The organism is Phenylobacterium sp. (genome assembly GCF_013822795.1).
In the GTDB taxonomy this organism is placed as follows: domain Bacteria; phylum Pseudomonadota; class Alphaproteobacteria; order Caulobacterales; family Caulobacteraceae; genus Phenylobacterium.
On the sequence record NZ_PNLB01000018.1, the window covers coordinates 56174 to 109953 of the forward strand.

Genomic DNA, 53780 nt, shown 5'->3' on the forward strand with positions numbered 1-53780 from the left:
TGAGCGGCACGGCGATCCTGCTGCTGGGCGGCCTGCTCTACACGGTGATCGGCAACGAGGCGGTGGCCGGCCACCTGCACATCCCGCTCAACCGCGACGGCGCCAACTGGGCGATCATGGCCTTCCTGATGGTCGGCTGCATCGCCGGCTACCTCTGGTACAACGCCCCGCCCAGCCAGGTGCTGATGGGCGACGCCGGCTCGCGGCCGATCGGGCTGTTGATCGGCATGCTGGTGGTGGCGACCAACAACCCGCTGTTCCTGCTGTTGATCGGCTCGGTGCTGCTGCTGAATGGCGCGACCGGCCTGGTGAAGGTGGCGCTGATGCGGTTCTTCGGCCTGAAGGTGCTGTCGAAGGTGCGCTTCCCGCTGCACGACCACGTCCGCAAGGAACTCGGCTGGTCGAACAGTCAGGTGCTGGTGCGCTTCATGCTGCTGCACCTGGGGGTTTCGGCGCTGCTCCTGCTGCTGGCGCTCAAGGTCCGCTGAAGCAACGACTTCGTCAGACAAACCGCCTAGAGACACCTTGCCCGCGCAATATCCGCTCTTGCGCGGCCTTCCGGCTCTTGCGAAGCGCCGCTGCGCATCGCACGTTCCGGACTAACCGAATTGGAGACCCCATATGCGTAACTGGCGCCTGGACGAAGACGACGACAGCGAAGACGGCGCCCGCAAGCCCGACATGCCGATGACGGCCGGGCCTGTGCAGAACGCGCTCTACAAGTCGCGCACCGTGCTGGTGTTCGGCGAGATCGACATGCGCCTGGCCGAGCGGGTCACCGCCCAGCTGCTGGCCCTGTCGGCCGAAAGCGACAAGCCGATCAAGGTGGTGATCAACTCGCCCGGCGGCCACGTCGAGAGCGGCGACACCATCCACGACATGATCCGCTACTGCGGTCCGCAGGTGAAGGTGATCGGCACCGGCTGGGTGGCCTCGGCCGGCGCGCACATCTTCCTGGGCGCGACCAAGGAAAACCGCCTCTGCCTGCCCAACACCCGCTTCCTGCTGCACCAGCCGATGGGCGGCGTGCGCGGTCAGGCCAGCGACATCCAGATCGAGGCCGAGGAGATCGTGAAGATGCGCGAGCGCGTCAACCGCATGATCGCCAAGGAAACCGGGCATCCCTACGAAAAGATCGTCAAGGACACCCAGCGGAACTTCTGGATGAGCGCCGAAGCCGCCGTCGAGTACGGCCTGGTCTCGAAGATCATCCACAGCGCCAGCGAGGCGTAAGGTGTTGTCGGCCGCGCCCTGGTGGAAGGGCGCGGTCGTCTACCACATCTATGTGCGGAGCTTCTTCGACTCCGACGGCGACGGCCACGGCGACCTGGCCGGGGTCCTCGCCAAACTGGACTACATCGAGAGCCTCGGCGTCGACGCCATCTGGCTCTCGCCCGTCCACCCCTCGCCCAACCGCGACTGGGGCTACGACATTTCTGATTATGAAGGCGTCCAGCCCGACTACGGGACCATGGACGACCTGCAGGCGCTGATCGACGCCGCTCACCGGCGCGGCCTGAAGGTCCTGCTGGACGAGGTGCTGTCGCACACCTCCGACGAGCATCCGTGGTTCGCCGAGAGCCGCGACGGCGGCGCTGAGGGCCCCAAGGCCGATTGGTACGTCTGGGCCGATCCGGCCCGCGACGGCACGGCGCCCAACAACTGGCTGTCGGTGTTCGGCGGCCCGGCCTGGGCCTACCAGCCGGCGAGGCGCCAGCACTATCACCACAAGTTCCTGCGCCAGCAGCCGAAGCTGAACTGGCGTCATCCCGAGGCCAAGGCCGCCGCCCTGCGGGTGCTGGAGTTCTGGCTGGAAAAAGGGATCGACGGCTTCCGGCTCGACGTCGCCGGGACCTTCCTGCACGACGACACCCTGACCGACAATCCGGCGGTGCCGGCCGAGCAGCGCACCCGCCATCACTGGGCGCACGCCAGCGAGATGCAGCGCCACCTGCACGACTCCAACCTGCCGGAGAACGTGCCGCTGCTGGACGAGATCCGCCGGCGGGTCGACGCCTTCGACGAGCGCTTCGTGTTCGGAGAGTTCTCAGAGGAGGAGGAGCGCTGCGGAGCCTACTGCACGCCCGACGAGGGGCTGCATTCGGCCTACACCTTCGTGCTGCTGCACGCTCGGCGGCTGTCGCCGGACATCTTCCGCGACCACTACGACACGCTGGACCGGTTCCCCGGCCACTGGCCGTGCATCTCGTTCTGCAACCACGACATTCCGCGCACCGCCACGCGCTTCGGCGGCGGCGAGGCCGTCGCCCGGCTGATGCTGGCCCTGCTGCTGACGCTGAAGGGCACGGTGCTGCTCTATCAGGGCGAGGAGCTCGGCCTGCCCGAGGCCCAGAGCCTGACCCGTGAGGAGATCCGCGATCCGGTCGGCGACCTCTACTGGCCGATCGCCAAGGGCCGCGACGGCTCACGCACGCCGATGCCGTGGACCGAGGGGCTCCACATGGGGTTCTCTTCCGGCAAGCCCTGGCTGCCGCTGGCCGTCGAGCACGCCGGGCTGTCGGCGGCGAGCCAGGAGGCGGTGAGCGATTCGACCCTCGCCTTCTCCCGCGCCCTGCTGGCCCTGCGCCGCGACACGCCGGCCCTGGTGACCGGCGACTTGGAAATGGTCAGCGCGCCCGAGCCGCTCCTGGTCTTCATCCGCCGCGCGGGGGACCAGCAGATCGCCTGCGTGTTCAACATGGGCGCGGCGCCGGCCGTGTTCGGCGACGAACGCCTGGCCGGCGCAGAGATATTGCTCCCCGGTCCGGGGGAGGCGAGCCTGGACGGCGCAGCTCTCCACATGGGCGCCCACTCGGCCAGGTTCCTGCGGCTCGCATGACGCGCTAGAAGGGGCTCATGCCCGACGGCGACGCCAAAACCACACCCACCGCCGACACCAAGTTCGGTCGCGGCTTCCTGCACGACATCTGGTACTTCGCCGCCCTCTCGGGCGACCTGAAGGCCGGAAAGCTGCAACGCTTTGAGATCCTCGGCGAGCCGATCCTGCTGGGTCGCGACCGCGCCGGGAAGGTCTATGCGCTCAAGGACATCTGTCCGCACCGCGCCGCGCCGCTGTCGGCCGGCAAGCTGACCCGCGAGGCTGACGGCGCTGAGAGCGTCGAGTGCCCCTATCACGGCTGGCGGTTCAAGACCGACGGCGCCTGCGCGGCGATCCCGTCGCTGGTCGACGACCAGGCGATGGACGTCAGCCGCATCCGGGTGCGCAACTATCCGGCCGCCGAGAGCCAGGGCCTGGTGTTCGTCTGGATCAGCTCCGATCCGCGCTTCACCGGCGAGCCGAGCGAGCCGCCGCCCGTGTTTCCCGGCGTGGTCGGCGGCGGGCCCAAGCTGGTCGACCGCATGGATTTCGATGCGCACATCGACCACGCGGTCGTCGGGCTGATGGACCCGGCCCACGGCCCCTATGTGCACCAGCAATGGTGGTGGCGTTCGGCCAAGAGCCAGCACGAGAAGGCCAAGAAGTTCGAGCCGCGCGAGCAGGGCTTCGCCATGGTCCGTCACGAGCCCAGCAAGAACAGCCGCGCCTATGCGATCCTCGGCGGCGAGCCGCTGACCGAGATCACCTTCCGCATCCCCGGCCTGCGCTGGGAGCACGTGACCGTCGGCCAGCGCCAGGTGCTGTCGCTGACCTGCCTGACGCCGATCCACGAAACCAAGACCCGGATCACCCAGATCGTCTGGTCCGACCACCCCGCCTTCCTGGTGCTCAAGCCGTTCATCGCCGCCGGGGCGCGCGCGTTCCTGCGCCAGGACGGCGACATGGTGAACCTGCAGAACGAGGGACTGCGCTACGATCCCTCGCTGCTGTGGATCGACGACGCCGACCGCCAAGCCAAGTGGTACCAGCAGCTGAAGCGCGAATGGACCGCCAGCCGCAAGGCCGGCCGCCCGTTCGAGAATCCCGTCGAGGCCGCGACCCTGCGCTGGCGCAGCTGACGAGGACTTGCCTTCCGGTCCGCCGGGGGTTCTGTTGAGCGCCGTTATTTTGACGACGCATTCAATTCGAGCCCTTTGCGAACATGGATTTCACGACCAGCGACGGCTTCACCCTCGCCTATGACGACCAGGCTCCCGCCGACTACGAGCGGGCGATCCTGCTGGTTCACGGCTTCACCTCGAACCGCAACGAAGGCTGGAAGCGGACCGGCTGGTATGCGGCGTTGGAGCGTCGCCGCTTCCGGGTGATCGCGCTCGATCAGCGCGGCCATGGTCAGAGCGGCAAGGCCTATGAGCCGACCGCTTATTTACGCGAAAACCTGGCCCGCGACGTGGTCGAGCTGATGGACCACCTCGGCGTCAATCGGGTCGACCTGTTCGGCTACTCGATGGGCGCGCGGGTCGCCGCGGCGGCGGCCGTGGCCGCGCCGCACCGGTTCTCGAACCTGATCCTCGGCGGGGTCGGCGACAAGATGCTGACGGAGCGGCCCTCGGCGCGCGGCGACGTGATGGCCCAGGCCATGCTGGCCGACGATCCGGAGACCATCACCGAGCCGTTCCTCAAGAGCTTCCGCCAGTTCGCCGACGAGCAGGGCGAGGACCGCCGCGCCCTGGCCGCCTTCGTCCAGGCCGAGAACCCGCCGCTGGACACCGAAGGCTTTGCGACCCTGCCGATGCCGGTGCTGGTCGTGGCGGGTCAGCGCGAGACCAACGGCGCCCCCGAGCTGCTGGCCCAAGCGTTCGGCGACGGGCGCGGAGTGGTGATCCCCGGCTGCGACCACTTCTCCGCCATCCCGCACGCCCTGACCAAGGCCGCCGTCTTCGACTTCATCGACGGCGTGCTGGACGATCCCTGGGCGCGTTAGTCCTTGGGACCAAGGTTGTAGGGGCCGCCCTTGCCCAGCGCCTTGCGGTAGGCCGGACGATCCTGGAAGCGCCGCACCCAGGCGGCGATGTTCGGATAGGTCGCGAACTGGCCGAAAGCGCCGGCCACCTCGCCGACGAAGCTCATCTGGATGTCGGCGGCGGTCAGGTCCTTGCCCATCAGGTAGTCGCGGCCCTCGAGCGCGCGGTCGACATAGCTGAGATGGTTGGCCATCTCGCCTTGGATGCGCGGATGCAGCGGCGCGCCGGCCTCGCCCAGACGGGCGACGTACATGTTGAGCATCAGCGGCAGCATGGCCGAGCCCTCAGCGTAGTGCAGCCACTGCTGATGGGCCTCGTGGTCTGGCGTGCCGACCGGCGGGGCCAGGCGGCCCGCCGCGTGGTGGCGCAGCACGTAGTCGATGATGGCGCCGGATTCCGCGATCGTGGCGCCCTCCTCGGTCACCACCGGCGACTTGCCCAGCGGATGCACGGCGGTCAGCTCCGGCGGCGCCAGCCGGGTGGCCGCGTCGCGCTGGTAGGCCTTGATCTCGTAGGGGAGCCCCAGCTCCTCCAGCAGCCACAGGATGCGCTGCGAGCGCGAGTCGTTGAGGTGATGGACGACGATCATGGCGCTTCCTCCGCTTTTCACTTGGCGTAGCGTCACCGATGACGTGCGGCAAGCTTGCCCTATAGTCGGGCCGCCATGATGCTTGCGAACCTTACCGGCCTGCTGGCCGACGCCGCCGACGCCGCCGAAACCTATGTCGCCGAGGCCCGCCGGGCGGTGGCGGCCCGTGTGGCCCGCGACGGGCGGCTGGATCGCGACGCTTTGGACCGCGAACAGCACGTCGCCCACGGCCTGGCCTGGGCCGCCGCCTACGCCGAGACCCTGCGCCAGACGGCCGCCTGGGCCGCCGCCCTTGAGGGCGAAGGACGGCTCGGCGAGGCTGAGGGCCTGCCCGCCCAGTTGCTGGCGTTCGAGTATCTGAGCCAGCTGGCCGGCGGCTTGCCGATGAACCAGGGCGAAACCTTCCGCCCCGCCGACCTCGGCCTGGACGCGGGGCGGCTGGCGCCGGTGATCGCCAGCCTGGCGCCGGGCGCGACGCAGCCGGTGAAGAACCGCATCGTCGAGCTGCTGGAGGCCGCCCACGGCCGCCCGTCGCTGGAGGCCAGCGGCCTGGACGAGACCCTGGAACATGTCCGCGACCAGTTCCACGCCTTCGCCGAGGAGAAGATCGTCCCGTTCGCCCATGGCTGGCATCTGCGCGACGAACTGATTCCGCTACCGCTGATCGACGAGCTGGCGGCGCTGGGCGTGTTTGGCCTCACCGCGCCGGAGGAGTTCGGCGGCTCGGGCCTGGGCAAGGTCGCCATGTGCGTGGTGTCCGAAGCGCTGTCGCGCGGCTGGATCGGAACCGGCTCGCTCGGCACCCGCTCGGAGATCGCCGCCGAACTGATCCTGGCGCACGGCACCGACAGCCAGAAGCAAGAGCTGCTGCCGGCCATCACCAGCGGCGAGATCATTCCCACGGCGGTCTTCACCGAGCCGGAGGCCGGCTCCGACCTCGGCTCGCTGCGCACGCGCGCGGTGCGGTCGGGCGAGGCCTGGGAAGTCACCGGCGCCAAGACTTGGATCACCCATGCGGCGCGCGCCGACCTGATGACGCTGCTGGTCCGCACCGATCCGGCGTCGAAGGACCACCGCGGCCTGTCGATGTTCCTGGCCGCCAAGCCGCGCGGCACGGTCAGCGATCCCTTCCCCGCCCCAGGCATGAGCGGCGGCGAGATCGGGGTGATCGGCTATCGCGGCATGAAGGAGTACGAAATCGCCTTCGACGGCTTTTCGGTGCCGCACGACCGGCTGCTGGGCGGTCAGGAGGGCCAGGGCTTCGTGCAGCTGATGGCGACCTTCGAGAGCGCCCGCATCCAGACCGCCGCCCGCGCCATCGGGGTGGCGCAGTCGGCGCTCGATCTGGCCGTCGACTATGCGATCGCGCGCAAGCAGTTCGGGCGGCCGATCTCCGACTTCCCGCGGGTGGCCAACAAGCTGGCGATGATGGCGGCCGAGTTGGTCGGCGCGCGGCGGCTGACCTGGTTCGCCGCACGGGCCAAGGACGAGGGCCGCCGCTGCGACCTGGAGGCTGGCATGGCCAAGCTGGTCGCCGCACGGATCGCCTGGGCCTGCGCCGACAACGCCGTCCAGATTCACGGCGGGACCGGCTTCGCCACCGAGCAACCGGTCAGCCGCGTCCTGGCCGACGCCCGGATCCTCAACATTTTCGAGGGCGCCGGCGAGATCCAGGCCCAGGTCATCGCGCGGCGGCTGCTGGACGGCGCGAACTGATAGCGCTGATATTTTGGCGGACGACATGCCAATACTCGCGGGCGGCTCGACTACACGATTTCTTGAAGACCGCTCGCGCGCTCCCTGATCGTCAGTCTCACCCTGCCGAACCCGCGGCTGTTACTGCCGCTCGCCTTGGACAGAAGTCCAATTCGACCTGAAAACGGCGGGTCGTCGCCTTCCGAAATATCGCCGGTAGGGGGTGAGGATTGGGCCCCGCCGTACGTCTTGGGTGTGCACCCTGCCGCACACCGGCCATACGCGGAGCGAGAAACTCGCTCGCCACACGACGTTTTACGAGCGCGCTCAGCGAGTCCCGGTTTTTTGGACTGGCGGGCGCCCGACACAGCCCCTTCGGATTTCACAGCAAAACGCCGGTCTGCGACGCTGCGCCACACGGCAAAGCCCTGCCTGCCACGTTACATGCTGCCTGCGCACGCATATTGCGAAACAAGTTCGTTGAACGAGTTCAACCAAACCCATCACTTGGACCCGCCGAGCTGAAGGGCTAAGAGGAATCAGTGGTCATGACGACCTGCGTCACCGCCGTCCGCTCCCCCCCGGGCGGCGACCTAGCCGTAGAAAACCCGAGCCAGCTCGTCGCCGAGCTGCGCGACGCGGCCCAGACGGGACTGCGCCTCGCGCTGCAAGGCGCAGAGCGGATCACCAAGGTAGTGAAAGAGTATTGCGTAGAGTTCGAACAGCCGATGGCGCTGGCTACGGCGAGGATCGCCCGATGAAACACGTTTCCAGCAACATCGAAGTCGCCGGCGAGACCCAGGTCCGCGTTCCGACCCGCCGCGCGCTCGCCAAGCAGCAGACCCGCGCCAAGGTGCTGGCCGCCGCCCGCCGCCTGTTCTCGGAAGCCGGCTATGAAGGCGCGACCATCCGCGACATCGCCGCCGAGGCTGGCATGTCGACCGGCGCGGTGTTCGCCAACTTCACCGACAAGTCGGACCTGTTCCGCGAGATCATGGTCGCCGACATGGAGGCCCTGGTCGAAGCGATGCGCGACGGCGCCTCGCGCGGCCGCGGCGTCGACGACACGCTGCTGAAGCTGTTCGTCGCCGGTTACGCCTTCTACAAGACCCGCCTGCCGCTGGCCCGCGCCGCCTTCGGGATCTCCTGGATCCCTGAGCAGGGCCTGGAACTGCGCAACCTGCCGCCGGTGCTGGAACTGCAGGAACTGTTCACCGAGCAGCTGACGCAAGGCGTCGAGCGCGGGGAGCTGTCGCAGGAAGCCGAAGTGAAGCTGCGCAGCCAGATGCTGTTCGATTGCTACCTGGCCAATTACCAGGAAGCGATCTTCGGCGGCTGGAGCCTCGAGGCGCTGCAGGCCAAGTCGAAAGACCAGATCCGCGTGATCCTGGCCGGCGCTCGTCGCGGCTGACGACGGCCTAGACTGAACAGGGCGAGATCTGCTCCAGCAGGATCAGGTCTCGCCCTTGCTATGCCTGGGGTATTTCCAGGCTTTAGCTCCGCGGCGAGTTGTCGCATCTTCTCACATCACGCATTCCTGAAGCGGGATTCGCCCTAAGCACTTGCCCGGGGCGCCTGCACGGCCATGCAGGCTGGGGGGAACATTTGAGCGTACGTAAGTCCCAAAAGGAGGCGACGCGTCAGCGCGTGCTCGACGCCGCCCGAGATCTGTTTGAAAACAAGGGCTTCGACGCCACCACGGTCCGCGAGATCGCCAGTTTGGCGTCGGTGTCGGTCGGCAGCGTTTTCACGACCTTTTCGTCCAAGAGCGACATCCTCAGCCAGGTCATGGCCGATCGGCTGGACGCGCTCTACGCCGAGCTGGACCGGCTGGTGCCGCATCTGCGCGGATCGACGCCGGATCGACTGCAATCGATCTTCGCCATCCACTACGCCTTCGAGACGCGGCGCACGCGGCTGTTCCTGGCCCACATCGCTGCGGCCTACAACTGGACGCTCAGCCCCTCCAGCCGCCCTTACGGCCGCAATCAGCGCCTGCGGTTGGTGATCCGCGACTGCCTCACCGACGGCATCACTCGCGGCGATGTTGACCCGACCGCCGACCTGGAAGTCGTCGTCGACGCCCTGATGGCCTCCTACGCCTGGACCTACCGGCTGGCCGCCTGGGAAGACGCCGACGCCGAGGCGATGAGCAAGGTGATGGACCGCCACATCGGGCTGATCGCCAGCGGATTTCGTCTACCTGCGGCAGCGAACCGATAGGCCGACGGCCGCGATCTCGGCTAAGATCACGGCATGAACATCTTCACCTACCTGATCCCCATCAGCCTGGCGGCGGTGACCCTCACCCTGTTCATCGGGCTGTATGCGTTGTTCCGCGGCGGCGATTTCGGCCGCTCCTACTCGAACAAGCTGATGCGGCTGCGTGTGGCGCTGCAGGCGTTCGCCATCGCCATCCTGGTGCTGGCGGTCTGGTGGCGCGCCAAGTTCGGCGGCTGACTTGGTCACGCTCAACAAGATCTACACCCGCACCGGCGACGCCGGGACCACCCGGCTGGCGACCGGCCAGCCGGTCTCCAAGTCCTCGCTGCGGGTCGAGGCGTACGGCGCGGTCGACGAGGCCAACGCCTGTCTGGGCTTGGCGCGGCTGCACACCGAGGGCGAGTTCGACGCCATGCTGGCGCGGGTGCAGAACGAGCTCTTTGACCTGGGCGCCGATCTGGCCACACCGCCGCAGGACGGCGAGACCCACGCCCTGCGCATGGTTCAGTCGCAGATCGACCGGCTGGAGCACGAGATCGATACGATGAACGCGCAGCTGCCGCCGCTGGCCTCATTCATCCTGCCGGGCGGAACCGCGGCCGCGGCGCATCTGCACCTGGCGCGCACGGTCGCACGGCGCGCCGAGCGTATCGCCGTCGCACTGGTCGAGGCGGGCGAGACCGTCGGGCCCGAGGCGATGAAGTACCTGAACCGCCTGTCGGACTTCCTGTTCGTGGCCGCCAGGCACGCCAACGACCGGGGCGCGGCCGAGGTGTTCTGGAGCTCCGGCGCGACCCGTTAGGGTTTGGACTCGACCTTGGGGGCGACCGCTTCCGGCGCCTTTTCAGCGCGGACCTTGGCGGCGTCGGCCTTGGCTGCGGCGCGGGTCTTGTCATCCTTGATCACCCGGCCGGTGATGTCGGAGATCAGGATCGGGCTGGCGCAGGTGCGGCTTCGCCAATCCCACCAGTCGCCGGCTTCCTCGCACTTCTGGCCAGGCCACACCCAGCCGATGTGATAGACGAAGGTCCCGGCGCTCAGGACGACGAAAAGGCCGAGAAAGATCAGCTTCAGCCGGTCGATGGTACGGTTCATGGCGTGCTTCTAGTCTTCGGTTCGGGAGCCTGCTAGCGGCTTCGTTCGCCGAAATTGCGGCGAACTGTGATCCCTCGCCGACTTGCAATGCTCGGCGGAACCGTTATGCCGCATCCGACCGAATTTTTCGCAAAAACAATTTGAGGCGCTAGCGACCCATGAAGGTGTTGGTCCCGGTCAAACGGGTGATCGATTCAAACGTCAAGGCCAGGGTGAAGTCCGACCAATCGGGCGTCGACCTCGCCAATGTGAAGATGTCCATCAATCCCTTCTGCGAGATCGCAGTCGAGGAGGCCGTGCGCCTGAAGGAAAAGGGCACCGCGAGCGAAGTGGTGGTCGTCTCCATCGGCCCGGCTCAAGCTCAGGAAACCCTCCGTCAGGCTCTGGCCATGGGCGCTGACCGCGCCGTGCTGATCCAGACCGACCAGGACCTGGAGCCGCTGGAAGTGGCCAAGGTGCTCAAGGCGGCGATCGCCGAAGAGAACCCGAACGTGGTGATCATGGGCAAGCAGGCCATCGACGGCGACAACAACGCCACCGGCCAGATGCTCGCCGCCATTCTCGACTGGCCGCAGGCGACCTTCGCCTCGGCGATCGAGCTCTCGGCCGACACCGCCAAGGTGACCCGCGAAGTCGACGGCGGCCTGCAGACCATCGAGGTCGGCCTGCCCGCCATCATCACCGCGGACCTGCGCCTGAACGAGCCGCGCTACGCTTCGCTGCCGAACATCATGAAGGCGAAGAAGAAGCCGCTGGACGTCAAGGAAGCCGCCTCGCTGGGCGTCGACCTGAAGCCGCACCTGAAGGTCCTGAAGGTCGCCGAGCCCGCCAAGCGCTCGGCCGGCATCAAGGTTGAAACCGCCGGCGACCTGGTCGCCAACCTGAAGACCGCGGGGGTGCTCTAATGGCTGTTCTCGTCATCGCCGATCACGACAACGCGTCGCTGAAGGACTCCACCAACAAGACCATCACCGCCGCGCTGGCCCTGTCGGGCGACGTCGACGTGCTGGTCGCCGGCAAGGACGCCAAGGCCGCGGCTGACGCCGCCGCTAAGGTCGCCGGCGTGCGCAAGGTGCTGCTGGCCGAAAGCGACGAGCTGGGCCAAGGCCTGGCCGAAGCCGTCGAAGCCACCGTCGTTCCGCTGATGGGCGGCTACGACGCGGTGCTGACCCCGGCCACCTCGCAGGGCAAGAACTTCAGCCCGCGCATCGCCGCGAAGCTGGACGTCGCGCAGATCTCGGAAATCGTCGAAGTGGTCAGCAACGACACCTTCGTTCGCCCGATCTACGCCGGCAACGCGCTGGAAACCGTCCAGTCGTCGGACGGCAAGAAGGTCATCACCGTCCGCGCCACCGCCTTCAAGGCGGCCGGTGAAGGCGGCTCGGCCTCGGTCGAAACCGTTCCCGCCGGCGCCGTCTCGGCCAAGGTGAAGTTCGTCGACCAACAGCTGGTGAAGTCGGCCCGTCCGGAACTGGCCGGCGCCAAGATCGTCGTCTCCGGCGGTCGCGCCATGGGTTCGGCCGAAGAGTTCCAGAAGGTCATCGAGCCGCTCGCCGACAAGCTCGGCGCGGCGGTCGGCGCATCGCGCGCCGCGGTGGACGCTGGCTATGCTCCGAACGACTACCAGGTCGGCCAGACCGGCAAGGTCGTCGCCCCGGAACTGTACATCGCCGTCGGCATCTCGGGCGCGATCCAGCACCTGGCCGGCATGAAGGACTCCAAGGTCATCGTCGCAATCAACAAGGACGGCGACGCGCCGATCTTCCAGGTCGCCGACTTCGGCCTGGTCGCGGACTACAAGACCGCGGTGCCGGAACTGATGGACGCCCTGACCGCGGCCGGCAAGTAAACCGGACGAGGTTCCAGGAACCTAACGATCAAGGGGCGGCCCCGCGAGGGACCGCCCCTTTTTCATGCCCGCCCGCCTCGAGGGCCGACCAGATCGACGGGCGCGGGGACACCCCGAAACTCGACCGGACACACGCATTGCGCGACTGGCTGACGGCCGAAGCGGCTCGGGGCCAGACGTGAATCCTTGATCTGCCAAAGGGCTACGCTGCGTCGCAGCAAAAGCCTTGGCTTGGGCGCCGTTCCGCATGTTAGAAACCCGTCGCAAACGGGCGCGCAGGGGAGTGCGCCCAGGTCATTCGAGGCTTATTTCGGCATGGTTCAGATTAAGTCGGTCGGCATTATCGGCGCAGGTCAGATGGGAGCGGGCATCGCTCATGTCTGCGCCCTGGCGGGATACGACGTCCTGCTGCACGACGTCAGCGAAGACCGGATCATCGCCGGCCGCTCGCTGATCGAGAAGAACCTGAGCCGCCAGGTCGTGAAGGGCGCGATCGCCCAGGACGCCATGGACGAGGCGATGGCCCGCATCAAGCCGGCCCCCGAACTGCAGACCATCGGCCAGACCGACCTGGCCATCGAGGCCGCCACCGAGAACGAAGAGGTCAAGAAGACCATCTTCAAGGCCCTGACCCCGCACCTCGGCCCGGACACCATCCTGGCGTCGAACACCTCGTCGATCTCGATCACCCGCCTGGGCGCGGCCTCGGATCGGCCGGAGCGCTTCATCGGCCTGCACTTCATGAACCCGGTGCCGCTGATGAACCTCGTGGAGATCATCCGCGGGATCGCGACCGATGCGGCCACCTACGAAAACGCCGTCAACTTCGCCAAGTCGCTGGGCAAGACCACCGCCAACGCCGAGGACTTCCCGGCCTTCATCGTCAACCGGATCCTGGTGCCGATGATCAACGAGGCGATCTACACCCTCTACGAAGGGGTCGGCACCGTCGACGCCATCGACACCGCGCTGAAGCTGGGCGCCAATCATCCGATGGGCCCGCTGGAACTGGGCGACTTCATCGGCCTCGACACCGTGCTGTCGATTATGAACGTGCTCTACGAAGGCCTGGCCGATTCCAAGTATCGCCCCTGCCCGCTGCTGGTGAAGTACGTCGAAGCCGGTTGGCTGGGCCGCAAGGCCGGCCGCGGCTTCTATGACTATCGTGGCGAGAAGCCCGTGCCGACCCGGTAAGAGACCGGCGAACGCTTCAGAACTGTGAAGCGTTCGTTAATCCATTCGACTTGTCGACGCGACGCATCCGATAATCCAAGTGATTCGGATTCTGCGGGCTCATGCGACAGTTCACCTCGGTGGCGCTCTCGGCCACCTACCTCTGTCTAGCGCTGATCGTCGCCCTGCTGCTGTGGCGGAACGGGGGCGGCTGGGCGTCAGGCGTCGCAGCCCTGGTCGGGGGCCTCGGCCTCTGCTTCGCCGTCCACGGCCTGGTGGCCCAATCCCTGAAGATGCGTGCGCTGCGCAAGGAACTCGACGCCGTGCGCGAGGCGCAGCGCGTCATGCTCTCGCAGATGGAGCAGGTCGACGCCCGCATGACCGAGGTCGCCGACGCGGTCAGCGATGACGCTGGCCGCTCCGAGGCGCTCGAGGACGAGGTCCACATGCTGGAGGACCTGGTCCAGCGCATGGGTCAGCGCCTGGAAGAACGCGTCAGCGCCAGCGCCAGCGCCAGCGCCCATCACCCGCGCCAAGAACCGAACCTGCGCCGCCACCAGTCGGCCGCCCTGCTCGACACCGTGCGCGAGGCCCTGGCCGAGAACCGCGTCGACCTCTACCTGCAGCCGGTCGTCGGCTTGCCGCAGCGCCGGACGGTCTTCTACGAAAGCTATTCGCGCCTGCGCGACGCCACCGGCCGGGTGATGATGCCGGCCGAATACCTGACGGTCGCAGAGCCCGAGGGGCTGGTCACCTCGATCGACAACCTGCTGCTGTTCCGTTGCGTGCAGATCGTGCGCCGCCTGGCCAAGCAGGACCGCAAGGTCGGCATCTTCTGCAACATCTCGATCGCCAGCCTGGCGGACGAGAGCTTCTTCCCGCAGTTCCTGGACCTGCTGGCCGTCAACCGCGACCTGTCGGGCGCGCTGATCTTCGAACTGGGCCAGGCCGCGTTCGACGCCCGCGGCTCGGTCGAGGCGCGCAACATGGGCAAACTGGCCGACCTCGGCTTCCGCTTCTCGCTGGACAAGGTCACCAACCTCGACATCGACTTCCAGGACCTGGCCCGCTCGGACGTGAAGTTCCTCAAGATCGCCGCGCCGTTCCTGCTGGACGAACTGGCCGAAACCGACGAGGGCCTGATCCTCCGTTCGCTGCCCGATCTGGCGGCCCAGGACTTCGCCTCCCTGACCCGTCGCTACGGTGTGGAAATCGTCGCTGAGAAGGTCGAGAGTGAGCGCCAGATCGTCGACATCCTCGAGCTCGACATCGCCTACGGCCAAGGGCACCTGTTCGGCGAGCCGCGCGCCATCCGCGACGCGGTCCTGGCCGAGGCCGACGATCCGATCGCCGATCCGGTCCCGCACAGCGAGCCTCCGCTGCGCACGCGCGGCGGGGTTGGCGTGCTCGCCCGTCGGCACGTCGCCGCCACCCGGATCTGACGCGCCGCATTGACCGGCGGGCCTGCGACCGTTACCGCCGCAAGCCATGACCGCGCCTGTTCCGATCTCCGGCCTGTCGGCCGTCGCCGACCGCTATGATGTTCTGCTCTCCGATGTCTGGGGCGTAATCCACAACGGACGCGAGAGCTTCCGCGAGGCCTGCGCCGCGCTCGCCCGCTGGCGGGCCGAGCGCGGCCCGGTGATCCTGATCTCCAATGCGCCGCGCCCCTCCAGCGCCGTCCATTCCCAGCTCGACCAGCTGGGCGTGCCGCGCGAGGCGTGGTCGGCCTTCATTTCCTCAGGCGATGCGACCCGCATCCTGCTCAGCGGCCGCGCGCCGGGGCCGGCCTGGGCCATCGGCCCGGAGAAGGACTCGACCCTGTACGAAGGCCTCGACCTGGCCTTCGCCGGCCCAGAGGACGCCGCCTTCATCTCGTGCACCGGCCCCTACGACGACGACGTCGAGGGTCCGGACGACTACGAGGAGCGCTTCAAGATCGCCCTGGCCCGCAAGCTGCCGATGATCTGCGCCAATCCCGACATCGTCGTCCAGAAGGGCGACCGCCTGATCTATTGCGGCGGAGCGCTGGCCCAACGCTACGAGCAGATGGGCGGCGAGGTGATCATGGCCGGCAAGCCGCATGCGCCGATCTACGACCTATGCCTGACCGAGGCGCAGATGCTGCTGGGCCGCCCGCTGGACCGCGCGCGGGTGCTGTGCATCGGCGACGCCGTCGCCACCGACGCCAAGGGCGCCAACGACCAGGGCCTGGACGTGCTGTTCGTCGCCAGCGGCATCCACGGCGCCGAGACCATCGGACCGGACGGCGTCGACGCCCAGGCGGTCGAGACGCTACTGGCGAAGGATGGCGCCCGCGCGACCTACGCCATCGCCGACCTGGCGTGGTGAGCAAAAGCCGCTAACTAGAGGCCGGAGAGGGAGCGCGCGCGTGCAGGGGCTTTATTTCGAGGACTTGAGCGTCGGTCAGAGCGCCGAGACGACCAAGATCGTCGGCGCCGCCGATGTCGAGGCGTTCGCGGCCGTGTCGGGCGACACCAACCCGGTCCACCTGGACGAGGCCTACGCCCTCACCACCCCGTTCCAGGGGCGGATCGCCCACGGCATGCTGTCGGCGGCCTATATCTCGGCGGTGCTGGGCACCAAGCTTCCGGGCCCTGGCGCGATCTACCTGACCCAGTCGCTGCGCTTCCGCCGGCCGGTGAAGATCGGCGATCCGGTCGTCACCCGGGTGACCGTCCAGGCCCTGGACGAGCGGCGGGGATACGTCACCCTGACCACGCTCTGCCAGGTGGACGGCAAGACGGTGGTCGATGGCGAGGCCGTGGTCGTGGCGCCGCGCCGGCCGAAGGACGCCTGAGGTCATGCGGATCGTCCACGGCTGGAAAGGGCTCGAGGCCGCCGACAAGGGCGCGGCTGTCGCGTACGGCAACTTCGACGGCGTACACCGCGGCCACCAGCGCGTGATCGCGCAGGCCGCCAAGGCCGCCCAGGCGCTGAAGGCGCCGCTGGGGGTGATCAGCTTCGAGCCGCATCCCCGCCAGATCTTCCAGCCGAACGCCCCGGCCTTCCGGATCATGGACACCGATCAGCAGGCCCGCGCGCTAGCGGCGCTGGGCGTCGACGTCTTCTATGTGCTGCCGTTCGACCACGAGATGGCCAACCTGACCGACCGCGAATTCGCGACCCAGGTGCTGGCCGAAGGCCTGGGCGTGCGCCACGTGGCGGTCGGCTTCGACGTTTCGTTCGGCAAGGGCCGCACCGGCAGCCCTGAGCTGATGGCCGCCTATGGCCGCGAACTGGGCTTCTCGGTCTCGGTGGCCGAGGCGCTGGGCGACGGCGCGGCGAAGTTCTCGTCCACGGGCGTGCGCACGGCGCTGCGCGAGGGCCGACCGCAGGACGCCGCAGCGATCCTGGGCCGGCCGTTCGCCATCGAGGGCGTGGTCGAGCACGGCCGAAAGCTGGGCCGCACGATCGGGTTTCCGACCGCCAATGTCGCGCTGACCGACTATGTGATCCCCAGGCTCGGCGTCTACGCCACCCGCACGCGGCTGCCGGACGGGCGCGAAATCGCCGGCGTCGCCAACATCGGCGTCAATCCGACCGTGCCGGGCGAGATCGCCCCGCGGCTGGAAGTCTGGCTGTTCGACTTCGACGAGGACCTCTACGACCAGGTCATCGAGACCGACCTGGTCGCCTATCTGCGTCCGGAAGAGAAGTTCGACAGCATGGAGGCCATGGTCGAACAGATCCACGCCGACGCCGCCCAGGCCCGCGCCCTGCTGCTGCCGGACTTCTAGTCCTCGATCGACAGCACCTCGATCTCGCGCAGGCGCGCGTCGGGGGCCTCCCAGCGGAAGACGTCGCCGACCGACAGGCCGATCAGCGCCGCACCGACCGGCGCCAGCACCGAGATGCGGTTCTCGTCCACGTCCGCCTCGCCCGGCAGGCCGACCCGCACGGTGCGGTCTCGCTTCAGGATCAGGTCGCGATAGGTGACCTTCGAGCCCAGCCGCACGAACTTCGAGCGGCGGTCGGTGTTCGGCACGATCGAGAAACGCTCGAGCTCTTCCAGCAGGATGCTGGCGCCCGGCATTGGCGAGCGCGACGCCGAGCCGATGGCGGCGAGCTTTTCGAAGTCGGCTTCGGTGACCCGCACCTTGGGGCGGGCCTTCATTTTGGCGGCCATGGGATGGCTCCTCTCTTGGGTTCGTCAGGCCGCGCTGGGCGGCGGGTCGTCGTCGGGATCAGGGCGCGCCGCAGTCCCAGGCCGCCGCGGAAAGGCGATCACCTTCGGCTCGGGCGGCTCAGTATTGGGCGCACGGGAAAGAACACCCGCAGTATCTGCGGGCGGCAGCGGAGGTTTTGGCATGTCACGATGCTCCCCGTGGCGTCAGGCCGCGGCTCGAAGACCAGTGATCAGGATTTTGGATGAAAGCATCCCCGAACTCGCGGCGTGCAGCCGCTATGAGCTCGGGGCTAGTCTCCTTCGACTAGGCGTCCCGCATGGTGCGCTCGGCGCGGCATGTTCATGCAAATACACATCCTGATCCGATCCTGACCGGCCGGAGAGGCGATGTCAAATTCCGGAGACGCCGCCGCCGCGACCGGCAAAGGGGCTCGCGCCCATCGGCGCCCTCTGCTACAGCCCCGGGACATGACTTCGGTTCGGAAAACCTCGCGAATTATTCGCCCGGCGTGACGCCGCCGGACGATCGCTCCAGCGCGCGCCGGGTTCCACCCGCTTAAAGTCCTCAAGCTCCGAGCCAAGCTGGAAAGTCCCATGGCCGACGACGCCGAAATGCCTTCGCGCGACTATCGCGAAACCGTCTTCCTCCCGGAAACCCCGTTCCCGATGCGCGCGGGCCTGCCGCAGAAGGAGCCGGAAATCCTCGCCCGCTGGGCGAAGGCCGACCTCTACAACACCATCCGCGCCGAGCGGCAGCGCGCCGGCGCGCCGCTGTTCGTGCTGCACGACGGTCCGCCCTACGCCAACGGCGCCATCCACATCGGCCACGCCCTGCAGAAGACCCTGAAGGACTTCGTGGTCCGCTCGCGCTTCCTGCTCGGCTACGACGTCGACTACGTGCCGGGCTGGGACTGCCACGGCCTGCCCATCGAGTGGCAGATCGAGAAGGAACTGAAGGAAAAGGGCCGCCGCAAGGACGAGGTCTCCAAGGCCGAGTTCCGCGCCCGCTGCCGCGAGTACGCCGCCCACTGGATCGACGTGCAGCGCGACGGCTTCAAGCGTCTGGGCGTGATCGGCGACTGGGAAAACCGCTACGCGACCATGGACTATTCGAGCGAGGCCGCGATCGTGGCCGAGTTCCACAAGTTCGTGGCCAGCGGCCAGCTCTATCGCGGCTCCAAGCCGGTGATGTGGAGCCCGGTCGAGCGCACCGCCCTGGCCGACGCCGAGGTCGAGTACCATGACCACGTCTCGCCGACGATCTGGGTGAAGTTCCCCGTGGTCGAAGGCAGCGACGCGGCCCGCGGGGCCAGCGTGGTGATCTGGACCACCACGCCGTGGACCATCCCGGCCAACCGGGCGATCAGCTATTCGGACTCGGTCGACTACGCCGTCTACCAGGTCGAGGCCATGGAAGAGGGCCTGGAGTTCGAGCCCTGGGCCAAGGCCGGCGACAAGCTGATCGTGGCCGAGAAGCTGGCCGAAGACGTGTTCAAGGCCGCCAAGATCGCCAGCTGGCGCCGGATCGAGGCGGTCGACTGCCAGGGCATGGTCTGCGAACACCCGCTGCACGCGCTAGACGCCCACTACGCGTTCCAGGTGCCGCTGCTCGACGGGGACCACGTCACCGACGACGCCGGCACCGGCTTCGTGCACACCGCGCCGGGCCACGGCGCCGACGACTACCTGGTGTGGCTGGCCCACGGCCATCGCGACATCCCCGACACCGTCGATCCGGACGGCGCCTACTATCCGCATGTACCGCTGTTCGCGGGCCTGAAGGTGCTGGAAACCGAGGGCAAGAAGGCCGGCAAGTTCGGCCCGGCCAACGGCGCGGTGATGGACAAGCTGATCGAGGCCGGCGGCCTGCTGGCCCGTGGGCGGATGGAGCACTCGTATCCGCACTCGTGGCGCTCCAAGGCCCCGGTGATCTTCCGCAACACCCCGCAGTGGTTCATCCGCATGGACGAGCCGGTGGACACCCCGCAGCTCGGCGGCCGCACCCTGCGCGAGACCGCGCTGGAGGCCATCGAGGCCACGGCCTTCTATCCGGCCGGCGGCAAGAACCGCATCCGCGCGATGGTCGAAACCCGTCCCGACTGGCTGATCAGCCGCCAGCGCGCCTGGGGCGCGCCGCTGGCCATGTTCGTCGACAAGGAGACGAACCAGCCGCTGCACGATCCCGAGGTCGACGCCCGCATCATCGCGGCGATCGCGGCCGAGGGCGCCGACGCCTGGTTCAACCGCCCGGTCACCGACTTCCTCGGCAGCCACGATCCGGACCGCTACGAGAAGATCGACGACATCCTCGACGTCTGGTTCGACTCCGGCTCGACTCACGCCTTCACGCTGGAGAACCGCGAGCACACCAAGTGGCCGGCGGACCTCTATCTCGAGGGCTCCGACCAGCACCGCGGCTGGTTCCAGTCCTCGCTGCTGGAAAGCTCGGGCACCCGCGGCCGCGCGCCGTACGACGCTATCCTCACCCACGGTTTCACCATGGATGAGAACGGCGAGAAGATGTCGAAGTCCAAGGGCAACGTGGTCGACCCGCAGGCGGTGATCCGCGAGTCCGGGGCCGAGATCATCCGCCTGTGGGCGGCGATGATCGACTATTCGGACGACAGCCGCATCGGCAAGACGGTGCTGCAGACCACCGCCGACGCCTATCGCAAGCTGCGCAACACGGTCCGCTACATGCTGGGCGCCCTGGCCGACTACTCGCCGGACGAGGCGGTCGAGCTGGAGCAGATGCCGCCGCTGGAGCGCTTCATCCTGCACCGCCTGTGGGAGTTGGACGCCCAGGTGCGCGCCGGCTACGAGGGCTACGTCTTCCAGGACGTGATCCGGCCGATCATCGAGTTCTGCCAGAACGAGCTCTCCTCGCTGTTCTTCGACATCCGCCGCGACAGCCTCTACTGCGACCGGCCCGACGCCGTGCGCCGCCGCGCCGCGCGCACGGTGATGGACGCGGTGTTCGAGCGGCTGACCGCCTGGCTGGCCCCGCTGATGCCCTTCACCACCGAAGAGGCCTGGACCACCCGCTACCCGGACACCCACTCCAACTGCCTGCGGCAAATCCCGGAGACGCCGGCCGAATGGCGCAACGACGCCGAGGCGGCGCGCTGGGCCAAGGTGCAGCAGGTGACCTCGGTGGTCACCGGCGCGCTGGAGGTCGAGCGTCGCGAGAAGCGCATGGGCGCGGCGCTCGAGGCCGCCCCGGTGGTTCACGTCGCCGACGCCGGCCTGCTGGCCGCTTTCGAGGGTCTGGACGCCGCCGAGGTGTTCCGCACCAGTCAGGCGACCCTGGTCGCTGGCGAGGGCCCGGCCGGCGCCTTCCGCCTGACCGAGGTTCCCGGCGTCGCCGTCGAGCCGCTGAAGGCGCAGGGGGCCAAGTGCGCCCGCTCGTGGCGGATCCTGCCGGAAGTCGGCTCCGACCCGCGCTATCCGGACCTTTCCCTGCGTGACGCCGACGCGGTCGCCGCCTGGGACGCTGCGCGGGCTTGAGCCTGGCCGCAGGATAAACCACAGTTCCGGTCGCTCCGGCGGGGCGACCGGAAAATGGGAGCACTCTTGAAGTCCATCTCCAAACTCGGCCTGGCGGCCTACGGGCTGGCCGCCTTCGTGATCGTGGCCGACCAGCTGTCGAAGTACTGGATCCTCTACGTCTACGACCTGCCCGCGCGGTTCTCGACGCCGATCGCCGGACCGTTCTCGCTGACCATGGTCTGGAACCGTGGGGTCAGCTTCGGGCTGTTCCGCGCCGACGCCGACCTGGTGCGCTGGCTGCTGACGATCTTCTCGATCGGGGTCGCCATCGCGCTGGCGATCTGGGTCCGCAAGGCGCACCGCCCCTTGCTGGCCGTAGGCCTGGGCCTGGTCATCGGCGGCGCGATCGGCAACGCCATCGACCGCATCCGCTTCGGCGCGGTGGTCGACTTTCTGGATTTTCAGCGCCTCGGGTTCTTCCCCTGGGTGTTCAATGTCGCCGACAGCGCCATCACCATCGGCGTCGTCTTCTTGTTGCTCGATTCCCTGCGTAAGGAATCGGCTGCTTAATCGCGTTGGCGGGTATGCCCGTATGCGCTATTTACCCACCCTTCACCGCCGGGGGGCGGCTTTCGGAGACTCAAAGTTGATGCGTCTGAACCGTGTGCTCGTCGCGTCCGCCCTCGTCGCGGCGACCGGCCTTGGCCTCGCGGGCTGCAATTCCACCCGCAACGCCCTGGGCATGACCAAGGTCACCCCTGACGAGTTCCGCGTGGTGTCGAAGGCCCCGCTGGTGGTTCCGCCCGAATACGCCCTGCGCCCGCCGGCGCCCGGCGAACCGCGTCCGCAGGAACTGCAGCCGGAAAGCGCTGCGCGCAACGCCCTGCTCGGCTCGCGCGAAGCCCAGGCCCGCTCGGACGGCGAAAAGCTGCTGGTCGCCAAGGCCGGCGCCGACAAGGCCGACCCGCTGATCCGCTACGTCGTCGACGACGAAACCGGGGCCCTGGCCCACAAGGACAAGTCGTTCGCCGACAAGGTGATGTTCTGGAAGCCGGGCGAGCCGGCGAACAGCGCGGCGGTCGTGGCTGCGGCCGGCGACAACGTCCCGGCCCCGGTCGACCCGGCCGCGGAAGAAGCCAAGGTCAAGGGCCTGACCGGCGGCGCCCCCGTCGTGATCTCCCGCGAGAAGCAGACCCGCATCAAGCTGCCGGGCCTGTAAGAGCTTTTAGATCCTCCCCCTCTGGGGGAGGTGGCTCGGCGCAAAGCGCCGAGACGGAGGGGGACCGCTCTTCAATCGAGTTAAAGTCCCCCTCAGTCAGCCATTCGGCTGACAGCTGCCCCGAAGGGGAGCATCGGGTTAGTCCGCCGCCTCCGTATCGCCCGGCGTCTTGACGTCGTAGCCCTTGGCGCGAAGCTGATCGAGGACGCCGCCTTGCGCCAGCAAGGTGCGCAGCGGAGCAACCGCGATGGCGTGGCCGGGCGTCTTCAGCGCCGTCTCGATATCCTTGGCCAGATCCTTCTTCACCCGGGCGTCGAACGCCTGCGCGCCCGGCGTGACGGCGATGCACCGCTCGTAGCTGCGCTCGGCGCCCAGCGCGCCGGCCACGTCGCCGTCGGCCCAGGCGCGTGAGGCCGCAAGGGTGCGGCCGGGCCCGGCCTCGATCTCGCCCATCACCTCGTCCAGGCACGCCTCGCCGGCCGCCGGCGAGGTGCGGATCACCGCACCAAGCAGCGGGCCGAGGTCATAGGAACGCTGCACGACCTTCACGCCGTCCCGCTGGGCCAGCAGCTTGATCAGCTTGGTCGGGTCGGCGGTGGTGAGGTTTTCCTTCTCGCGATAGTCGTCGGTCAGCATCAGGGCCGCGGCCAGCGGATGCTTGGTCTTGTAGTGATCGGCCGGTTGGCCGAGCTTGGTGCGGACCGCCGCAAACCGCGCCCGCTCGCCTGGATCGAGGCTGTCCTCGAACGGCTTGCCCGACTTCAGCCGCAGGTAGCTGATCGCCGCACCCGGCGCGCCGGCCAGCTTCACCTTCAGCCCTGTGAACGGCAGGATCACCGCATTGGCGCCTTCCAGATGGCGATCGAACTGCAGACGGTCCCATTGCTGGCGCTTGGGCGCCACGGTCGGGGCGCCGAGCACGTAGACGGTGGATGCTCCATTCGAGACCCGCCACCAGGCCGGTCCGGGCAGCCGCGCGGTGACCACCAGTTCCTCGACCAAGGTCTCGTTCGGATCGACCACCCCGGCCGGCAACGGCGCAACCGGGACCAGCGGCACCTGGGCCGAGACGGGAGATGCGAGAATAACGGCGGCCAGCGCCACGCCGAGGGTCGGTTTCATGGACCACCTTCCAGACTTGCCCCCCGGAATCGCCATATAGTGACGAGCTAACCGAAGCGTGACCATGCCCATCCGCCGCCTTCCGCCTGAAACCGTGAACCGCATCGCCGCCGGCGAGGTGGTCGAGCGCCCTGCGAGCGCCATCAAGGAACTGGTGGAGAACGCACTGGACGCCGGTTCGCGTTCCATCGAGGTGCAGGCCGACGGCGGCGGGCTGACCCGCATCCTGGTCGCCGACGACGGCTGCGGCCTCTCGGCCGATGAGCTGGCCCTGGCCATCGAGCGGCACGCGACCTCCAAGCTCGCCCCTGACGACGCCGGCGACTACGACCTGCTGCACATCCACACCCTGGGCTTCCGCGGCGAGGCCCTGCCCTCGATCGGCTCCGTCGCGCGGCTGTCGATCTCCTCGCGCGCCAAGGGGCTGGCCGACGCCCACGCCATCCTGGTCGAGGGCGGCCAGGTCGGGGCGGTGGCGCCCTCGGGCTTCCCCGGCCCGCACGGGGCGCGGGTCGAGGTGCGCGACCTCTTCTACGCCACCCCGGCGCGCCTGAAGTTCATGAAGTCCGAGCGCTCGGAAGCGCTGGCCATCGCCGACGAGATCAAGCGCCAGGCCATGGCGCACGAGGCGGTCTCGTTCGCGCTCGACCTCGACGGGCGCCGCACCCTGCGGCTGCCGGCCGAGAGCAAGGGCCCGGACGGGCGGCTGGCGCGGCTGTCCTCGATCATGGGCCGCGAGTTCTCGGACAACGCCCTGGAGATCGACCACGAGCGCGAGGGCGTGCGGCTGACCGGCTTTGCGGGCCTGCCGACCTTCAACCGCGGCAACAGCGCCCACCAGTACCTGTTCGTGAACGGCCGCCCTGTCCGCGACCGGCTGCTGCAGGGCGCGCTGCGCGGCGCCTATGCCGACTTCCTGGCCCGCGACCGTCATCCGCTGGTGGCGCTCTATCTCGACCTCGATCCGTCGCTGGTCGACGTCAACGTCCATCCGGCCAAGGCCGAGGTGCGCTTCCGCGATCCGGCCCTGGTCCGCGGCCTGATCGTCGGCGGGCTGCGCCACGCCCTCGCCGGCGCCGGTCACCGCGCCGCGACCACCGTCGCCAGCGACACGCTTTCAAACCTGCGCCCCGGCTGGTCGCCGCAGCCCAGCTATCCGCCGCCGCAACCCTCGGCCCAGGGCTTCTCGGCCTGGCAGGCGGGCGGCTGGGCCCCGGCCATCGCTGCGGCTATCCCCGGCCTGACCGACGTCTCGGCCCGCGCCGAACCAGCCCCGGAATGGTCGCCTGCGCCGCAGGCCTATGCGCCCGGCCTGAACGAGGCGCCCACGCCGTCGGTGGTGTTCGATCCGGTCGACTTCCCGCTCGGCGCCGCCCGCGCCCAGGTGCACGAGACCTACATCGTCGCCCAGACCCGCGACGGGGTGGTGATCGTCGACCAGCACGCCGCCCACGAGCGTCTCGTCTATGAGCAGATGAAGGTGCAGATGGACGGCGGCGGCGTGTCGCGCCAGGTGCTGCTGCTGCCTGAGGTGGTCGAGCTGGATCCCGCGGAAGCCGAGCGCGTCGTCGCCCGCGCCGACGAACTGGAGGCCCTCGGCCTGGTGGTCGAGTCCTTCGGTCCTGGCGCCGTGCTGGTTCGCGAAACCCCGGCCCTGCTCGGCGAGACCGACGTCTCGGGCTTGATCCGCGACATCGCCGACGACCTGTCGGAGAACGGCCAGGCGCTCGCTCTCAAGGAAAGACTGGCCGAGGTCTGCGGCACCATGGCCTGCCACGGCTCGGTCCGCGCCGGCCGGCGGCTGACCGCGCCGGAGATGAACGCCCTGCTGCGCCAGATGGAAGCCACGCCCCACTCGGGCCAATGCAACCACGGCCGCCCGACCTATGTGGAACTGAAGCTGGCCGACATCGAGCGGCTGTTCGGGCGGCGCTAGCGCCTCACCACCAAGCCAGATCGGTGCGCTTGCCGCCGACGATCACGCCCTTCAACCGCGCACGGCCGTCATCCCCCACCGACACCACGGCGAAGGCCGGGGCCTCGCCCTGCCGACGCTCGCGCATCGCCTTCTCGATGGCCTGCGCCTCGTCCTGGTCGGCGTGGAAGCGGTCGACGCCGATGTCCAGCGTGACCACGTCGGCCTCGGCGTTCCCGAACGCCGTCCGCGAGCAATAGACCCCGCCGCGCACCGCCAGCTCCGCGCCGCCAGCCAGAGCGGCCTGGCGGGTCGCCCCGACGCCGATGAAGCGATAGTGGCCGGCCTGCGGCTTCAGGCCGATCCAGCCGCCCTCCTCGAACGTCGAGCGCTCGCGCGGGCACGGCTGGCCAAGCGCCAGCTGCTGGGAAAGGCGCAGGGCGACATAGTGGCCGGTCAGCAGGTCGCGCGGGTCGACGGCCTCCATCGGCAGCAGCACCTCGCGGCCGGCGGCGCGCGCGCCGTTCTCGCGCAGCACCACCCCGACCAGCAGCAGAACCAGGACGGCGGCGGCGGCGGCGATGCGCAGAGGCAGGTTGGCGATCATGCCTTGATCCTCCGCCGGGTCAGGCCGCCGGCGATCAGCGCGATCAGGGCGCAGACCGCGAACAGACCGGCCGCGGTCATCAAGCCGAGCCCCAGATCGAACAGAATGGTGCAGACCGCGGCGATCATCGAGACCACTCCGGCCGCCGTGACCATGCCCTGGCGGTCGTGCATGCCCAGCGCGATGACGCCGCCCGAAAGGATCAGCCAGGCCGCGCGATGGGCGATCAACGCGCCGCCCTTGAATTCGTCGAAGCCGGCGACGCCGTAGAACACCAGCGCGCCCCAAACGAACCACAGGAGAAAGATCAGCGCCGTGCGCCGCTCGCCCAGTTGCCGCGCGCCCCCCGCCAGCAGCGCCAGCACGGCGGCGCTCGCCAGCAGGCTCGTCGCGCCCCAGCGCTCGAACTGCGCGATCGCCGCCACCAGCCCGACGATCAGCGCCAGGGCCGAGGCGTGGGCCAGCGGCTTGGAGTTCCACAGCCAGGCCAGGCCCATGCCGACCGGCGCGGCGAAGATCAGCCAGCGGCTCTCGCCGCCGTCGAAGCGGCCGGCGAATTCGCCGAAGCCGAACAGCGCCAGCGCGACCACGCCGGCGGCGCTGGAGCGCCCGGCGATCGTCAGCAGGGCCGCGGCCAGACCGGCGCTGCGCAAGGCGCGCTGCGGATCGCCGGCGATGTCGAAGATCTGCCCGGTCAGGCCGATGGCCGCGGCGTAGACCAGGGCCGCCACCGCCAGCAGGGTGTTGCTCAGCAACGGACGTCCGGACCGCGCGGCCCAGGCCCCGCCGCCGGCCATCGCCAGGAACAGCCCGACGATCAGCCCGAACCGCGGCAGCCGCGGGATCGCGCCCCAGTTGGCGGCCACGAAGGCGATGGCGGCAGCGCCGAGCAACAGCCCGCCGATCACCGCCAGCGCGGCCGAGGCGTCGATCCGCCGGCCATCCGACACCCTGTCCAGGATCGCGCCGCGATGCGCCGCCGGGACAAGGCCCGCCGCGATCCACTCGTCCAGGTCCTTGGTCAGCCGAGCCTTGTAGCTCGCCATCCGCGCCTCCGCCTCGCCGTCGGCTGGACCCTCGCCCATGCCGACGGCGCAGGCAACCTCAGCTCAAGCGAGATTCGGCGAAGGCCCGCATGGCCGCGACCAGGTAGTCGGCGAACCCCGACGCCCGGCCTTCGTACCTGGCCCGGAAGTCGGGATGGTCAGCATACATGTCCGCCAGCGTGCGGTAGGCCGGGCCGTCGGGCGTGCGCTTCCAGGCGCCCGCCACCCAGGCATGGTGCCGCGCGACCAGCGGCGACACGGCCTCGCCGTCAGCCGGCAGGCCGTCGGCCATCGCCTTGGCCAGCGCCGCCTCCACCGCTTCGAGCTCGGCGAGAAAGTCGTCGTAGTCGGCAGGGCTCATCGCCGCCATCCGCGCCTTTGAAGCCTCGATCTCCGGCCTAGCCGCCGCGCCGAACCGGTCTTCGAGCCAGGTCTCGTACTGCGCCTGTTTCTCGGGCGAGAAGCCGCGATACATCTGGGATCCGTCCATCTCCGTCTCTCCTTCGAGGGCGGCGAGGGTCTGGTCGAGCGTCCGCACCAGGGCCCGGTAGCGCTTCGCCTGCGCCGCCAGATGCGCACGGTGCGCGCGCAGGGCGGCCTTCAGGTCGAAGTCCGGGGCGTCGAGGGCGCGGCGGATGTCCTCCAGCCGCAGCCCCAGTTCGCGGTGAAACAGGATCTGCTGCAGCCGCAGAAGTTCGGCCTCGCCGTAGTAGCGATAGCCGTTCTCTCCGACCAAAGCCGGCTTCAGCAGCCCGATCTCGTCGTAGTGGTGCAAGGTGCGCACCGACACGCGCGAGAGAGCGGCCAGTTCACTGACGGTGTAGACGCTCATCATGTCCTCTGCCGTTACGGCGCGGACAGGCAGCTATCCCGCAGCGTGAGGGTCAAGCGGCGACTGACGCGGCGTCCTCGATGAACAGGCCATTGATGGCGCTGAGCAGCCGCTCGGCCTTGATCGGCTTTTCGACCACCCCGTCCATGCCCTGGGCCAGGTAGCTGGCCGCGTCCCAGGGATCGGCGTTGGCGGTGATGGCCAGGATCGGCACCTGCGCGGCCGCGCCGGCCAGGCCGCGGATGCGCCGCGTGGCGCCGACGCCGTCGAGGTTGGGCATCTTGATGTCCATCAGCACCAGGTCGAAGCGCCCGGTCGCCGCCGCGCTGGCCGCCTGCTCGCCGTCCTCGACGCTTTCGCTGGTGCAGCCGAACATGTCGCACAAGGTTTCGGCCACCAGCCGATTGGTGGCGTTGTCGTCGGCGATCAGCACGTGCAGGCCGCCGGGCCCCTGGCTGAGGTCGGGTTCGGCGGCGATTTCGGCCTCGCTGGGGGCCGGCAGATCGAACAGTGGAAACTCGAAGCCGAACGCCGTGCCGGCCTCGCCGCTCGCGACGCCGATGGTCCCGCCCATCTGCTCGACCAACTGGCGGCAGATCGAGAGGCCCAGGCCCGCGCCGCCCTCGCGCACCCCGGCCTCGGTCTGGCTGAACGGCTGGAAGATCGCGCCGAGCCGGTCGGCTGGAATGCCGACGCCGCTGTCGCGCACCTCGCCCTCGACCAGCACATGCACGTCGCTGCGGCGCGCCCGCAGCGTCACCTGCACGCCGCCCTGGCGGGTGAACTTCAGCGCATTGCCGATCAGGTTGTTGAACACCTGCTTGATGCGCACAGCGTCACCGAGCGCCCACTGGTCGAGCGCGCCCTCGTAGCGGAAGGAAAGGCTCAAGCCCTTGAGCTCGGCCCGCGCGGTCCACAGCGCCGACAGGTCGTCCAGCAGGCCCGGCAGGTGGACGCTGTCCTCGGCGAGCTCCAGCTGGCCGGCGTCGGCGCGGCTGAAGTCGAGGGCGTCGGTCAACAGCCGCAGCAGGGTCTGGCCGGAGTCCTGGATGGTGGTCACGTAGGGCTTCAGCGCTTGGTCGCCGAGGCGGCGCTGCAGGATGTCGGCGATGGCCAGCACCCCGTTCAGCGGCGTGCGGATCTCGTGGCTCATCACTGCCAGGAACTGCGACTTGGCGGTGAGCGCGCTCTGCGCCTCCAGCTTGGCCCGGTTGAGGGTGTCGGCCAGCCGGGTCATCTCCTCGGCGTGGGCGCGGTTGGCGGCGCTGGTGGCCTGCAAGAGGGCCAGCGTCGAGCCGACCCCGGCGTAGCGGCCGCCGCTGACCACCACGAAGCCCTTCATCACCTCGCTGGAGCGGTCGGCCAGCACGTCGCCGCAGAACTCGGCCACCGGCGTGTCGCCGTCGGCGATCAGCGGCGCGGCGTTCATCAGCAGCGAGATCGACCGCAGGCCATAGAGCGCGCGGCCATAGTGGGCGGCCATGGCCACGAAGAAGGCGTTGCGCTCGACCAGGCCGACGGGACGGCCCTCCTCGTCCACGACCGCGATGGCCATGGTGTCCGGCTCGGCCTGAAACCGGTCATAGACGTCCTGGCCCAGGGTCTCGGGCGCGATCGGCGCGATCGACTGGATCAGGTCGAGCAGGATGGCGGTCATCGAAGGGAGCTCTCGCGGGTCGAGCAGCGCTTTAGTCGCCCCGGGGCTAATGAGCCGTGAATCTCAGATACTTTTCTTTGTTAAATCAAATACATAATGTCACACAATCGTCATCTGCCCGTCACATATGGGAGGCGATCGGCCCCCGCCCCTGGACGGCGGCGTTCGGCTCGGCCATGATTGGCGCGTACGGCTCAAGGAAGAGGATTTCATGTCTGAGCTTGCGTTCGAGGTCCGGGCCTAACCGCCGAGCCGGCGTCCTCGTCTGAAAATCGGCAGTCAGGCCCCAACGTCCGCGCCCTCGTTTTTCACGAGATCTGGCCCGGGCGCGTTTCCTCATGCCTGAACGCTGGACAATCCATTGAACGTTTCAAAAGCGCAGCAACGCACGCTGCACGCCCTGGCCCAAGGCGGCCAGATTATCCTCGAACGCGACCATCGCGGCGACATCGTCGCAGCCGACTGCGTCACCCGCGACGGCTGGGTGCTCAGCGACTGCAACGTCGCGGTCTTCAAGAGCCTGAAGCAGAAGCGGCTGATCGCCAGCCGCGACAGCCAGCCCTATCGCATCACCAAGGAGGGACTGAAGAGCTTGCGCAGCCAGCTCGACAACCGCACCACCGCCCGGGCCTTCTAGGTCCCGGCGAACTTCAGGAAATGGACGCGCGCGGCGCCGTAGTCGCGTGCGTCCAGCTTCTCGAAGCCCTCGACCTCGAAGTCGGGCTCGTCGCTGCCGCGCTCGAACATCACTACCGCGCCGGGGGTCAGCCAGCCGCCGGCCGCCAGCTTGGCCAGCGCCATCTCACCCAGGCCCTTGCCATAGGGCGGATCAAGGAACGCGAGATCGAAAGCCGGGCCGTCGGCCCCGGGACGCGTCCCCAGGTCGGTGGCGTCGCGGCGATGCACCCGCGTGCGCCCGAACAACCCCATGGCGTCGACATTCTGGCGGATGGCGCCGCGAGCCTGTTCGTCGGTCTCGACGAACAGGCAGAAGGCTGCGCCGCGCGACAGCGCCTCGAAGCCCAGCGCGCCCGAACCGGCGAACAGGTCGATGATCCGCAGGTCGCGCACGCCCGGCGACCAGGCAGCGTGTTCAAGGATGTTGAACACCGCCTGGCGGGCACGGTCGGACGTCGGGCGCGTGCGCTCGCCCTCCGGCGTGGCGATGGCCTTGCCGCGGAACTCCCCAGAGACGATGCGCATCAGCCGTCCCGCTTAGGACCGCGGGGGCCGCCGGGGCGCGGTCCTTTGGGACCGGGACGCGGGCCGCCCGGCTTGCCGCCGGGACCCGACCGCGGGCGATCCGAACGCGGGCCGTCGCCGCGCGGACCATCGGAGCGAGGTCCAGATCGCGGACCGCCGAAACCCGGCTTGCCGCCAGGGCGCGGGCCCCGGGGGCCGTCGGCGCGTTCGGGACGTCCTTCACCGCGCGGCGCGTCGCTGCGCGGGCCGCCGGGTCGAGGTCCGGAGCGCGGGCCGCCGAAGCCAGGCTTGCCGCCAGGACGCGGACCCGACGGGCGCGGACCACGCGGGCCGTCGAAGCGCTCGCCGCGCTCGTCGCTACGCGGCGCATCGCCGTCCGGCCGCGGGCCACGCGGGCCACGGTCAGGACGAGGGCCGCGATCAGGACGACCTTCGCCGCGCGGCGCATCACCGTCGCGGCGCGGACCACGGGCCGGGCCCGCCCAGTCGCCGCGGGGACGATCGTCCGAACGGCCCTCCGGACGCGGGCCGAAGCCGCGCGGTTTGGCCGGCTTGCCGTCGTTGGCGCGCGGGCCGCGCTCGATCAGGGTCGCGCCGCGACGCGGCGCGTCATCGCGCCCAGCCGGCTTGCGCTTGGGGCCAGTCGGCCGGAGCGGACGTGGCGGGGCCAACGGATCGCCGGGAGCGTAGCTGCGGATGCCGCCCGGCGTGTCGCCGGGAATGCGGGCCGAGCGGCGGCGCGGCGCCAGCGGCACGGCGGGCGCGGCGTCATCTTCGGGGCGCGGCGCGCGGCGGCGTTTAACCGCGCCCGCCTTGATCTCGACCTTGGGCCGGGCCCAGCCTTCCTTGTAGGCGGTCTTCGGCTTGGGCTCGGCCGCTGGACGGGCGCCGGCGCCGCGGCGGCCGGTGCCGTCGTGCACCGCATGCGCGCCAGGCGGGGCCTTCGGGGACTTGAACGACGGGCGGTCGCCGGTCGGCAGGTTCTCAGGCGAGATGTACTCGACCAGCTGCTCGCGGATCACCCGCGGGCCGACTTCCTCGATCTGGCCGATCGGCAGCGAGCCGAGCGCGAACGTGCCGTAGGACATGCGGATCAGTCGCCCGACCTCCAGGCCCACCGACTTCAGCACCTTGCGGACTTCGCGGTTCTTGCCTTCGGCGATCGTGACGGTGATCCAGACGTTGGCGCCGCTCGGGCCGTCCTTGGCCTTGTCGATCTTGGCTTCCAGCGGGCCGTAGCGGACGCCCTCGACGGTCACACCGTCCTGCAGCTTGTCGAGATCGGCCTGGGTCACGCGCCCGCGGGCGCGCACCCGGTAGACCCGCACAACGCCGCTGGACGGCTGCTCCAGCGCCCGAGCCAACTCGCCGTCATTGGTCAGCAGCAGCAGGCCTTCGGAGTTGATGTCCAGGCGGCCGATGGAGATCAGCCGCGGCAGGCCCGGCGGCAGGGCGTCGAACACCGTCGCGCGGCCCTGGGGGTCCTTGTGGGTGGTCAGAAGGTCGATCGGCTTGTGGTAGCGGAACAGACGCGTGGGCTCGGCGGCGTCGATCACCTCACCGTCGACGGTGAGGATGTCGTCAGGCAGCACGTTCACCGCCGGGGTGGTCAGCACCTTGCCGTTCAGGGCCACGCGGCCCTCTTCAATGAGTTTTTCGACATCTCGCCGGGAGGCTACGCCTGCTCGCGCCAGTGCCTTTGCGACGCGCTCTCCTTGACCGGAGGCCGTCTCATCGTTTCGTTGGGGGTCGTGGATCATGATCATCGCACCATGCGCATCGCGCTCGCGGCGGCGCAAGACGCCGCGTCACGTGGAGAGACGCCAGTTGGCGCCGTCATTGTCGATCCAACCACCGAAGAGGTCATCGCGATCGGGTCCAACGGACCGATCGGCGCGCACGACCCGACCGCTCACGCCGAGATCGTGGCGTTGCGGGAGGCCGCCGCGAAGCTGGGCAATTACCGCCTGACGGACTTGACCCTGGTCGTCACCCTGGAGCCCTGCGCCATGTGCGCTGGGGCGATAAGCCACGCCCGGATCGGCCGGGTCGTGTTCGGCGCCGAGGACCCGAAGGGCGGCGCCGTGGTCCACGGCCCGCGTTTCTTCGAGCAGCCGACCTGCCACTGGCGACCGCAGGTCACCGGCGGCGTGCTGGCCGAGGAGAGCGCCGAGCTGCTGCGCGGCTTCTTCCGCGCGCGGCGCAAGAAGAAGGGCTGAGTATGCGCGCGCAGGTCGTCGCCGCGGCGCTGCTGATCGCCGGCGCCGCCCAGGCCGCCCCGGCCGACGAGGTCCAGGCCCTGGGCTGGCTGGCCGGTTCCTGGGTGCAGCAGGACGAAAACCGGACGGTGCGCGAGATCTGGCTGGCGCCGCAGGACGGCGTCATGTCCGGGGTTTCCCAGACCAACCGTCCCGGCCGCAAGCCGTTCACCGAGTTCATGACCATCCGCGCCGAGCCGGCCGGCGCGACCTTCACCGCTCGGCTCGACGGCCAGCCGCCGACGTCGTTCGTGTTGAAGCCCGGCCCGGCCGGCGAGGCGACGTTCGAGAACCTCGCCCACGACTTCCCGCAGCGGGTCAGCTACCGCCGCTGCGGCGAGGACCTCTGCGCGCGCATCGAAGGCACGGCGGACGGCAAGGTTCAGAGCCAGGAGTGGCGCTACACGCGGGAGCGCTAGCTTCTCACCCCCGGAACAGGTCGAGGAAGTTCGCCAGGGCCGCCGGGTCGCCCTTCTCGATCTTGACCTTGCCCGAGGTCAGCGCCGCCTGCATCGCGCCAGGCGAAGCCAGGGCCCCGACCCAGTCGGCCTTGGTCGCGGCGACCACCAGCGGGACGTCGGCGGCGACACCGGTCGGGGTCTCGGCGACGCCGCGGCGCACGCGGATCGTCCAGTCGCCGTCGCCGGTCAGCTTCAGCCCCATGGCCGCCTGGGCGTTCGCCGCCTTCTCGGCGTTGAGCCGCACCGGGAAGGTCGCCACCACCGCGGCGGCCGGCAGCCCGGCGGCCTGCGAACCGCTCTGGCGGGCGCTGATAATCTGGGTCCAGCCGGGCGCCTTCTTCTCGAGCTCGGCGGCGCGTTCCAGGTAATAGTTGCGGCCATTTGGCGAGACGCTGTCGTAGCCGAGCTGGCGGAACGCCTTGGCCTGCAGGGCGTCGGCTTGCGGCTTCAGGCCCACATCGGCGCGGCCGACATAGCCGGTCAGCTCGGCCGTCCACTTCCAGCGGCCCTCGTCGAAGGCCTTCTGCGCGGCGGCCAGCGCCTGGGGCGCGCCGCCGGCCAGGGCGACGATCTCGCCAGCGCGGACGTCCGGCGCGTCGAACGACAGGCTGGCCGGGTCGCCGCCAAACCAGCCCATATAGCCGGCGAAGATCGAGCGCACCGACCACTCGACCGTGCCGTAGTGCTCGAAGAGGTACGGATCGGCGGCGAGGTGCGCGGGCAGCTTCACCTTCTCGACGATCTCGTCCGGCGTCAGACCCTGGTTCATCCATCGGACCGTCTGGTCGTGGGTAAAGCGGATAGCGTCGCGATAGTTGGTCAGTTCGGTGGCGATGGCCTCCGCTCCGACGATCGGACGGGTGTGCGAGGGGACCAGCACGTCGGGCTTCAGCTCGCGCATCCGATCGACGGAGTTCGCCCACTGCACGGGGTCGCGATAGCTGGTGCCGCGGATCGTGTAGAGGTTGGGGAAGGCCTTGTAGATGTTGTCGCCGGGGAACAGCACCTTGCGCTCCGGCATCCAGACCAGGATCTGATCCTCGGTCTCGCCCGGCGCATGCTCCAGCACGAACCGCTCGCCGCCCAGGCTGATCTCCAGCCGGTCGGAAAACACCGTATTGGGTGGGATGAAGCCGCCGGCGCCGCCGCCGCTGAAGGCCGACAGATAGGGCCCGATCCCGACGCTGACGAAGCCGTCGGGCGTGCCCTTGGGCAGGAACACCCCGTACATGCGCGCGGCCCGCGCGGCGATGGCGGGAGCGGCGACGCCGTTCCACTTGGCCGCCTCGCGCAGCAGGGTATCGTGGCCGATGATCTTGGCGCCGTCCGCCACCGGGAAGCCGCGGGCGCCGTTGATGTGGTCGTTGTGGTTGTGGGTGTAGATCACCCCGACGATGGGCTTGCCGCCGGCGTGCGGCTCGAACTGGGTCCAGACCTTCTTGGCTTCATCCAGGCTGTCGGTGGTGTCGATGATCACGACGCCGGTCTTGCCGACCACCATGATCGAATTGGCGATGCCGTAGCCGACCGCCGAGAAGATCCCCGGCGCCGGCTCATAGACCTTGGGCGGCGCGAACTCGGCGGTGTGGGCGGCCAGCGACGGGGCGATCCGCGGGGCCGGCTCGTGGGCGAAAGCGGCGCCGGCGGCGGTCAGCGCCGCGGTCATGGCGAGCATGCGGATCATCGAGGTCGCTCCCTATTGGCATATTGCACGCCAATTGGAGCCGAGCCCCTGTAGCGGTCAAGGCTTGCCAGCGCAAAACCCCGCCCCGAAGATGGCCGGATAACTTAGAAAATTAGGGAGCAACGATATGGGTCTGCTGAGCGGCAAGGTCGCCATCATTACCGGCGCAGGCAACGGCCTGGGCGAGGCCTACGCCAAGCTGTTCGCCAAGGAAGGCGCCGCCGTCGTGGTCAACGATCTGGGCGGGCCGCGCGACGGCTCCGGTTCGGACAAGGGCGCGGCGCAGAAGGTCGTCGACGACATCATCGCCGCCGGCGGCCGTGCTGCGGCCAACACCGACGACGTCTCAACCCTCGAAGGCGGCGAGAACATCCTGAAGACCGCCCTGGATAATTTCGGCCAGGTCGACATCCTGGTCTGCAACGCCGGCATCCTGCGCGACAAGACCTTCGCCAACACCACCGAGCAAGACTGGGACCTGGTGGTGAAGGTGCACCTCAAGGGCACCTACTGCTGCACCATGCCGGTGTGGAAGTGGATGAAGGACAACGGCAAGCCCGGCGTCATCATCATGACCTCGTCGACCTCGGGCCTGTACGGCAACTTCGGTCAGTCGAACTACGGCGCGGCCAAGGCCGGCATCTACGGCTTCATGCGCGTGCTCTCGATCGAGGGCCGCAAGTACGGCATCCGGGTCATGGGCCTGGCCCCCGGCGCCTTCACCCGCATGACCTCGGACCTGCCGGGCTTCCGCGACAAGGAACCGGACGCCATGGCTCTGCCCGAGAACATCGCGCCGGGCGTGCTCTACATGGCCTCGGACCTGGCGGCCGATCACACCGGCAAGGTGCTGGGCGTCTCGTCCCGCGGCGTGCGCGAGATCAAGATGCTGCAGACCGACGGCTTCACGCCGGGGCGGCCCTACACCGCCCAGGAAGTCGCCGAGCACGCTTCGGAAGTGTTCTTCCCCAGCGCGCCCGAGAAGACCGCCGCCAGCGCCTAGGCGCCGACCGCCAAACCAGCCAGCCGTTCGTCGAGCCTTTGGCGAACGGCCGGCCACTCCTGCGCCAGGATCGAGAAGATCACCGTGTCGCGGATGCGGCCCGTCCAGGTCACACGGTCCTGGCGAAGGATCCCCTCCTGCACCGCGCCGAGCTTCAGCACCGCGGCCCGCGAGCGCGCGTTCGACGCATCGACCCGGTAGACCACCCGCCGCGCGCCGCTGTCGAAGGCGTGCCCCATCATCAGCCGCTTGGCCGCCGGGTTGACCGCACCGCCGCGCACATCGGGCCGGTAGTAGGTGCCGCCGACCTCCAGCACCGCATTGGCCGGGTCGATGGCGTAGAAGGTGGTCAGGCCGACCACCTCGCCGCCGACCGTCACCGCATAGCCTTGGGTTCCGCCCTTGGCGTTGTCGTCCAGCAGCTTGGCCCAGGTCGGGGCGAAGTGCTCGCCGGCCCACGAGTAAGGATAGAGCCGCATCCAGACGTCCTGGTCGGCGTTGCAGGCCGCTTCCAATCCGGCGCGATGCTGCTCGCCGATCGGCTCCAGCCGGACGAACGCGCTTTCCAGCACCTTGGGTTCGATCTTCATGCGCCGCCTCTCAGGAACAGTTGAGCGGCCTGGATCAGATAGACCGCGCCGATCCCGGTCACGATCCACTTCGTCCAGCGCTTGAAGTCCACATCGGTGATGCGGTCGAGGATCCAGCCGCCGACCACCGTGCCGGCCATCGACAGCGGCACGGCGATGGCGAACACCCACCAGGGCGGCAGGTCCTGCGGACGGCTGAGCAGCAGCGGGGCGCCGTACACCAGGATCTTGGCGATGTGCGAGAACACCTGGGTCGCGGCCTTGGTGGCGACGATCGCGTGCCGCGCCAGGCTGGTCCGGACGAAGAAGATGTCCAGCAGCGGCCCCGCGACCCCGGCGGTCAGGTTGAGCCCGGTGACCATCAGGCCCGAGATGAAGGCCTGGCGCGGCTTGGCGGCGTCCAGGTTGATCCAGCCCTGGGGCAGCCACAGCAGCAGCGGCACCAGGCCCATCAGCAGGTAGAGCACCGGCTTGGACGGCACGAGCGAGATCAGCGCCACCAGCCCCCCGGCCGCAGCCGAGGCGATGGCGTACCAGCCGACGATGTCCCAGCGCACGTGCTGGCGGTGCAGCACCGCGCGCCAGCCGTTGGCCACCAACTGCAGCGCCCCGTGCGTGACGAACGCGGCCGAGACCGGCAGCACGAAGGCCAGCCCGCCCATCAGCATCAGCCCGCCGGCCATGCCGAACACGCCCGACAAGGTGGCGGTGACGAACGCCATGGCGATTATGAAGAGAGCCGAGATCAGCCCCATGGATAGTCCTCCAGGTTGCGAGCGGCTCGGAAGGGGGACACAGGCCCCCGACTCCGCCAGTCAGCTGCGCGACACGCGCGCGGGAAAGAGGTCGCCCGCTGCGGCTCCCGGCGATCGCGCCGGACGGAGGTTCGCTGTGGGCGAACTCCTGCTTACACCCAACAGGCGTGGCTGTCAGAGGGCCTTGTAGAAGTAGGTGGTCGCGCAGGGCGTCCCGTCGGGCATCAGGGCGTAGTTCGGGATCACCCCGACCTTGCTCCAGCCGAGCCGAGCATAGAGCCGCTCGGCGTCGCCGCCGGTGACCGTGTCGAGCACCAGCAGGGTCAGGCCAAGGTCGCGGCCTGCCTGCTCGGCCGCCGCCAGCAGCGCCTGCGCTGCGCCGCGCCGCCGCCCGCGCCGGTGCACCAGCATCTTGGCGACGTCGCCGCGGTGCGGCTGGTTGGGCGTACCGGCTGCAATCACCTGGACAACGCCGAACGCGCCCGCGTCGTCCTCGGCGACCAGCACCGCGCGCCCGTCGCCGGCCTGGGCCGCGGCGGCCCGTTCCCAGAAGGCGGTCGCCTCGTCCAGCGTCAGGTCGGCCATGAACGAGACCGAAGCCCCGCCGTCCACGCAGTCCTTGAGGACCGCGCCGAGGGCCGGGGCGGCGCGAAGGGTCTCGTCGGCGGTCAGCCGCCTGATGCGCATGCTCATGTCCCGAGCCTAGGACGGCATGACCGCGCCGGTCGATGGCGACCGGGCAAAGAAAAAGGCCCCGGACTCGCCGGGGCCTGATCCTGTGCAGCTTGGTCAGCCGACGCCTAGTTGCGGAACACCGCGGCGGTCGACGGATCGTGCGGCATCTCGCGGTACTGGCGGACCTCGTTGCGGCCCACGACCATGTGGTGCACTTCGTCCGGGCCGTCGGCCAGGCGCAGGGTGCGGGTCGAGGTGTACATCCGGGCCAGCGGGGTCTTCTGCGAGACGCCCAGGGCGCCGTGCATCTGGATCGCCTGGTCGATGATCGTGCAGACCCGCTCCGGCACCATGGCCTTGACCATGTGGATCCAGATCCGGGCTTCGTCGCGCGGCAGGATGTCCATGGCCTTGGCGGCCTTGAGCACCATCAGGCGCATGGCTTCGATCTCGATGCGGGCGCGGCTGACGATCTCGATGTTGCCGCCCAGCTGGATGATCGGCTTGCCGAACGCCTCGCGGGTCAGGCCGCGGGTGACCAGCAGGTCGAGGGCCTTCTCGGCCTGGCCGATGGCGCGCATGCAGTGGTGGATACGGCCCGGGCCAAGGCGCAGCTGGCTGATCTCGAAGCCGCGGCCTTCACCGAGCAGCATGTTCGAGGCCGGCACGCGGACGTTGTCGAACACGATGTGCATGTGGCCGTGCGGGGCGTCCGGATCGCCGAACACGTTCATCGGGCCGAGGATCTTCACGCCGGGCGCGTCGGTCGGCACCAGGATCTGCGACTGACGCAGGTGGGGCGGTCCGTCCGGGCTGGTCTGGACCATGGTGATCATGATCTTGCAGCGCGGGTCGCCGGCGCCCGAGATGTAGTGCTTCTCGCCGTTGATCACGTACTCGTCGCCGACCAGGGTGGCGCGGGTGTTGATGTTCTTGGCGTCGGACGAAGCGGCGTTGACCTCGGTCATCGCGAAGGCCGAACGGATCTTGCCTTCCAGCAGCGGCTCCAGCCACTGCTTCTTCTGTTCCGGGGTGCCGACGCGCTCCAGCACTTCCATGTTGCCGGTGTCCGGGGCGGCGCAGTTCATCGTTTCCGACGCCATCGGGTTCTTGCCGAGCTCGACGGCGATGTAGGCGTAGTCGAGGTTCGACAGGCCTTCACCGGTGTGGGCGTCCGGCAGGAAGAAGTTCCAGAGGCCGGCGGCCTTGGCCTTGTCCTTGGCCGCTTCCAGCACTTCCAGCTGGCCCGGCGCGTAGCTCCAGATGTCGGTCTTGCCTTCGCCCAGACGGTGGAATTCCTCGGACATGGGCTGGACCACGTCCTTGATGAATTGCTTCACCTGATTGTAGAGCGGCAGCGCCTTGTCCGACATGCGCAGGTCGTTCAGTTCGTCCTGCACGTTCAGCGAAAAGCTAGCCTGCTTGGCGGCGGCCTCGGTCATCTGGGTCTCTCCTGCTGCGATCTTGTTGAGCGGTAGTTTTGGCCCATATTTCCGCAAAATCAAACAAGCGTTTTAATTTTACGCCGTCCAGCATTGGACCCGCAGACGCGCGTGACCGCGAACCCTTGCAGCGCAAGGGATGACATCAAGGCCGAAGATCGGAGAAAGCCGGCGCCGCGCGCCCTGAACTCAGGCGTAGAGCGGCGCAGGCAGGCTCAGCAGCACCAGCGCTGCGGCCAGCCCCAGGATCAGCAGCGCGGGCGCGAGCTTGAGGATCAGGTTCATGACCATGAAATGGGAGCGACCGGTCGGTATCGCCAGCCGCATTCCCGACATTTTTCGCGCGGCCGCTCAGCCGTGGTGGCAGACGGCTTCGATGTTGTGGCCGTCCGGATCGAGCACGAAGGCCCCGTAGTAGGTCGGGTGATAGTGTTCGCGCAGGCCCGGCGGGCCGTTGTCGCGACCGCCCGCGGCCAGGGCGGCGGCGTAGAACGCATCGACCGCGGCCCGGTCCTGGGCCACGAAGGCGACGTGCAGCGAGCCGGTGGTCGCGCCCGCATCGCCGATCCAGAAGTAGGGCTTGCCGTCCGAACCGTAGCCGAGATGATTGGAGCCGCCGGTCTGCTCGGGCGTCACCTCCATCACCACGGCCACGCCCAGCGGCGCGAGCGCGGCGTCGTAGAAGGCCTTGGCCCGCTTGAAGTCGCTGACGGTCAGTCCGAGATGGTCGAGCATGGGTTTGTTCTCCGGATATCGACCGCCAGCCTTAAGGGCGGGACTGACGCAAACCTGTCAGCAGCCCCGCCGGTTTCGCCGGTTACTTCGCCGCCAGGCCCGAGGTGTTCTTGCAGACCGCCTCGACCAGCGCCTTGTCCTCGGCGCTCTTGGCCGCGCCCGGGGTGGCGGTGCGCCAGGTCGCCGACAGTTCCAGCGGCTTCTTCGGCGAGTAGCCGCCAAGGCTGATCATCGACTTGCCTCCGCAGTCGACCGCGGTGACGAAGCCGACGCCGTCGGCCTTGCCCGGGCCGGACGGACCCATGCGCGGCTCAGCGCCCGGCTTGCCGACCGCCTGCATGACCACGACGCGGCCGGTCAGGGTGTCGCGATAGGAATAGTCGGCGTCGTAGGACCATTCGAGGCCGTTGGCGGTCTTGGCGTAGGGGGTCCAGGTCTCGGCCTGAACGGTGGTGGCGGCGGCCAAGGCGCAGAGGCCGGCGAGCGCGAAAATGCGGCGCATAGTGGTGTACTTCTCCTGGTGTTCCCTCGAGCCGGACCCTATCTGCCGCATGTGCTGGTAACCAAGCGGAATCAAAAACCGCCGTGCGCCGCGCTTGACTCCCCCCTGCCCCTTGCCTACCTCCGCCCTGCGTTAGCACTCAGGGGCTGCGGCTGCTAACGGCCGCCTCCGCAGTGCCGACGGCAAGCATTTCAACCGTCCCGAACGGAGACATACATATGGCGTTTCGTCCTCTGGGAGACCGCGTCCTCGTGAAGCGCGTCGAGGAAGAAGAAAAGACCAAGGGCGGGATCATCATCCCCGACACCGCCAAGGAAAAGCCGCAAGAAGGCGAAGTCGTCGCCGTCGGCCCCGGCGCCCGTGACGACAGCGGCAAGATCCAGCCGCTCGACGTGAAGGCCGGCGACCGCATCCTGTTCGGCAAGTGGTCGGGCACCGAGGTCAAGATCGACGGCAAGGACCTGCTGATCATGAAGGAAAGCGACGTTCTGGGCGTGGTCGAGTAACCACCCCCTTTCGCCTTTCCTCCCCCATCCACTCTTTCTGAAAGACGAGAAAAATGGCCGCCAAAGACGTCTATTTCTCCTCCGACGCTCGTGACCGCATGCTGCGCGGCGTCAACACCCTCGCCAACGCGGTGAAGGTGACCCTCGGCCCCAAGGGCCGCAACGTCGTGATCGAAAAGTCCTTCGGCGCTCCGCGCTCGACCAAGGACGGCGTCTCGGTCGCCAAGGAAATCGAACTGGCTGACCGCTTCGAGAACCTCGGCGCCCAGCTGATCCGCGAAGTCGCTTCGAAGACCAACGACAAGGCCGGCGACGGCACCACCACCGCCACCGTGCTGGCGCAAGCCATCGTCGTGGAAGGCCTGAAGTCGGTCGCGGCCGGCATGAACCCGATGGACCTGAAGCGCGGCGTCGACAAGGCGGTCGCCAAGGTCATCGAAGAGATCAAGTCGACCTCCAAGAAGGTCACCACCAACTCGGAAATCGCTCAAGTCGGCACCATCTCGGCCAACGGCGACCTGGAAGTCGGTGAAATGATCGCCAAGGCCATGGCCAAGGTCGGCAACGAAGGCGTCATCACCGTCGAAGAAGCCAAGAGCCTGGAAACCGAACTCGACGTCGTCGAGGGGATGCAGTTCGACCGCGGCTACCTGTCGCCGTACTTCATCACCAACGCCGACAAGATGGAAGTCGAGCTCGAAGAGCCCCTGATCCTGCTCTTCGAAAAGAAGGTCTCCTCGCTGCAGCCGCTGCTGCCGGTGCTGGAAGCCGTCGTGCAGTCGGGCCGTCCGCTGCTGATCATCGCTGAAGACGTCGAAGGCGAAGCCCTGGCCACCCTGGTGGTCAACAAGCTGCGCGGCGGCCTGAAGGTCGCGGCCGTCAAGGCTCCGGGCTTCGGCGATCGCCGCAAGGCCATGCTGGAAGACATCGCCATCCTGACCGGCGGCGAGCTGATCAGCGAAGACCTGGGCATCAAGCTCGAGAACGTCACCCTCGACATGCTCGGCCGCGCCAAGAAGGTCTCGATCACCAAGGACGACACCACCATCGTGGACGGCGTCGGCGCCAAGGACGCGATCGAAGGCCGCATCAGCCAGATCAAGCGTCAGATCGAAGAGACCACCTCGGACTACGACAAGGAAAAGCTGCAAGAGCGTCTGGCCAAGCTGGCCGGCGGCGTTGCGGTCATCCGCGTCGGCGGTGCGACTGAAGTCGAAGTGAAGGAAAAGAAGGACCGCGTCGACGACGCCCTGAACGCCACCCGCGCTGCGGTGGAAGAAGGCATCGTGCCCGGCGGCGGCGTGGCTCTGCTGAAGGCCTCCAAGGTCCTCGACGGCCTGAAGGGCGACAACGCCGATCAGGACGCCGGCGTCGCCATCGTGCGTCGCGCCCTGCAGGCGCCGATCCGTCAGATCTCGGAAAACGCCGGGGTCGAAGGCTCGATCGTCGTGGGCAAGATCCTCGAAAGCACCTCGCCGACCTTCGGCTTCAACGCTCAGACCGAGCAGTACGTCGACCTGGTCGCCGACGGCGTCATCGACCCGGCCAAGGTCGTCCGCACTGCTCTGCAGGACGCCGCCTCGGTGTCGGGCCTGCTGATCACCACGGAAGCGGCGATCGTCGAGGCTCCGAAGAAGAACGCTCCGGCCGGCGGCATGCCGGACATGGGCGGCATGGGCGGCATGGACTTCTAAGTCCGACGCTCAGTCGAAACTAGGAAAGGGCGGGGCCGCGAGGCTCCGCCCTTTTTCTTTGTCGCCCTACCGCTTGGCGTCGCCGATCACCACGCCGCCGGCCCAGCTGGCCAGGCCGGTGATGATCGCCGCGGCGACGCCCGACCAGAAGCCGTGCACCCAGAAGCCGGGCAGCATCCAGGCCACCAGCCCGATCATCGCCGCGTTCAGCACCAGCAGGAACAGCCCCAGGGTGACGATGGTCAGCGGCAGGGTCAGGATGAACAGGATCGGGCGCACCACCGCGTTCAGCACCCCCAGCAGCACCGCGGCCAGCAGCAGGTCGACGAAGCTGTCGTAGCCCACGCCGTTCAGCAGATAGGCGGCGAGCGCAAGGCCCAGCGCGGCGAAGATCACGCGGGCGATAAAGCGGGTCATCGGGGAGGCTCCGTAGCTTTGCTGCAACCGACGATGGGGCCGGGCGCGCCGCTTGGCAATCGCATGCGCCGAGCCTTAAGTCGGGGCCCGTAACCCGCAGGAGCCAGCATGCCCTACGTCAACATCCGCATCACCCCCGGCGCCACTGAAGAACAGAAAGCCGAGCTGATCGCCGGAACGACCGATCTGCTGGTCAAGGTGTTGAACAAGAACCCGGCCACGACCTTCGTCGTGATCGACGAGGTGCCGGCCGAGAACTGGGGTTCGGGCGGGATCAGCGTCGCCGAGCGCAACCGCAAGGCCGGCTGAGTTTCAGTTCGGTTACAAGCGCGCCCCGCTTTGGCCGCACCGCCGGTCCAGCTAGACCGCCCGGCGCCGGGACGGGCGCGCAAGGGTTCCACATGCTTCGTATCGCTTTCGTCGCCGCGGCGCTGCTCGCCGCCACGCCCGCCCTCGCCCAGCCGGGCCCGCCGCCGGGCGGGCGACCGCCGCCTGGCGAGCGTCCCTCCGGCGAGCGTCCGCCCGGCCCCAGCGAGCACGTGCGCCTGTTCCTCAGCCCTTCGGGCGAGCCGTTCCGCGGGGAAGACGGCCTGGCCGACTGGTTCGCCGGCGCGGACGCCGACAAGGACGGGGCGCTGACCCTGACCGAGTTCCGCAACGACGCAATGCGCTTCTTCAAGGTGCTCGACGCCAATGGCGACGGCCAGGTCGACGGCCCGGAGAACAGCGCCTACGAGACCAAGATCGCGCCCGAGATCACCCGCATGGACCTCGGCCCCGGCGGCCCGCCCGGCAAGCGCCCGATCGTGCGCCGGACCGACAAGCGCGAGCCCCGCGTCGGCGCGGCCCGCTTCTCGCTGATCAACGAGGCCCAGCCGGTGCGCGGCGCCGACGCCGACCTCAACCAGCGAGTCAGCAGCGAGGAATGGGCCAAGGCCGCGCGGCGCCGTTTCGAGCTGCTCGACACCGACCAGGACGGCAAGCTGACCCTGGACGCCCTGCGCCCGCGCCTGGCGCGCTAGGCGCTCGCCAGGTCCACCCGCGGGATCGACTGGCTCAGCCGGCCGCCCATGCGGATCGGCTCGACCCGCCGCGCCAGGCCGGTGGAATCGTCGGTCTCGACGAACACGCCGCAGACCGTCGCCGGCCCCTCGGCGGGCTTGTAGCGGCCGCCGGAAATGCGGGTGGTGAACCGCCGCAGCGGCTCTTCCTTCTGGTTGCCGATGACGCTGTCGTAGTCGGCGCAGGCGCCGGCGTCGGTCTGGTAGGCGGTGCCGCCCGGCAGCACCTGGCAGTCGGCGGTCGGCACGTGGGTGTGGGTGCCCACCACCAGGCTGGCGCGGCCGTCGCAGAAGTGGCCCATGGCCATCTTCTCACTGGTCGCCTCGGCATGCATGTCGACCACCACGGCGTCGGCGACCATGCCCAGGGGGGCCTTGTCCAGCTCGCGGTCGACGGCGGCGAATGGGTCGTCCAGCGAATCCATGTGCACCCGGCCCAGCAGGTTGATCACCACGATCCGCTTGCCTTCCCGCGTCTCGAACAGGTTGGCGCCGCGGCCCGGCGCGTCGGCCAGCACCGGATAGTTCAGCGGCCGGATCAGCCGCGGCTCGCGCACGATGTAGGTCAGCGCCTCCTTCTGGTCCCAGGAGTGGTTACCCAGGGTCAGGCAGTCGGCGCCGGCGTCGAACAACTCACGCGCCGTGCTCTCGGTGATCCCGAAGCCGGCCGCCGCGTTCTCGGCGTTGATGATCACGAACTCCAGGCCGAGCGCGCGGCGCAGGTGGGGAAGGTGATCGGCGAGGCCCTCGCGGCCGGCTCGGCCGACGACGTCCCCGAAGAAAGCAAAGCGCATGCGGAATTAGTCCTTTCGGACCTCCGTATACCCGTTTTCCGTGAGAATGGCGTCCAGCCTTTGGTCATGCGGCTCCATGGCCAGGCGCTCGACCTCCTGGCCGGCATAGGCCAGGCCGAGCACGAACACCGGCCCGGTCGCCCGCAGCGCCGCCAGCGTGCGGTCATAGTGCCCCCCGCCCTGCCCCAGCCGCCCGCCGGCCTTGTCGAAGGCCAGCAGCGGGCAGATCACCAGCTGCGGCCGCACCACCGGGGCGTCGGCCGGCGGCGAGGGCACGCCGAACGCGTCGACCTCCGGAACATCGAACTTGCGCCAGGCGCGGAACTCCAGCGGCGCATCAGGCCCAAGGGTCACCGGCAGCGCCAGCCGCCGGCCCGCCAAGGTCAGCCGCGCCGCCAGCGGGGCTGGGTCGAGCTCCGATCCCACCGCATGGTAGCTGGCGAACCACTCGAAGGCCGGCAGCCGCTCGATCGGCAGGGCCGCGGCCGCCTCGCGCGCCGCCTCGGGCCATCCGGCGGCCAAGGCGCGCCTGCGCCTGCGCAGCACCGTGCGAAGTTTCGTCTTGTCAGGTGGAAGGTTCACCGCGCGAGCTTAGCGCGAAGGGTGGCGGCGCCGCGAGAGCCGTGAAGGTCGGTTTTATCCCCTCGGACCTGGCTAACCAGGTGGGCTCCGTAGTGCTCGGCCCCACGGGACCGAACAGGGACAGATCCCTTCGAAGAAATTAAGGTCTCTGGGATAGATTGCCTTCGACGAGAGCCACAGCATGACCCGCCGGTGACCAAGGTAGGGCCGCGGGGGCGCCGGTACAAGCGGCAGCGAAGGCATTCCAATTGCTCCCCCTTTGGGGGAGCTCCCGGCCAAATGGCCGGGTGAGGGGGACTTCGGACTCTGCAGGCCCCCTCCGTCGCGCTGCGCGCGCCACCTCCCCCAAAAGGGGAGGAACTGATTTCCCCTACCCCTGCGCCAGCTTTTCGATGCGCTTGGCGGCGTTTTCCAGGGCGCCGACGGCGCGGGTCTCGGCGCGGGCCTGGTCGGACTGGAACCGCGCCAGCTCGGACTGCACAACCGAGAACCGGCCGCGCAGGTCGGAAAGTTCGTCGGCCAGCAGCAGGGCGCCCATCAGGAACAGCCGCGTCTCGCCCAGCTGGCCCATGTCCTCGGACACCTGTCGGACCTGGCGGTCGAACAGTCGGGCCAGCTCCAGCAGGTGGTGTTCCTGGCCGTCCTCGCAGCCGACCGCGTAGGGCCGGCCGTTCACGGTGATATTGACCTGAGCCATGGGACGTTACGCCTCCTCGGTCTCTTGGACGGGCTCGCCGGCCAGCGCCGCCTTGATCTCGGCGATGGCGCGACCCAGGGCCGCAGAGGCCTCAGCGCCGGCTTCCTCCAACTCGCGCTCGCGAACCTTGGCCTTACCAAGCTCGGCCGCCAGCCGGGCGCCGTCCTGGTCGAACAGCCCCCCGCCGCCCTGCCCGGCCCCGCCCGCAAGGCGTTGCTCGAGCTGAGAGATCGCCCGGTCCAGCCGTTTTACGGCCTGCTCGAGAGGGCTTTCGCCCGCCGGCTCCCGCATATTCCCGCGCTCCGAAACTGTGTTCGTTAATCTATAGACTGCGTCGGCCTTGCGCCGAAAGCCGGACTGTGGCGTGACCTTTCCTTGACCCTGCAAGCCTCGCGTGCGAGGGGCGCGCGCAAATTCCCGCACACTCCCCGCCAGACTCACCGGAACAAATAATGCCCGCACCGCTGCAATCCATGGCCGACGCCATCCGCGTGCTTTCGATGGACGCCGTCGAGCAGGCGGCCTCGGGCCACCCCGGCATGCCGATGGGCATGGCCGACGTCGCCACGGTGCTCTGGAGCAAGTTCCTCAAGTTCGACGCCAGCGCCCCGGACTGGGCCGACCGCGACCGCTTCGTGCTGTCGGCCGGCCACGGCTCGATGCTGCTCTACTCGTTGCTGCACCTGACCGGCTTCAAGGCGATGACGCTGGAGCAGATCAAGAACTTCCGCCAGTGGGGCTCCAACACCGCCGGCCACCCCGAGTACGGCCACACCCCCGGCGTCGAGACCACCACCGGTCCGCTGGGCCAGGGCCTGGCCACCTCGGTCGGCATGGCGATGGCCGAGCGTCATCTGGCCGCCCGCTTCGGGGCCGACCTGGTCGACCACCGCACCTGGGTGATCTGCGGCGACGGCTGCCTGATGGAGGGCGTCAGCCACGAGGCGATCAGCCTGGCCGGCCGCCTGAAGCTGAACAAGCTGACCCTGCTGTGGGACGACAACGACGTGACCATCGACGGCGCGGTGTCGCTGGCCGAGAGCGGCGACCAGATCGCCCGCTTCAAGGCCGCCGGCTGGGCGGTGAAGGCGATCGACGGCCATGACGTCGGCCAGATCCGTCGCGCGCTGGCCTGGGCGACCAAGCAGGACCGTCCGTCGCTGATCGCCTGCAAGACCAAGATCGGCAAGGGCGCGGCGACCATGGAAGGCCACCACAAGACCCACGGCGCGGCCCTGGGCGCCACTGAGATCGCCGCCACCCGCGCCAAGATGGGCTGGTCGGCCGAGCCGTTCGCGATCCCGGACGAGGTCGTGAAGCCGTGGCGTTCGGCCGGCCGCCGCGGCGCCAAGGACCGCAAGGCCTGGCAAGCGCGCCTGGCGAGCTCGGCGCACGCCGCCGAGTTCACACGCGCCATGAAGGGCGAGCTGCCGGCTGACGCCTTCGCCCGCCTGGACGCCCACATCGCCGAGGCCGCGAGCGCCAAGCCCGCCGCCGCCACCCGCCAGCATTCGGGTTCGGCGCTGGACGCGCTGTTCCCGGCGATCCCGGAAATGGTCGGCGGCTCGGCCGACCTGACCGGCTCGAACAACACCTTCGTCAAGAACACCGCGATCTTCGACACCCCCGACTATGCGGGCCGCTACGTGAACTACGGCGTGCGCGAGTTCGGCATGGCCGCGGCGATGAACGGCATGGCCCTGCACGGCGGCGTCATCCCCTACGGCGGGGCGTTCATGGTGTTCTCGGACTACAGCCGCCCGGCGATCCGCCTGGGCGCGCTGATGGGCGTGCGGGTGGTCCACGTGATGACCCACGACTCCATCGGCGTCGGCGAGGACGGCCCGACCCACCAGCCGGTCGAGCACCTGGCCAGCATGCGCGCCATGCCCAACCTCAACGTCTTCCGCCCGGCCGACGCGGTGGAGACCGCCGAGTGCTGGCGCATCGCGCTGGAAAGCAAGAAGACCCCGGCGTTCATGGCCCTGTCGCGCCAGAAGGTCCCGGCGGTGCGCGACAGCGCCCCGGAAAACCTCTCGGCCAAGGGCGCCTACGAGCTGAAGGCCGCCAGCGGCGAAGCCCAGGTGACGATCTTCGCCTCGGGCACCGAGGTCTCGGTCGCTGTGGCGGCGCGGGATCTGCTGGAAGCCGACGGCGTGCCGACCCGCGTCGTCTCCACGCCCTGCTGGGAACTGTTCGAAGCCCAACCGGCAGCCTATCGGCAGGCGACCATTGGCAAGGCGCCGGTACGCGTCGCCGTCGAGGCCGCGGCGAGCTTCGGCTGGGAGCGGTTCATCGGTGAAAACGGCGCCTTCGTCGGCATGCACAGCTGGGGCGCCAGCGCCCCCGCCGACCGGCTGTACAAGGAATTCGGCATCACCGCCGAGGCCGTCGCCGCCGCCGCGAAGGCCAAGCTCGGCTAAGCCGGGCTAGGATCGTCTATCGTCAGCCGCGGAAGCCTATCGGCAGGTTTTCGCGGCCGACCTCCACATACCTGCCAGGATGACCCGCATGCGTCTCGGAACCCCGCTCTCGCCGTCGGCCGTCAGGGTCATGCTGCTGGGCTCGGGCGAGCTCGGCAAAGAGGTCGCCATCGAGCTGCAGCGGCTCGGCTGCGAGGTCATCGCCGTCGACCGCTACGCCGGCGCCCCGGCCCATCAGGTGGCCCACCGCAGCCACGTGATCGCCATGACCGATCCGGTCGCCCTGCGCGCCCTGGTGCTGGCCGAGTGCCCGCACCTGATCGTCCCAGAGATCGAGGCCATCGCCACCGACGAGCTGGTCAAGCTCGAGGCCGAGGGCGTGGCCACCGTCATCCCGACCGCCCGCGCCGCCCAGCTGACCATGAACCGCGAGGGCATTCGCCGGCTGGCGGCCGAGACCCTGGGCCTGGCCACCTCGCCCTACGCCTTCGCCTCATCGGAGGCGGAACTGGCGGACGGCGCGGCGAAGGTCGCCGGCTTCCCCTGCTTCGTGAAGCCGGTGATGTCGTCGTCCGGCAAGGGCCAGTCCTATGTCGAAGGCCCCGAGGGCATCGCCGCGGCCTGGCGCTACGCCCTGGAGGGCGGCCGGGTCGAACAGCCCCGCGTCATCGTCGAGGGCAAGATCGAGTTCGATTTCGAGATCACCCTGCTGACCGTGCGCTCCAAGGGCGCCAGCGGCGAGATCGAGACTAGCTTCTGCGCGCCGATCGGCCACCGTCAGGTCAAGGGCGACTATGTCGAGAGCTGGCAGCCGCAGGCGATGACGCCGGCGGCGCTGGACCGCGCCAAGGACATCGCCGCCAAGGTCACCGGCGAGCTGGGCGGCCTGGGCATCTTCGGGGTCGAGCTGTTCGTGCGCGGCGACGAGGTGTGGTTCTCGGAGGTCAGCCCGCGGCCGCATGACACCGGCCTGGTCACCCTGGCGACGCAATACCTCAGCGAGTTCGCGCTGCACGCCCGCGCCATCCTCGGCCTGCCGACCGACGTCGCCCAGCGCGAGCCGGGCGCCAGCGCAGTGATCTATGGCGGCATGGACGCCCAGGGCATCGCCTTCGAGGGCGTCGCCGAGGCGCTGCGCGTGCCCGGCGCGGACCTGCGCCTGTTCGGCAAGCCCGAGAGCTTCGAGCGCCGCCGCATGGGCGTGGCCCTGGCCCGCGGCGCCGACGTCGACCAGGCCCGCGAGCGGGCGCGCGAGGCCGCTGCGCTCGTCAAGCCGGTCAAAGGCTGACGGCCCTCCGCGGACATGGTTCACTGCCCACCATGATCCGCTGCCTGATCGCGCTGCTGACGCTGGTCGCCGTGACGCTGAACGCGCCGATGGCCCTGGCCGACGTGGACATCGCCGCCGAGCCGGCGATGAGCGCCATGACTGACGGCGCGATGCACGACTGCGGGGCCCCGGCCAAGGACCAGCCCTGCCACACCGCCGTCTGCGTGGTCTGCCACGCCATCCCCCTGGATCCGCCGCGCCTTTCCAGCCGGGCCGTCGCCTTCGTGGCGCTCGCCCCCGAGCCGGTACGCGCCCTGACCGGATTGAACCCGAAGCCGGAGCCTCGACCGCCGCGCGGCTGAGCCCCTTTCCGGACTTCCATTCAATTCATCAGACAGGCCCCCGCGGGGGCCGAAGGATCAGCTATGCAAAAGACCATGAAGACCCTGGCGCTCGGCGCCCTGCTCGCCGTGCTGGGCGGCGGGCTGGCCAACGCCGCTGAGCAGGCGATGGACTGCTGCGCCAAGTGCGAGTGCTGCAAGGACAAGAAGGACGCGCCGAAGTCCTTCCAGCAGGGTCCTGACCACAAGCACTAGGGACTGACCGGCGGGCGCGGCCTTGCGGTCGCGCCCGCCACCTGTCGCCAAGCTCAACGCCCCCACCCGGTCATCCAGGCGAAGGCCGGTATTGAGTTAGCCGCCCGGCGACGGCTTCAGGGCCGTCTCGGCGATGTGCCACTTGCGCTGCGCGTCGGTGGAGCCGGGGACGTTGTTGACCCGCCGCAGGTTCACGTCGCCCTTCAAATTGACCGGCGCGCCGGTCTTCAGCTGGCCGTAGATCACCACCGGGACCGACACGAACAGCGAGCCGGCCCCGCCCTCGATGTCGCCGGGCGCGCCGATCTGCGCGTTGTAGCTCGCATACTTGTCGAAGCTGGCCGTGAAGGCCTGCTGGCTCATGCCGCTGGCCTTGCCGCCGTCGCTCCAGAGGTTCCAGGCGTCAGCGTACTTCTTCTCGCCGATCAGGGCGTAGTAGGTCTGCACGACGTTCGCCGCGCCCTGGGCGCTGTCAGGGGTGAACGGCCCCTCGGAGATCGGGGTCTTGTCGTCGGGCAGGCCGCCGGGGCTGCCGGGCGGCGGCGGGGCGACCGGGGCGGCGGCCGGCTCGGGCGCCTTGCAGTTCACGCCCGCCGCGCTGGCGATGTCCTCGCCGGCCGCCAGCGGGCTGAGCTGGGCCTGGGTCATGCCCTTGGTCCACCACTGGATCCCGTCGCCGGTGTAGCGCGCGCCGCTGGCCGAGATGGCGATCTTCAAGGTGCGGCTCTTGCCGTCGACCTCGACGACGGCGGTGTCGGTGTCGGGATAGCTGGCGCGCACGGTGCGACCGTCCTCGCAGGCATAGGTGATCACCGGCGCGGCCGGGGCGGCCGCCTTGGCAGGCGCCTGGGCCTGTTCAGCCGGCTTGCTGCACGCCGCCAGACTAAGGCCCGCCATGACCGCCGCGGCGGCCAGATACTGAAGATTCGCCACTCCGATGTTCCCTCTGCTGATTGGCTTCGCCATAGCGTGCGACCGGCGCTCGCGTTCCCTCGCAGGTGTTTGACAACGATAACGGCAACGCATTGTAGCGTGACTTGACCGCCGCGGGCTTGACTCCCGCCCCCCCGACCTCAAGAAACCGCCCCAAATCAATTGGCTCAGGAGTTTTCGATGACCGTTCGCGTCGCCATCAATGGGTTCGGCCGTATCGGCAGGCTGGTCCTGCGTTCGATCGTCGAGCATGGCCGCAAGGACATCGAGGTCGTCGCGATCAACGACCTGGGCCCGGTCGAGACCAACGCCCACCTGCTGCGCTACGACAGCGTCCACGGCCGTTTCCCCGGCAACGTCGTCGTTAACGGCGACACCATCGACGTCGGCTTCGGCCCGATCAAGGTCACCGCGATCCGCGATCCGAAGGACCTGCCGCACAAGGACCTGGGCGTCGACATCGCGCTCGAGTGCACCGGCCTGTTCACCACCAAGGAAAAGGCCTCGGCCCACCTGGAAGCCGGCGCCAAGCGCGTGATCGTCTCGGCCCCGTGCGATAACGCCGACAAGACCATCGTCTACGGCGTCAACCACGCGACCCTGACCAAGGACGACCTGGTCATCTCCAACGCCTCGTGCACCACCAACTGCCTGGCGCCGGTCGCCAAGGTCCTGCACGAGCTGGCCGGCATCGAGCGCGGCTACATGACCACCATCCACTCCTACACCGGCGACCAGCCGACGCTGGACACCATGCACAAGGACCTCTACCGCGCCCGCGCCGCGGCGATGTCCATGATCCCGACCTCGACCGGCGCCGCCAAGGCCCTGGGCCTGGTGATCCCGGAACTGCAGGGCAAGCTGGACGGTTCGTCGATCCGTGTCCCGACCCCGAACGTCTCGGTCGTGGACCTGACCTGGGTCGCCGGCCGCAAGATCACCAAGGAAGAGATCAACGAGGCGCTGACCGCCGCGGCCAACGGCCCGCTGAAGGGCGTTCTGGCCGTGACCAACGAGCCGCTGGTGTCGATCGACTTCAACCACGAAGCCGCCTCGTCGACCGCCGCCCTGGCCCAGACCCAGGTGATCGACGGCACCCTCGGCCGCGTGCTGTCGTGGTACGACAACGAGTGGGGCTTCTCGACCCGCATGAGCGACACCGCCATCGCGCTCGCGAAGCTGATCTAAGACCGCTGCGACGGGCGCCATCCAACCGGGTGGCGCCCGTTCCGCTTTCCTGACCCTGTTCGAACCTCGGCCCGCGCCGGGGCGCGCGGAGATATTTGATGGCCTTCAAGACCCTCGACGACGCTGATCTGGCCGGCAAGCGCACCCTGGTCCGCGTGGACATCAACGTCCCCATGGCCGAGGGCAAGGTCACCGACGACACCCGCCTGCGGGCCATCCTGCCGACCATCGCCAAGCTGCGCGCCGGCGGCGCCAAGGTCATCCTGCTGGCCCATTTTGACCGGCCCAAGGGCAAGGTCGTTCCCGAAATGAGCCTGAAGCCGCTGGCCCAGCCGCTGGCCGACCTGCTGGACGCCCCGGTGGCGTTTGCGGCCGACTGCGTCGGCGAGGCCGCCAAGGCCGCGATCGACGGCCTGAAGAACGGCGACGTGCTGCTGCTGGAGAACGTCCGCTTCCACGCCGGCGAAGAAAAGAACGATCCGGAGTTCGCGGGGGCGCTGGCCGCCAATGGCGACCTCTATGTCAACGACGCCTTCTCGGCTGCGCACCGCGCGCACGCCTCGACCGAAGGGCTGGCGCGCCTGCTGCCGGCCTATGCGGGCGAGCAGATGCGCCGCGAGCTGGACGCGCTGGAAGCCGCGCTCGGCGCGCCCAAGCGCCCGGTGCTGGGCATCGTCGGCGGCTCGAAGGTCTCGACCAAGCTCGATCTCCTGAACAACCTGGTGACCAAGCTCGACCGGCTGTCGATCGGCGGCGGCATGGCCAACACCTTCCTGGCCGCGCAAGG

Annotated in this window: 61 protein-coding genes (2 of these 61 running past the window's edge); 37 read left to right on the forward strand and 24 right to left on the reverse strand. The window is 69.0% G+C overall.

Annotated elements, in window-relative coordinates:
• From C0481_RS16190 to C0481_RS16210, 5 genes are all read left to right on the forward strand, one after another.
• Positions 1 to 488 carry the 3' portion of a hypothetical protein gene (locus C0481_RS16190; RefSeq protein WP_293405651.1) on the forward strand. 559 nt of this gene lie to the left of the window's left edge, so 488 of the gene's 1047 nt are visible here — the last part of the coding sequence; its start codon lies beyond the left edge, outside the window; its stop codon occupies positions 486 to 488.
• A 133-nt stretch (positions 489 to 621) separates the two neighbouring features.
• On the forward strand, positions 622 to 1233 hold the full coding sequence (locus tag C0481_RS16195; protein ID WP_293405653.1) for an ATP-dependent Clp protease proteolytic subunit: 612 nt from the start codon (positions 622 to 624) through the stop codon (positions 1231 to 1233).
• A gap of 1 nt (position 1234) precedes the next feature.
• Positions 1235 to 2839, forward strand: a complete 1605-nt coding sequence (locus C0481_RS16200; protein WP_293405656.1) for an alpha-amylase family glycosyl hydrolase — start codon at positions 1235 to 1237, stop codon at positions 2837 to 2839.
• 17 nt (positions 2840 to 2856) lie between these two features.
• Entirely contained in the window at positions 2857 to 3957 is a 1101-nt protein-coding gene (locus C0481_RS16205) for an aromatic ring-hydroxylating dioxygenase subunit alpha (RefSeq protein ID WP_293405658.1), read from the forward strand.
• 83 nt (positions 3958 to 4040) lie between these two features.
• A complete protein-coding gene (locus tag C0481_RS16210; RefSeq protein WP_293405660.1) occupies positions 4041 to 4823 on the forward strand; it encodes an alpha/beta fold hydrolase in 783 nt (260 codons plus the stop codon).
• Here C0481_RS16210 and C0481_RS16215 read toward each other — a convergent pair.
• On the reverse strand, positions 4820 to 5452 hold the full coding sequence (locus C0481_RS16215) for a glutathione S-transferase (protein ID WP_293405662.1): 633 nt from the start codon (positions 5450 to 5452) through the stop codon (positions 4820 to 4822). The two genes, C0481_RS16210 and C0481_RS16215, sit on opposite strands and share 4 nt — an antisense overlap.
• 75 nt (positions 5453 to 5527) lie before the next feature.
• Here C0481_RS16215 and C0481_RS16220 point away from each other — a divergent pair, with 75 nt between their 5' ends.
• The 6 genes from C0481_RS16220 (at position 5528) to C0481_RS16245 (ending at position 10172) form a co-directional block, all read left to right on the forward strand.
• On the forward strand, positions 5528 to 7168 hold the full coding sequence (locus C0481_RS16220; RefSeq protein WP_293405664.1) for an acyl-CoA dehydrogenase family protein: 1641 nt from the start codon (positions 5528 to 5530) through the stop codon (positions 7166 to 7168).
• Positions 7169 to 7695: 527 nt separating this feature from the next.
• Positions 7696 to 7908: a hypothetical protein gene (locus tag C0481_RS16225; RefSeq protein WP_293405666.1), complete on the forward strand. Its 213-nt coding sequence runs from the start codon at positions 7696 to 7698 to the stop codon at positions 7906 to 7908.
• A complete protein-coding gene (locus C0481_RS16230; protein ID WP_293405668.1) occupies positions 7905 to 8558 on the forward strand; it encodes a TetR/AcrR family transcriptional regulator in 654 nt (217 codons plus the stop codon). The genes C0481_RS16225 and C0481_RS16230 overlap by 4 nt, the downstream gene beginning before the upstream one ends.
• 194 nt (positions 8559 to 8752) lie before the next feature.
• Positions 8753 to 9370, forward strand: a complete 618-nt coding sequence (locus tag C0481_RS16235; protein ID WP_293405670.1) for a TetR/AcrR family transcriptional regulator — start codon at positions 8753 to 8755, stop codon at positions 9368 to 9370.
• A gap of 33 nt (positions 9371 to 9403) precedes the next feature.
• A complete protein-coding gene (locus C0481_RS16240) occupies positions 9404 to 9607 on the forward strand; it encodes a twin transmembrane helix small protein (protein WP_293405672.1) in 204 nt (67 codons plus the stop codon).
• A gap of 1 nt (position 9608) precedes the next feature.
• Positions 9609 to 10172, forward strand: a complete 564-nt coding sequence (locus C0481_RS16245; RefSeq protein ID WP_293405674.1) for a cob(I)yrinic acid a,c-diamide adenosyltransferase — start codon at positions 9609 to 9611, stop codon at positions 10170 to 10172.
• Here the strand turns inward: C0481_RS16245 and C0481_RS16250 are convergent.
• Positions 10169 to 10465: a hypothetical protein gene (locus C0481_RS16250; protein WP_293405676.1), complete on the reverse strand. Its 297-nt coding sequence runs from the start codon at positions 10463 to 10465 to the stop codon at positions 10169 to 10171. The genes C0481_RS16245 and C0481_RS16250 overlap by 4 nt on opposite strands.
• Before the next feature lie 158 nt (positions 10466 to 10623).
• Here C0481_RS16250 and C0481_RS16255 point away from each other — a divergent pair, with 158 nt between their 5' ends.
• The 7 genes from C0481_RS16255 to C0481_RS16285 all read left to right on the forward strand — a co-directional run bounded on the left by C0481_RS16255 (position 10624) and on the right by C0481_RS16285 (position 17248).
• On the forward strand, positions 10624 to 11370 hold the full coding sequence (locus C0481_RS16255) for an electron transfer flavoprotein subunit beta/FixA family protein (RefSeq protein WP_267233061.1): 747 nt from the start codon (positions 10624 to 10626) through the stop codon (positions 11368 to 11370).
• Complete coding sequence (locus C0481_RS16260) at positions 11370 to 12314, forward strand: electron transfer flavoprotein subunit alpha/FixB family protein (RefSeq protein WP_293405681.1); 945 nt, start codon at positions 11370 to 11372, stop codon at positions 12312 to 12314. Before C0481_RS16255 ends, C0481_RS16260 begins: the two co-directional genes overlap by 1 nt.
• Positions 12315 to 12629: 315 nt before the next feature.
• Positions 12630 to 13508 (forward strand): 3-hydroxybutyryl-CoA dehydrogenase, encoded by an 879-nt coding sequence (locus tag C0481_RS16265; protein WP_293405683.1) that lies wholly within the window; start codon positions 12630 to 12632, stop codon positions 13506 to 13508.
• A gap of 101 nt (positions 13509 to 13609) precedes the next feature.
• Entirely contained in the window at positions 13610 to 14929 is a 1320-nt protein-coding gene (locus C0481_RS16270) for an EAL domain-containing protein (protein WP_293405685.1), read from the forward strand.
• Positions 14930 to 14975: 46 nt separating this feature from the next.
• Positions 14976 to 15839, forward strand: coding sequence for a TIGR01459 family HAD-type hydrolase (locus C0481_RS16275; RefSeq protein ID WP_293405687.1), 864 nt, complete (start codon positions 14976 to 14978; stop codon positions 15837 to 15839).
• Positions 15840 to 15879: 40 nt separating this feature from the next.
• Positions 15880 to 16308 (forward strand): MaoC family dehydratase, encoded by a 429-nt coding sequence (locus C0481_RS16280; RefSeq protein WP_293405689.1) that lies wholly within the window; start codon positions 15880 to 15882, stop codon positions 16306 to 16308.
• Between the two features lie 4 nt (positions 16309 to 16312).
• Positions 16313 to 17248 (forward strand): bifunctional riboflavin kinase/FAD synthetase, encoded by a 936-nt coding sequence (locus C0481_RS16285; RefSeq protein WP_293405691.1) that lies wholly within the window; start codon positions 16313 to 16315, stop codon positions 17246 to 17248.
• Here the strand turns inward: C0481_RS16285 and C0481_RS16290 are convergent.
• Positions 17245 to 17637 (reverse strand): GreA/GreB family elongation factor, encoded by a 393-nt coding sequence (locus C0481_RS16290; RefSeq protein ID WP_293405693.1) that lies wholly within the window; start codon positions 17635 to 17637, stop codon positions 17245 to 17247. The genes C0481_RS16285 and C0481_RS16290 overlap by 4 nt on opposite strands.
• Positions 17638 to 18105: 468 nt before the next feature.
• Here C0481_RS16290 and C0481_RS16295 point away from each other — a divergent pair, with 468 nt between their 5' ends.
• The 4 genes from C0481_RS16295 (at position 18106) to C0481_RS16310 (ending at position 22345) form a co-directional block, all read left to right on the forward strand.
• Positions 18106 to 18150 carry a hypothetical protein gene (locus tag C0481_RS16295; RefSeq protein WP_293405785.1) on the forward strand — a complete coding sequence of 15 codons (45 nt, stop codon included), beginning with the start codon at positions 18106 to 18108 and terminating at the stop codon, positions 18148 to 18150.
• A gap of 81 nt (positions 18151 to 18231) precedes the next feature.
• Positions 18232 to 21144, forward strand: a complete 2913-nt coding sequence (ileS, locus tag C0481_RS16300) for an isoleucine--tRNA ligase (protein WP_293405695.1) — start codon at positions 18232 to 18234, stop codon at positions 21142 to 21144.
• Positions 21145 to 21198: 54 nt separating this feature from the next.
• Complete coding sequence (lspA, locus tag C0481_RS16305; RefSeq protein WP_293405699.1) at positions 21199 to 21696, forward strand: signal peptidase II; 498 nt, start codon at positions 21199 to 21201, stop codon at positions 21694 to 21696.
• A 79-nt stretch (positions 21697 to 21775) separates the two neighbouring features.
• The gene (locus C0481_RS16310; RefSeq protein WP_293405701.1) at positions 21776 to 22345 is read left to right on the forward strand and encodes a DUF3035 domain-containing protein; all 570 of its coding nucleotides are present in this window, start codon (positions 21776 to 21778) and stop codon (positions 22343 to 22345) included.
• Positions 22346 to 22483: 138 nt separating this feature from the next.
• On the opposite strand, the gene C0481_RS16315 is transcribed toward C0481_RS16310, so the two are convergent.
• The gene (locus C0481_RS16315) at positions 22484 to 23467 is read right to left on the reverse strand and encodes a TraB/GumN family protein (protein ID WP_293405703.1); all 984 of its coding nucleotides are present in this window, start codon (positions 23465 to 23467) and stop codon (positions 22484 to 22486) included.
• A 64-nt stretch (positions 23468 to 23531) separates the two neighbouring features.
• On the opposite strand from C0481_RS16315, the gene mutL reads away from it, so the two are divergent.
• A complete protein-coding gene (gene mutL, locus C0481_RS16320; protein ID WP_293405787.1) occupies positions 23532 to 25403 on the forward strand; it encodes a DNA mismatch repair endonuclease MutL in 1872 nt (623 codons plus the stop codon).
• 4 nt (positions 25404 to 25407) lie between these two features.
• Here mutL and C0481_RS16325 read toward each other — a convergent pair whose 3' ends face one another.
• The 4 genes from C0481_RS16325 to C0481_RS16340 are packed head-to-tail and all read right to left on the reverse strand — an operon-like array spanning position 25408 to position 29524.
• A complete protein-coding gene (locus C0481_RS16325) occupies positions 25408 to 25989 on the reverse strand; it encodes a GDYXXLXY domain-containing protein (protein ID WP_293405706.1) in 582 nt (193 codons plus the stop codon).
• Positions 25986 to 27035, reverse strand: a complete 1050-nt coding sequence (locus tag C0481_RS16330) for a DUF2157 domain-containing protein (protein ID WP_293405708.1) — start codon at positions 27033 to 27035, stop codon at positions 25986 to 25988. Before C0481_RS16330 ends, C0481_RS16325 begins: the two co-directional genes overlap by 4 nt.
• Before the next feature lie 58 nt (positions 27036 to 27093).
• On the reverse strand, positions 27094 to 27867 hold the full coding sequence (locus tag C0481_RS16335) for a MerR family transcriptional regulator (protein ID WP_293405710.1): 774 nt from the start codon (positions 27865 to 27867) through the stop codon (positions 27094 to 27096).
• 52 nt (positions 27868 to 27919) lie between these two features.
• Positions 27920 to 29524, reverse strand: coding sequence for an ATP-binding protein (locus tag C0481_RS16340; RefSeq protein WP_293405712.1), 1605 nt, complete (start codon positions 29522 to 29524; stop codon positions 27920 to 27922).
• 361 nt (positions 29525 to 29885) lie between these two features.
• On the opposite strand from C0481_RS16340, the gene C0481_RS16345 reads away from it, so the two are divergent.
• On the forward strand, positions 29886 to 30161 hold the full coding sequence (locus C0481_RS16345) for a YjhX family toxin (protein ID WP_293405714.1): 276 nt from the start codon (positions 29886 to 29888) through the stop codon (positions 30159 to 30161).
• On the opposite strand, the gene rsmD is transcribed toward C0481_RS16345, so the two are convergent.
• Complete coding sequence (rsmD, locus tag C0481_RS16350) at positions 30158 to 30727, reverse strand: 16S rRNA (guanine(966)-N(2))-methyltransferase RsmD (protein WP_293405716.1); 570 nt, start codon at positions 30725 to 30727, stop codon at positions 30158 to 30160. The genes C0481_RS16345 and rsmD overlap by 4 nt on opposite strands.
• Complete coding sequence (locus tag C0481_RS16355; protein WP_363223696.1) at positions 30727 to 32493, reverse strand: pseudouridine synthase; 1767 nt, start codon at positions 32491 to 32493, stop codon at positions 30727 to 30729. The genes rsmD and C0481_RS16355 overlap by 1 nt, the downstream gene beginning before the upstream one ends.
• On the opposite strand from C0481_RS16355, the gene tadA reads away from it, so the two are divergent.
• The gene (tadA, locus tag C0481_RS16360) at positions 32461 to 32946 is read left to right on the forward strand and encodes a tRNA adenosine(34) deaminase TadA (protein ID WP_363223709.1); all 486 of its coding nucleotides are present in this window, start codon (positions 32461 to 32463) and stop codon (positions 32944 to 32946) included. The two genes, C0481_RS16355 and tadA, sit on opposite strands and share 33 nt — an antisense overlap.
• 2 nt (positions 32947 to 32948) lie before the next feature.
• On the forward strand, positions 32949 to 33404 hold the full coding sequence (locus C0481_RS16365) for a DUF6265 family protein (protein WP_293405723.1): 456 nt from the start codon (positions 32949 to 32951) through the stop codon (positions 33402 to 33404).
• A gap of 4 nt (positions 33405 to 33408) precedes the next feature.
• Here the strand turns inward: C0481_RS16365 and C0481_RS16370 are convergent, their stop codons facing one another.
• On the reverse strand, positions 33409 to 35130 hold the full coding sequence (locus C0481_RS16370; protein WP_293405725.1) for an alkyl sulfatase dimerization domain-containing protein: 1722 nt from the start codon (positions 35128 to 35130) through the stop codon (positions 33409 to 33411).
• A 127-nt stretch (positions 35131 to 35257) separates the two neighbouring features.
• Between C0481_RS16370 and C0481_RS16375 the strand changes: the two genes are divergently transcribed.
• Complete coding sequence (locus C0481_RS16375) at positions 35258 to 36133, forward strand: SDR family NAD(P)-dependent oxidoreductase (RefSeq protein ID WP_293405727.1); 876 nt, start codon at positions 35258 to 35260, stop codon at positions 36131 to 36133.
• On the opposite strand, the gene C0481_RS16380 is transcribed toward C0481_RS16375, so the two are convergent.
• The 7 genes from C0481_RS16380 to C0481_RS16410 form a co-directional block, all read right to left on the reverse strand.
• The gene (locus C0481_RS16380; RefSeq protein ID WP_293405729.1) at positions 36130 to 36723 is read right to left on the reverse strand and encodes a GNAT family protein; all 594 of its coding nucleotides are present in this window, start codon (positions 36721 to 36723) and stop codon (positions 36130 to 36132) included. The two genes, C0481_RS16375 and C0481_RS16380, sit on opposite strands and share 4 nt — an antisense overlap.
• Positions 36720 to 37478 (reverse strand): sulfite exporter TauE/SafE family protein, encoded by a 759-nt coding sequence (locus C0481_RS16385; RefSeq protein WP_293405731.1) that lies wholly within the window; start codon positions 37476 to 37478, stop codon positions 36720 to 36722. The genes C0481_RS16380 and C0481_RS16385 overlap by 4 nt, the downstream gene beginning before the upstream one ends.
• A gap of 174 nt (positions 37479 to 37652) precedes the next feature.
• Entirely contained in the window at positions 37653 to 38171 is a 519-nt protein-coding gene (locus C0481_RS16390; RefSeq protein ID WP_293405733.1) for a GNAT family N-acetyltransferase, read from the reverse strand.
• A 107-nt stretch (positions 38172 to 38278) separates the two neighbouring features.
• On the reverse strand, positions 38279 to 39595 hold the full coding sequence (locus C0481_RS16395) for an acyl-CoA dehydrogenase family protein (RefSeq protein WP_293405735.1): 1317 nt from the start codon (positions 39593 to 39595) through the stop codon (positions 38279 to 38281).
• 189 nt (positions 39596 to 39784) lie between these two features.
• Entirely contained in the window at positions 39785 to 39922 is a 138-nt protein-coding gene (locus tag C0481_RS16400) for a hypothetical protein (protein WP_293405738.1), read from the reverse strand.
• 24 nt (positions 39923 to 39946) lie between these two features.
• Positions 39947 to 40330, reverse strand: a complete 384-nt coding sequence (locus C0481_RS16405; protein WP_293405740.1) for a VOC family protein — start codon at positions 40328 to 40330, stop codon at positions 39947 to 39949.
• A gap of 82 nt (positions 40331 to 40412) precedes the next feature.
• Positions 40413 to 40832: a hypothetical protein gene (locus C0481_RS16410; RefSeq protein ID WP_293405743.1), complete on the reverse strand. Its 420-nt coding sequence runs from the start codon at positions 40830 to 40832 to the stop codon at positions 40413 to 40415.
• Between the two features lie 218 nt (positions 40833 to 41050).
• Here C0481_RS16410 and groES point away from each other — a divergent pair, with 218 nt between their 5' ends.
• Both groES and groL read left to right on the forward strand, forming a co-directional pair.
• Complete coding sequence (gene groES, locus C0481_RS16415) at positions 41051 to 41338, forward strand: co-chaperone GroES (protein WP_293405745.1); 288 nt, start codon at positions 41051 to 41053, stop codon at positions 41336 to 41338.
• Positions 41339 to 41391: 53 nt separating this feature from the next.
• Positions 41392 to 43032: a chaperonin GroEL gene (groL, locus tag C0481_RS16420; RefSeq protein ID WP_293405747.1), complete on the forward strand. Its 1641-nt coding sequence runs from the start codon at positions 41392 to 41394 to the stop codon at positions 43030 to 43032.
• 66 nt (positions 43033 to 43098) lie between these two features.
• Here the strand turns inward: groL and C0481_RS16425 are convergent, their stop codons facing one another.
• Positions 43099 to 43449, reverse strand: a complete 351-nt coding sequence (locus tag C0481_RS16425) for a phage holin family protein (protein ID WP_293405749.1) — start codon at positions 43447 to 43449, stop codon at positions 43099 to 43101.
• Positions 43450 to 43557: 108 nt separating this feature from the next.
• Here C0481_RS16425 and C0481_RS16430 point away from each other — a divergent pair, with 108 nt between their 5' ends.
• Positions 43558 to 43758 carry a 4-oxalocrotonate tautomerase family protein gene (locus tag C0481_RS16430; RefSeq protein WP_293405751.1) on the forward strand — a complete coding sequence of 67 codons (201 nt, stop codon included), beginning with the start codon at positions 43558 to 43560 and terminating at the stop codon, positions 43756 to 43758.
• A gap of 92 nt (positions 43759 to 43850) precedes the next feature.
• The gene (locus C0481_RS16435; RefSeq protein ID WP_293405753.1) at positions 43851 to 44471 is read left to right on the forward strand and encodes a hypothetical protein; all 621 of its coding nucleotides are present in this window, start codon (positions 43851 to 43853) and stop codon (positions 44469 to 44471) included.
• Here C0481_RS16435 and C0481_RS16440 read toward each other — a convergent pair.
• The 4 genes from C0481_RS16440 to C0481_RS16455 all read right to left on the reverse strand — a co-directional run bounded on the left by C0481_RS16440 (position 44468) and on the right by C0481_RS16455 (position 46874).
• Positions 44468 to 45304, reverse strand: a complete 837-nt coding sequence (locus tag C0481_RS16440; protein ID WP_293405755.1) for a TIGR00282 family metallophosphoesterase — start codon at positions 45302 to 45304, stop codon at positions 44468 to 44470. The two genes, C0481_RS16435 and C0481_RS16440, sit on opposite strands and share 4 nt — an antisense overlap.
• Positions 45305 to 45310: 6 nt before the next feature.
• Positions 45311 to 45886, reverse strand: a complete 576-nt coding sequence (locus tag C0481_RS16445) for a 5-formyltetrahydrofolate cyclo-ligase (protein ID WP_293405757.1) — start codon at positions 45884 to 45886, stop codon at positions 45311 to 45313.
• Between the two features lie 370 nt (positions 45887 to 46256).
• Positions 46257 to 46583, reverse strand: coding sequence for a cell division protein ZapA (locus C0481_RS16450; RefSeq protein WP_293405760.1), 327 nt, complete (start codon positions 46581 to 46583; stop codon positions 46257 to 46259).
• 6 nt (positions 46584 to 46589) lie between these two features.
• Entirely contained in the window at positions 46590 to 46874 is a 285-nt protein-coding gene (locus C0481_RS16455) for a DUF4164 family protein (protein ID WP_293405762.1), read from the reverse strand.
• Positions 46875 to 47035: 161 nt separating this feature from the next.
• Between C0481_RS16455 and tkt the strand changes: the two genes are divergently transcribed.
• The 4 genes from tkt to C0481_RS16475 all read left to right on the forward strand — a co-directional run bounded on the left by tkt (position 47036) and on the right by C0481_RS16475 (position 50872).
• Positions 47036 to 49006: a transketolase gene (tkt, locus tag C0481_RS16460; RefSeq protein WP_293405764.1), complete on the forward strand. Its 1971-nt coding sequence runs from the start codon at positions 47036 to 47038 to the stop codon at positions 49004 to 49006.
• Positions 49007 to 49094: 88 nt separating this feature from the next.
• Positions 49095 to 50294: a formate-dependent phosphoribosylglycinamide formyltransferase gene (gene purT / locus C0481_RS16465; RefSeq protein WP_293405766.1), complete on the forward strand. Its 1200-nt coding sequence runs from the start codon at positions 49095 to 49097 to the stop codon at positions 50292 to 50294.
• Positions 50295 to 50326: 32 nt separating this feature from the next.
• Complete coding sequence (locus tag C0481_RS16470; RefSeq protein ID WP_293405768.1) at positions 50327 to 50638, forward strand: hypothetical protein; 312 nt, start codon at positions 50327 to 50329, stop codon at positions 50636 to 50638.
• Between the two features lie 63 nt (positions 50639 to 50701).
• Positions 50702 to 50872 (forward strand): hypothetical protein, encoded by a 171-nt coding sequence (locus tag C0481_RS16475; RefSeq protein WP_293405770.1) that lies wholly within the window; start codon positions 50702 to 50704, stop codon positions 50870 to 50872.
• A gap of 96 nt (positions 50873 to 50968) precedes the next feature.
• Here C0481_RS16475 and C0481_RS16480 read toward each other — a convergent pair whose 3' ends face one another.
• Positions 50969 to 51805 (reverse strand): MliC family protein, encoded by an 837-nt coding sequence (locus C0481_RS16480; RefSeq protein ID WP_293405772.1) that lies wholly within the window; start codon positions 51803 to 51805, stop codon positions 50969 to 50971.
• Positions 51806 to 51985: 180 nt separating this feature from the next.
• Here C0481_RS16480 and gap point away from each other — a divergent pair, with 180 nt between their 5' ends.
• Together gap and C0481_RS16490 are read left to right on the forward strand one after the other, a co-directional pair.
• Positions 51986 to 52993, forward strand: coding sequence for a type I glyceraldehyde-3-phosphate dehydrogenase (gene gap, locus C0481_RS16485; RefSeq protein WP_293405774.1), 1008 nt, complete (start codon positions 51986 to 51988; stop codon positions 52991 to 52993).
• Between the two features lie 98 nt (positions 52994 to 53091).
• Positions 53092 to 53780, forward strand: the 5' portion of a protein-coding gene (locus C0481_RS16490; RefSeq protein ID WP_293405776.1) for a phosphoglycerate kinase. 502 nt of this gene lie beyond the right edge of the window; the window shows 689 of its 1191 coding nt (coding positions 1-689); the start codon lies at positions 53092 to 53094; its stop codon lies beyond the right edge, outside the window.

Coding starts and splice junctions, on each gene's coding strand:
- C0481_RS16195 (WP_293405653.1), top strand. CDS start 622: ATGCGTAACTGGCGCCTGGACGAAGACGACGACAGCGAAGACGGCGCC.
- C0481_RS16205 (WP_293405658.1), top strand. CDS start 2,857: ATGCCCGACGGCGACGCCAAAACCACACCCACCGCCGACACCAAGTTC.
- C0481_RS16210 (WP_293405660.1), top strand. CDS start 4,041: ATGGATTTCACGACCAGCGACGGCTTCACCCTCGCCTATGACGACCAG.
- C0481_RS16215 (WP_293405662.1), bottom strand. CDS start 5,452: ATGATCGTCGTCCATCACCTCAACGACTCGCGCTCGCAGCGCATCCTG.
- C0481_RS16220 (WP_293405664.1), top strand. CDS start 5,528: ATGATGCTTGCGAACCTTACCGGCCTGCTGGCCGACGCCGCCGACGCC.
- C0481_RS16225 (WP_293405666.1), top strand. CDS start 7,696: ATGACGACCTGCGTCACCGCCGTCCGCTCCCCCCCGGGCGGCGACCTA.
- C0481_RS16230 (WP_293405668.1), top strand. CDS start 7,905: ATGAAACACGTTTCCAGCAACATCGAAGTCGCCGGCGAGACCCAGGTC.
- C0481_RS16240 (WP_293405672.1), top strand. CDS start 9,404: ATGAACATCTTCACCTACCTGATCCCCATCAGCCTGGCGGCGGTGACC.
- C0481_RS16250 (WP_293405676.1), bottom strand. CDS start 10,465: ATGAACCGTACCATCGACCGGCTGAAGCTGATCTTTCTCGGCCTTTTC.
- C0481_RS16255 (WP_267233061.1), top strand. CDS start 10,624: ATGAAGGTGTTGGTCCCGGTCAAACGGGTGATCGATTCAAACGTCAAG.
- C0481_RS16260 (WP_293405681.1), top strand. CDS start 11,370: ATGGCTGTTCTCGTCATCGCCGATCACGACAACGCGTCGCTGAAGGAC.
- C0481_RS16265 (WP_293405683.1), top strand. CDS start 12,630: ATGGTTCAGATTAAGTCGGTCGGCATTATCGGCGCAGGTCAGATGGGA.
- C0481_RS16270 (WP_293405685.1), top strand. CDS start 13,610: ATGCGACAGTTCACCTCGGTGGCGCTCTCGGCCACCTACCTCTGTCTA.
- C0481_RS16275 (WP_293405687.1), top strand. CDS start 14,976: ATGACCGCGCCTGTTCCGATCTCCGGCCTGTCGGCCGTCGCCGACCGC.
- C0481_RS16285 (WP_293405691.1), top strand. CDS start 16,313: ATGCGGATCGTCCACGGCTGGAAAGGGCTCGAGGCCGCCGACAAGGGC.
- C0481_RS16290 (WP_293405693.1), bottom strand. CDS start 17,637: ATGGCCGCCAAAATGAAGGCCCGCCCCAAGGTGCGGGTCACCGAAGCC.
- ileS (WP_293405695.1), top strand. CDS start 18,232: ATGGCCGACGACGCCGAAATGCCTTCGCGCGACTATCGCGAAACCGTC.
- lspA (WP_293405699.1), top strand. CDS start 21,199: ATGGGAGCACTCTTGAAGTCCATCTCCAAACTCGGCCTGGCGGCCTAC.
- C0481_RS16310 (WP_293405701.1), top strand. CDS start 21,776: ATGCGTCTGAACCGTGTGCTCGTCGCGTCCGCCCTCGTCGCGGCGACC.
- C0481_RS16315 (WP_293405703.1), bottom strand. CDS start 23,467: ATGAAACCGACCCTCGGCGTGGCGCTGGCCGCCGTTATTCTCGCATCT.
- mutL (WP_293405787.1), top strand. CDS start 23,532: ATGCCCATCCGCCGCCTTCCGCCTGAAACCGTGAACCGCATCGCCGCC.
- C0481_RS16325 (WP_293405706.1), bottom strand. CDS start 25,989: ATGATCGCCAACCTGCCTCTGCGCATCGCCGCCGCCGCCGCCGTCCTG.
- C0481_RS16330 (WP_293405708.1), bottom strand. CDS start 27,035: ATGGCGAGCTACAAGGCTCGGCTGACCAAGGACCTGGACGAGTGGATC.
- C0481_RS16335 (WP_293405710.1), bottom strand. CDS start 27,867: ATGAGCGTCTACACCGTCAGTGAACTGGCCGCTCTCTCGCGCGTGTCG.
- C0481_RS16340 (WP_293405712.1), bottom strand. CDS start 29,524: ATGACCGCCATCCTGCTCGACCTGATCCAGTCGATCGCGCCGATCGCG.
- rsmD (WP_293405716.1), bottom strand. CDS start 30,727: ATGCGCATCGTCTCTGGGGAGTTCCGCGGCAAGGCCATCGCCACGCCG.
- C0481_RS16355 (WP_363223696.1), bottom strand. CDS start 32,493: ATGATCATGATCCACGACCCCCAACGAAACGATGAGACGGCCTCCGGT.
- C0481_RS16365 (WP_293405723.1), top strand. CDS start 32,949: ATGCGCGCGCAGGTCGTCGCCGCGGCGCTGCTGATCGCCGGCGCCGCC.
- C0481_RS16370 (WP_293405725.1), bottom strand. CDS start 35,130: ATGATCCGCATGCTCGCCATGACCGCGGCGCTGACCGCCGCCGGCGCC.
- C0481_RS16375 (WP_293405727.1), top strand. CDS start 35,258: ATGGGTCTGCTGAGCGGCAAGGTCGCCATCATTACCGGCGCAGGCAAC.
- C0481_RS16380 (WP_293405729.1), bottom strand. CDS start 36,723: ATGAAGATCGAACCCAAGGTGCTGGAAAGCGCGTTCGTCCGGCTGGAG.
- C0481_RS16385 (WP_293405731.1), bottom strand. CDS start 37,478: ATGGGGCTGATCTCGGCTCTCTTCATAATCGCCATGGCGTTCGTCACC.
- C0481_RS16390 (WP_293405733.1), bottom strand. CDS start 38,171: ATGAGCATGCGCATCAGGCGGCTGACCGCCGACGAGACCCTTCGCGCC.
- C0481_RS16395 (WP_293405735.1), bottom strand. CDS start 39,595: ATGACCGAGGCCGCCGCCAAGCAGGCTAGCTTTTCGCTGAACGTGCAG.
- C0481_RS16400 (WP_293405738.1), bottom strand. CDS start 39,922: ATGCGGCTGGCGATACCGACCGGTCGCTCCCATTTCATGGTCATGAAC.
- C0481_RS16405 (WP_293405740.1), bottom strand. CDS start 40,330: ATGCTCGACCATCTCGGACTGACCGTCAGCGACTTCAAGCGGGCCAAG.
- C0481_RS16410 (WP_293405743.1), bottom strand. CDS start 40,832: ATGCGCCGCATTTTCGCGCTCGCCGGCCTCTGCGCCTTGGCCGCCGCC.
- groES (WP_293405745.1), top strand. CDS start 41,051: ATGGCGTTTCGTCCTCTGGGAGACCGCGTCCTCGTGAAGCGCGTCGAG.
- groL (WP_293405747.1), top strand. CDS start 41,392: ATGGCCGCCAAAGACGTCTATTTCTCCTCCGACGCTCGTGACCGCATG.
- C0481_RS16425 (WP_293405749.1), bottom strand. CDS start 43,449: ATGACCCGCTTTATCGCCCGCGTGATCTTCGCCGCGCTGGGCCTTGCG.
- C0481_RS16430 (WP_293405751.1), top strand. CDS start 43,558: ATGCCCTACGTCAACATCCGCATCACCCCCGGCGCCACTGAAGAACAG.
- C0481_RS16435 (WP_293405753.1), top strand. CDS start 43,851: ATGCTTCGTATCGCTTTCGTCGCCGCGGCGCTGCTCGCCGCCACGCCC.
- C0481_RS16440 (WP_293405755.1), bottom strand. CDS start 45,304: ATGCGCTTTGCTTTCTTCGGGGACGTCGTCGGCCGAGCCGGCCGCGAG.
- C0481_RS16450 (WP_293405760.1), bottom strand. CDS start 46,583: ATGGCTCAGGTCAATATCACCGTGAACGGCCGGCCCTACGCGGTCGGC.
- C0481_RS16455 (WP_293405762.1), bottom strand. CDS start 46,874: ATGCGGGAGCCGGCGGGCGAAAGCCCTCTCGAGCAGGCCGTAAAACGG.
- tkt (WP_293405764.1), top strand. CDS start 47,036: ATGCCCGCACCGCTGCAATCCATGGCCGACGCCATCCGCGTGCTTTCG.
- purT (WP_293405766.1), top strand. CDS start 49,095: ATGCGTCTCGGAACCCCGCTCTCGCCGTCGGCCGTCAGGGTCATGCTG.
- C0481_RS16470 (WP_293405768.1), top strand. CDS start 50,327: ATGATCCGCTGCCTGATCGCGCTGCTGACGCTGGTCGCCGTGACGCTG.
- C0481_RS16475 (WP_293405770.1), top strand. CDS start 50,702: ATGCAAAAGACCATGAAGACCCTGGCGCTCGGCGCCCTGCTCGCCGTG.
- gap (WP_293405774.1), top strand. CDS start 51,986: ATGACCGTTCGCGTCGCCATCAATGGGTTCGGCCGTATCGGCAGGCTG.